Annotated in this window: 38 protein-coding genes, 3 pseudogenes and 1 riboswitch; of the genes and pseudogenes, 9 read left to right on the top strand and 32 right to left on the bottom strand. The window is 43.5% G+C overall.

The features are described 5' to 3' along the window. From tnpA to ACTNDQ_RS11495, 5 genes are all read right to left on the bottom strand, one after another. The coding region (gene tnpA, locus ACTNDQ_RS11515) for an IS200/IS605 family transposase (RefSeq protein WP_441064646.1) at positions 1-187 on the bottom strand (187 nt) is incomplete at its 3' end. Between the two features lie 1,159 nt (positions 188-1,346). Next, positions 1,347-1,988 carry a YczE/YyaS/YitT family protein gene (locus ACTNDQ_RS11510; RefSeq protein WP_015526420.1) on the bottom strand — a complete coding sequence of 214 codons (642 nt, stop codon included), beginning with the start codon at positions 1,986-1,988 and terminating at the stop codon, positions 1,347-1,349. A gap of 341 nt (positions 1,989-2,329) precedes the next feature. Then, positions 2,330-2,962, bottom strand: coding sequence for a L(+)-tartrate dehydratase subunit beta (ttdB, locus tag ACTNDQ_RS11505; RefSeq protein WP_015526421.1), 633 nt, complete (start codon positions 2,960-2,962; stop codon positions 2,330-2,332). A 20-nt stretch (positions 2,963-2,982) separates the two neighbouring features. Then, positions 2,983-3,888 (bottom strand): L(+)-tartrate dehydratase subunit alpha, encoded by a 906-nt coding sequence (gene ttdA / locus ACTNDQ_RS11500; RefSeq protein WP_173746530.1) that lies wholly within the window; start codon positions 3,886-3,888, stop codon positions 2,983-2,985. Between the two features lie 217 nt (positions 3,889-4,105). After that, positions 4,106-5,371: an SLC13 family permease gene (locus ACTNDQ_RS11495; protein ID WP_174088100.1), complete on the bottom strand. Its 1,266-nt coding sequence runs from the start codon at positions 5,369-5,371 to the stop codon at positions 4,106-4,108. 331 nt (positions 5,372-5,702) lie between these two features. Here ACTNDQ_RS11495 and ACTNDQ_RS11490 point away from each other — a divergent pair, with 331 nt between their 5' ends. Together ACTNDQ_RS11490 and ACTNDQ_RS11485 are read left to right on the top strand one after the other, a co-directional pair. Beyond that, positions 5,703-6,602, top strand: coding sequence for a LysR family transcriptional regulator (locus ACTNDQ_RS11490; RefSeq protein WP_022427019.1), 900 nt, complete (start codon positions 5,703-5,705; stop codon positions 6,600-6,602). 173 nt (positions 6,603-6,775) lie between these two features. Next, positions 6,776-6,883: riboswitch (glycine riboswitch) on the top strand. Position 6,884: 1 nt separating this feature from the next. Beyond that, a complete protein-coding gene (locus ACTNDQ_RS11485) occupies positions 6,885-8,297 on the top strand; it encodes an alanine/glycine:cation symporter family protein (RefSeq protein ID WP_022427018.1) in 1,413 nt (470 codons plus the stop codon). A 127-nt stretch (positions 8,298-8,424) separates the two neighbouring features. Here the strand turns inward: ACTNDQ_RS11485 and ACTNDQ_RS11480 are convergent, their stop codons facing one another. From ACTNDQ_RS11480 to ACTNDQ_RS11445, 8 genes are all read right to left on the bottom strand, one after another. Continuing rightward, positions 8,425-10,944 (bottom strand): beta-mannosidase, encoded by a 2,520-nt coding sequence (locus tag ACTNDQ_RS11480; RefSeq protein ID WP_278795191.1) that lies wholly within the window; start codon positions 10,942-10,944, stop codon positions 8,425-8,427. Positions 10,945-11,024: 80 nt separating this feature from the next. After that, on the bottom strand, positions 11,025-11,582 hold the full coding sequence (locus ACTNDQ_RS11475; RefSeq protein WP_015526428.1) for a TIGR00730 family Rossman fold protein: 558 nt from the start codon (positions 11,580-11,582) through the stop codon (positions 11,025-11,027). Then, the gene (locus tag ACTNDQ_RS11470) at positions 11,579-12,343 is read right to left on the bottom strand and encodes a gamma-glutamyl-gamma-aminobutyrate hydrolase family protein (RefSeq protein ID WP_441064645.1); all 765 of its coding nucleotides are present in this window, start codon (positions 12,341-12,343) and stop codon (positions 11,579-11,581) included. Before ACTNDQ_RS11470 ends, ACTNDQ_RS11475 begins: the two co-directional genes overlap by 4 nt. A gap of 333 nt (positions 12,344-12,676) precedes the next feature. Next, positions 12,677-14,149, bottom strand: a complete 1,473-nt coding sequence (locus ACTNDQ_RS11465; RefSeq protein ID WP_441064644.1) for a S1C family serine protease — start codon at positions 14,147-14,149, stop codon at positions 12,677-12,679. A 96-nt stretch (positions 14,150-14,245) separates the two neighbouring features. Then, positions 14,246-15,043, bottom strand: coding sequence for a metal ABC transporter permease (locus tag ACTNDQ_RS11460; protein WP_015526431.1), 798 nt, complete (start codon positions 15,041-15,043; stop codon positions 14,246-14,248). Then, positions 15,040-15,702, bottom strand: a complete 663-nt coding sequence (locus ACTNDQ_RS11455) for a metal ABC transporter ATP-binding protein (protein WP_015526432.1) — start codon at positions 15,700-15,702, stop codon at positions 15,040-15,042. Before ACTNDQ_RS11455 ends, ACTNDQ_RS11460 begins: the two co-directional genes overlap by 4 nt. A gap of 38 nt (positions 15,703-15,740) precedes the next feature. After that, positions 15,741-16,670, bottom strand: a complete 930-nt coding sequence (locus ACTNDQ_RS11450; RefSeq protein WP_441064647.1) for a metal ABC transporter substrate-binding protein — start codon at positions 16,668-16,670, stop codon at positions 15,741-15,743. 17 nt (positions 16,671-16,687) lie between these two features. Continuing rightward, positions 16,688-17,104: a Fur family transcriptional regulator gene (locus ACTNDQ_RS11445; protein WP_015526434.1), complete on the bottom strand. Its 417-nt coding sequence runs from the start codon at positions 17,102-17,104 to the stop codon at positions 16,688-16,690. A 210-nt stretch (positions 17,105-17,314) separates the two neighbouring features. On the opposite strand from ACTNDQ_RS11445, the gene ACTNDQ_RS11440 reads away from it, so the two are divergent. Beyond that, entirely contained in the window at positions 17,315-18,079 is a 765-nt protein-coding gene (locus ACTNDQ_RS11440; protein ID WP_278795200.1) for a DeoR/GlpR family DNA-binding transcription regulator, read from the top strand. Between the two features lie 152 nt (positions 18,080-18,231). On the opposite strand, the gene ACTNDQ_RS11435 is transcribed toward ACTNDQ_RS11440, so the two are convergent. The 5 genes from ACTNDQ_RS11435 to ACTNDQ_RS11415 all read right to left on the bottom strand — a co-directional run bounded on the left by ACTNDQ_RS11435 (position 18,232) and on the right by ACTNDQ_RS11415 (position 21,471). Then, positions 18,232-19,749 carry a CoA-acylating methylmalonate-semialdehyde dehydrogenase gene (locus ACTNDQ_RS11435; RefSeq protein WP_021651218.1) on the bottom strand — a complete coding sequence of 506 codons (1,518 nt, stop codon included), beginning with the start codon at positions 19,747-19,749 and terminating at the stop codon, positions 18,232-18,234. 655 nt (positions 19,750-20,404) lie between these two features. After that, positions 20,405-20,731: a branched-chain amino acid transporter permease gene (locus ACTNDQ_RS11430; protein ID WP_059086958.1), complete on the bottom strand. Its 327-nt coding sequence runs from the start codon at positions 20,729-20,731 to the stop codon at positions 20,405-20,407. Between the two features lie 40 nt (positions 20,732-20,771). Further along, a complete protein-coding gene (locus tag ACTNDQ_RS11425) occupies positions 20,772-21,047 on the bottom strand; it encodes a hypothetical protein (protein WP_118626227.1) in 276 nt (91 codons plus the stop codon). Next, positions 21,035-21,247, bottom strand: a complete 213-nt coding sequence (locus tag ACTNDQ_RS11420) for a hypothetical protein (protein WP_015526438.1) — start codon at positions 21,245-21,247, stop codon at positions 21,035-21,037. The genes ACTNDQ_RS11425 and ACTNDQ_RS11420 overlap by 13 nt, the downstream gene beginning before the upstream one ends. Positions 21,248-21,249: 2 nt before the next feature. Further along, a complete protein-coding gene (locus ACTNDQ_RS11415; protein WP_015526439.1) occupies positions 21,250-21,471 on the bottom strand; it encodes a hypothetical protein in 222 nt (73 codons plus the stop codon). Between the two features lie 308 nt (positions 21,472-21,779). Between ACTNDQ_RS11415 and ACTNDQ_RS11410 the strand changes: the two genes are divergently transcribed. Beyond that, entirely contained in the window at positions 21,780-24,599 is a 2,820-nt protein-coding gene (locus ACTNDQ_RS11410; protein ID WP_441064643.1) for a bifunctional diguanylate cyclase/phosphohydrolase, read from the top strand. Between the two features lie 87 nt (positions 24,600-24,686). On the opposite strand, the gene ACTNDQ_RS11405 is transcribed toward ACTNDQ_RS11410, so the two are convergent. Next, complete coding sequence (locus ACTNDQ_RS11405) at positions 24,687-26,042, bottom strand: MATE family efflux transporter (RefSeq protein WP_059086577.1); 1,356 nt, start codon at positions 26,040-26,042, stop codon at positions 24,687-24,689. Between the two features lie 253 nt (positions 26,043-26,295). Between ACTNDQ_RS11405 and ACTNDQ_RS11400 the strand changes: the two genes are divergently transcribed. Next, a complete protein-coding gene (locus ACTNDQ_RS11400) occupies positions 26,296-28,056 on the top strand; it encodes a diguanylate cyclase domain-containing protein (protein ID WP_441064642.1) in 1,761 nt (586 codons plus the stop codon). Between the two features lie 61 nt (positions 28,057-28,117). On the opposite strand, the gene ACTNDQ_RS11395 is transcribed toward ACTNDQ_RS11400, so the two are convergent. Further along, positions 28,118-28,588 (bottom strand): GNAT family N-acetyltransferase, encoded by a 471-nt coding sequence (locus ACTNDQ_RS11395; protein WP_022427007.1) that lies wholly within the window; start codon positions 28,586-28,588, stop codon positions 28,118-28,120. A gap of 157 nt (positions 28,589-28,745) precedes the next feature. Next, positions 28,746-29,438 (bottom strand): Crp/Fnr family transcriptional regulator, encoded by a 693-nt coding sequence (locus ACTNDQ_RS11390; RefSeq protein ID WP_441064641.1) that lies wholly within the window; start codon positions 29,436-29,438, stop codon positions 28,746-28,748. Positions 29,439-29,586: 148 nt separating this feature from the next. Here ACTNDQ_RS11390 and hcp point away from each other — a divergent pair, with 148 nt between their 5' ends. Beyond that, the gene (gene hcp, locus ACTNDQ_RS11385) at positions 29,587-31,161 is read left to right on the top strand and encodes a hydroxylamine reductase (protein WP_278795208.1); all 1,575 of its coding nucleotides are present in this window, start codon (positions 29,587-29,589) and stop codon (positions 31,159-31,161) included. A 70-nt stretch (positions 31,162-31,231) separates the two neighbouring features. On the opposite strand, the gene ACTNDQ_RS11380 is transcribed toward hcp, so the two are convergent. After that, positions 31,232-32,119 (bottom strand): helix-turn-helix domain-containing protein, encoded by an 888-nt coding sequence (locus ACTNDQ_RS11380; protein ID WP_441064640.1) that lies wholly within the window; start codon positions 32,117-32,119, stop codon positions 31,232-31,234. 151 nt (positions 32,120-32,270) lie between these two features. Here ACTNDQ_RS11380 and ACTNDQ_RS11375 point away from each other — a divergent pair, with 151 nt between their 5' ends. Both ACTNDQ_RS11375 and ACTNDQ_RS11370 read left to right on the top strand, forming a co-directional pair. Then, complete coding sequence (locus ACTNDQ_RS11375) at positions 32,271-32,423, top strand: hypothetical protein (protein ID WP_015526448.1); 153 nt, start codon at positions 32,271-32,273, stop codon at positions 32,421-32,423. Positions 32,424-32,426: 3 nt separating this feature from the next. Beyond that, the gene (locus ACTNDQ_RS11370; RefSeq protein ID WP_092070997.1) at positions 32,427-33,623 is read left to right on the top strand and encodes an MFS transporter; all 1,197 of its coding nucleotides are present in this window, start codon (positions 32,427-32,429) and stop codon (positions 33,621-33,623) included. A gap of 70 nt (positions 33,624-33,693) precedes the next feature. On the opposite strand, the gene ACTNDQ_RS11365 is transcribed toward ACTNDQ_RS11370, so the two are convergent. Beyond that, positions 33,694-34,650 (bottom strand): 2-hydroxyacid dehydrogenase, encoded by a 957-nt coding sequence (locus ACTNDQ_RS11365; RefSeq protein ID WP_441064639.1) that lies wholly within the window; start codon positions 34,648-34,650, stop codon positions 33,694-33,696. 32 nt (positions 34,651-34,682) lie between these two features. After that, positions 34,683-36,026: an MATE family efflux transporter gene (locus tag ACTNDQ_RS11360; protein WP_441064638.1), complete on the bottom strand. Its 1,344-nt coding sequence runs from the start codon at positions 36,024-36,026 to the stop codon at positions 34,683-34,685. 35 nt (positions 36,027-36,061) lie between these two features. Between ACTNDQ_RS11360 and ACTNDQ_RS11355 the strand changes: the two are divergent. After that, positions 36,062-36,145, top strand: a pseudogene (locus tag ACTNDQ_RS11355) (AsnC family transcriptional regulator); the annotation flags it as partial. A 29-nt stretch (positions 36,146-36,174) separates the two neighbouring features. On the opposite strand, the gene recD2 reads toward ACTNDQ_RS11355, so the two are convergent. From recD2 to ACTNDQ_RS11315, 8 genes and pseudogenes are all read right to left on the bottom strand, one after another. Then, positions 36,175-38,805, bottom strand: a complete 2,631-nt coding sequence (recD2, locus tag ACTNDQ_RS11350) for an SF1B family DNA helicase RecD2 (protein WP_441064637.1) — start codon at positions 38,803-38,805, stop codon at positions 36,175-36,177. Between the two features lie 122 nt (positions 38,806-38,927). Then, the gene (locus tag ACTNDQ_RS11345; RefSeq protein WP_278795218.1) at positions 38,928-39,620 is read right to left on the bottom strand and encodes an MBL fold metallo-hydrolase; all 693 of its coding nucleotides are present in this window, start codon (positions 39,618-39,620) and stop codon (positions 38,928-38,930) included. A 258-nt stretch (positions 39,621-39,878) separates the two neighbouring features. Next, positions 39,879-40,036 (bottom strand): annotated as a pseudogene (locus ACTNDQ_RS11340) (deoxyribose-phosphate aldolase); the annotation flags it as partial. Positions 40,037-40,132: 96 nt separating this feature from the next. Further along, positions 40,133-41,323, bottom strand: coding sequence for a phosphopentomutase (locus ACTNDQ_RS11335; RefSeq protein ID WP_015526454.1), 1,191 nt, complete (start codon positions 41,321-41,323; stop codon positions 40,133-40,135). Positions 41,324-41,360: 37 nt separating this feature from the next. Beyond that, complete coding sequence (locus tag ACTNDQ_RS11330) at positions 41,361-42,173, bottom strand: purine-nucleoside phosphorylase (RefSeq protein WP_288787210.1); 813 nt, start codon at positions 42,171-42,173, stop codon at positions 41,361-41,363. A 160-nt stretch (positions 42,174-42,333) separates the two neighbouring features. Continuing rightward, complete coding sequence (locus ACTNDQ_RS11325) at positions 42,334-42,759, bottom strand: GNAT family N-acetyltransferase (RefSeq protein WP_441064636.1); 426 nt, start codon at positions 42,757-42,759, stop codon at positions 42,334-42,336. A gap of 233 nt (positions 42,760-42,992) precedes the next feature. Further along, positions 42,993-43,103, bottom strand: a pseudogene (locus ACTNDQ_RS11320) (8-oxo-dGTP diphosphatase MutT); the annotation flags it as partial. A 17-nt stretch (positions 43,104-43,120) separates the two neighbouring features. Continuing rightward, positions 43,121-43,468 (bottom strand): hypothetical protein, encoded by a 348-nt coding sequence (locus tag ACTNDQ_RS11315; RefSeq protein WP_441064635.1) that lies wholly within the window; start codon positions 43,466-43,468, stop codon positions 43,121-43,123. Positions 43,469-44,046: the final 578 nt, after the last annotated feature.

The following is a 44,046-nucleotide window of genomic DNA, read 5'->3' as shown; positions in this document are numbered from 1 at the left end:
CATGGTCTGGCATGATCTCCATTTCCAGAATGTCTACAGAAAGATTTGCAGCATACTCTGTGAGCAGCTCCTTCAGCCGGACGTCCACACCGTTAATTAATACTTTTTGTCTATACTTTGGACACCATACTACATGGTATTTACAGGAATAGACGACATTGTTGTTTGATTTATATGTTGTGTTCATATTTGTATTATACTATTGTTCATTAGTTAATACAATTACTATTTTGTCCATCTTCAATTACTTGCATAAATTCGATAGACGCGTCTTATATCCCCATAGCTGAAGCAAGGGGTTTTACGACGCATTGGATAATAATATCCTCTCCTTCATCACATAAACCCCGGCAACCCGGACAGCCAGCTATTCATGAACACTCTCATTTCATACGACTGTGTTCAGTATATATCTCTCATCAGAAGATAGCATAACACATTTACAAATAGTTATAAAATGAATAATGTAACTGTATTATATTAATATTGTTTATATTTTAACACAGCATAGCAACTCTTTAATACCGTCAAAAAGCAATATGCACTTTTTACATAACCACGAATATTACAAGTCTGCTTCTTCATATCGTTTCCTTATATCTCATCACATCCCCCCACCTGTCATCCCAGGCATCCAGTATTTATAATTTATACTCCGAATACAACTCCCGTCTCCTTTATCAGGCAGCCTGAAATTTTCGCTTTTCAAAGCTGAAGAAATTGTGAGGGGGAAAGCACTCAAAGTTGCGAAGCCCGCTTTTCCCCCTCACACTCCCCCTTTCCGGGCACGCAAATTGTTGTAGGTTGTGGAGATGTGTTCAGGTACTGGTGGGGCGATGGATGCTGCGGTATTGATTGTGTAACGTTGAGCCGATTCCTCTTTCTCCGGCCACAAGCAAACTTAGCCTTTCCTCCCAGCTATCCAGCGAAGCGCTGATAGCCCATCCCCTACCATCAAACCACAGGGAAACCCAGCCTTTCCTCCCAGCTATCCAGCGTAGCGCTGATAGCCCATCCAACTCCCGAGCAGCCACACTACCCTACCGCCCTGAAAAGCCAGCCCGTGAGGCGTGTGCTGCCTGTCGCCGGACTCTGCAGGAGGGGAGCTGATTCTTGGCTGGCGGAAATCTGCGTTGTTTTACAAAAGTCCGCTGTCTGAGCGGCTGCAAGACGCGAGTTCGGACTTTTGTAAAACGCTTTTAGCAGATTCCCGGCAGCCTAGAAGCCAGCCCCCGACGAAGCCCCGGCGGCAGGCAGCACACGCCTCACGGGCGTCCCTTTTCACCAAAAAAGCCGAACCAGCCACATCCCGCAGCCAGTTCAGCTCAACCCATACAACTACAAACTCACTCACCATCAACCCAGGCAAGCAGCTTCCCGGTAAAAACCCTATTAAAGAAATGGATCACCGGTCCCAGCCCAAAAGCCGTCACCAGTGTACCAATACCCACAACACCACCAGTCAGATAACAGATCAGCGCACAAAGCACATCATTAGACATCCTGTGCCAGAAATAAGGAATCTTCGGCCATCTCTCTGTCATGATCAGCGAAAGACTATCATAAGGCGCAACCCCCTCATCCGGCATCTGATACATCGACAGTCCCAGACAGCAGATCACAACACCCACACACAGTGCCACCAAACGTACCGGCAGCGCCACAAGCTCCAATCCAAAAACACCAGTATAAATATTATAAAAGAAAGTAGTAATATAAGCCAGACAAACCGCATTCACAACCGTACCGATCCCCAGGAACCTTCTGCCAAAAGCAATCTCAATAATCAGCAGCACAATATTTACAATCAGCTGGAAATTACCATACGCCATACCAATCATATCCGCAACCGCCATATTCATTCCACTGAACGGATCCGTTCCAAGCCCGGCAAGCTTGAAAATTCCAATCCCCATACCTGCAAAAACATTTCCGATACACATGATCAGAACATGCTTCCAGTTAATGTTCTTCAAAAAATCCCCCATAAACCTCATACCTCATCCTCTCTGAAAATATTGTCAGGCAGATATCCACGATCCACCTTCACTGCGCAAGATCCATACCAGATAATACCTTAATAACCAGCCTGCTGCAACGCTTATATTCTATCACATCCCCTCACCCCTGTAAAACACAAAAACCCCAAGAAACAACAAAAAGCAACAAAAAAAGACATCCTGCAGACCACATTATATGATCTGCCGGACATCTCTCTTTTTCATATCACGCTGTTAATTCAATTGCACAATCACCAGTCAATCCCGAAGCTCTCATGGCAGAGCCTCGTTATTCCAGATATCCCGAAAAATTTTTTCAATATCCAATATTATTTAATGAACTTAACCTCAGGATAAATTGCCTGCTTGGCAGCCTCTTTACGCTCATTAAATACAACCTTGTTCTCCTCAAACAGGTTACGTCCCTGTGCATCGATAGATACGATCAGCGGCCCAAATTCTTTAACCTTGTTGCACCATAAAGTCTCAGGCATTCCAAGCTCATCCCAGTGATGCTCAGCAATCTTCTCAACCTCTGTAGCAGCTACAACTGCACAGCCGGCCGGGAAAACACAGTGGATCGCACCGAACTCTTTGCAGGCACGCTCAGTGTTCGGACCCATACCACCCTTACCAACGATCACTCTGACACCAGTAAGCTTGGTAAACTCATACTCAAATTTCTCCATACGCATAGAGGTTGTCGGTCCTACAGAAACCATTTCATAATCATCCTCTGTACCCTCGATCTTGCGAACGATCGGGCCGGCATGGAAAATAGCTTTGTTGCGGATATCATACGGAAGCTCTCTTCCATACTCAACCAGACGACGGTGAGCAACGTCACGACAGGTCATCAGATCTCCGTCCAGCCATACAATATCACCGATTTTGATATCAGCCAGGTCTTCTGCGCTTACAGGTGTAATAAGAACTTTTTTATCTCCTCTGATTTCGATCATGATTTTTCCCTCCGTTTATATTATGCATTAAATTTCCATGTGGAATGAGTATCACAGGTTACTGTAAGATCCGGATTTACAACCAGATGTCCACGACGGTGGGACCAGCATCCAACATTTACTGCAACACCGATGGTAGATGGATGTCGTGCAGTATTCTCAATGTTAACACCCATTACAGAATACTTTCCGCCCATACCCTGCGGTCCAAGGCCGATGGCATTGATACCATCCTCGAGAAGCTTCTCCATTTTTGCTGCGTTTGCGTTATCGTTGTGAGAACCGATCGGACGCATCAGCGCTTTCTTGGAGTTCAGAGCAGCTGTCTCTACAGATGTTCCTACACCAACACCAACAAGAAGTGGAGGACACGCATTCAGTCCGTAGGTTGTCATCTGATCAAGAACGAAATCTGTAATACCTTCATATCCTGCCCCCGGCATCAGAACCATTGCTTTTCCCGGAAGGGTACATCCGCCGCCTGCCATGTATGCGTAGATCTCACATTTATCGCTGTTAGGAACAATATCCCACCATACAGTCGGGGTTCCTTTACCAACATTTTTCTTTGTATTGTACTCATCAAAAGTCTGAACTGAGTTATGTCTTAACGGTGCTGCAAAAGTAGCCTGGACAACGGCATCTTTCAGAAGTGCTTCCAGCTCATTGATATACGGAAAATTTGTTCCGCATTTCAGCCAGAACTGAAGAACACCTGTATCCTGACAGCTTGGGCGGTTCAGCTCTACAGCAAGTCCCTGGTTCTTTGTCATGGTCTCATAAAGAACCTTTGGAAGTGCAGCTGTTTCCTGTGATCCAAGCTCTTCAAGTTTATTAACTACGTCATCCGGTAATTTTTTTCCAATATGGGCAACAAAATCTGCTACCATGTCTGTCAATACTTTAACTCCATTTTCCTTAGTCATGATTTACCTCCTGATATGGTTCGATGGTTTAATGTTTTTTAGTTACATAGGTTTTTGTTGGTTGTTTCATCATTAATTTGGGCTGATTAATGGTTAAGATGGCTTTTTTTGGCTCATTTATCATTTCTCCTTCACTGTATGGTCAGTGCAGGAGGGAATGAACTTAATTAAAAGTGTTGCTGTCACAAAGTGAACAGTAACTCAAAAGTTTCTCTCCTTACGGATAGAACGGAAACAGGATCGGCAACAGAATCATACAGATCACAAAGGATACCAGGATCAGCGGCAGACCGGATTTCACATAGTCCTTGAATTTGTATCCTCCAAGACCGACTACCATGGTGTTTGCCGGCATACCGATCGGTGTTGCATATGCACAGGAACCTGCGATAACAGTTGCGATAACAACGGCTCTCGGATCTGCTCCGAGGTTGTTTGCAAGAGATACCGCAATTGGAATCATCAGTGCTGTGGTTGCTGTATTTGACATGAAATTTGTCAGCACACAGGTTACAATAAAAATCACCAGAAGAAGAAGGATCGGACTCGGATCTGCTCCAAGAAGTCCTACGATCTTATCTGCGATCAGTTCTCCGGCTCCGGTTGTATCCAATGCTTTTGCAAGTGTCAGAGAACCGCCGAAAAGAAATACAACCTTCAGGTCAATGGACTTCAGTGCGTCTTTCTCGGAAATAACTCCTGTCAGAACCAGGAGGATCGCTCCGATACATGCGGAAACCTCAATGCTGATGCCGATCTCTTTCTCAAAGATCATTGCAAGGATCACAAGAATCAGTACTATCAGGGAAACGGTCTGTTTCCACTTCGGTACATGACTGAAATCCTGCTGATCTTCAAGAACTGCACCGGATGCATTTTTTCCATCCGGAAGGAATTTATATCCGATAAGGACAAAGTAAAGGATTCCGATCAGAAGCATCGGAACTCCAACCGGCGCATACATAAAGAAGCTTGTGGAAAGCCCCATCTCCTGAAGTGCATTCACACCCATCAGGTTTCCGGGTGCACCGATAATAGAAAGGTTTCCACCAAGTGCTGCGGCAAATACCAGCGGCATCAGAAGACGGCTTCTGGAATAGCCGGACTCATCGGCGATTCCACAAACTACCGGGATCAGCACTGCTGCAGTACCTGTATTGGATAAGAATCCGGACATTACACCTACGATCACCATGATCGCAATGATCAGTGTTTTTTCTGTTCTGGCAAATTTCGTGACCAGTCCTCCGATCTTATTTGCCATTCCTGTTTCGAACAATGCCTGGCCTACTACAAACATGCCAACGCAAAGGATTACGTTACTGTTTACATACTGTGAAAATGTTGTTGTTGCATCCACAACTCCTGTGAGTGTCAGACCGATGGCACAGATTGAAGCAGTCAGTCCAAGAGGAATTTTTTCAAGGATGAAACTGATAATGGTGAACACAAGAAACAGCAATGTTATAGTTGTCTGAGACATTTCTGTACTCTCCTTCCATTTGGTTTTTTCCTGAAAAGTATAGGCCGTACACGTTTCTTTTGATGATTTTATTATAGCTTGTGTACATACAAAAAAACAAATTAATGAAACATATATCCGCATAAAAAATATTTATAGTATCAGTTTTTAATGATAATTTTTGTACATTACTAATATAAAATCAGCGTATCAGCAAATGAATCTGGCAAATATTATATTTCTATGCTATTTTTATGTAGACACCCAAATACTCTGTCACATCTTTTCCGGACGGAAATGAAAAACTTTACTAAAAAATTTAATCTGACAATTCATCGAGAGAAGGTTTATCATGACACTGAATCAACTACGCTATTTCTGCACAGCCAGCCGCTGCCACAGCATCACAAAGGCAGCCGAAGAATTATATGTGACCCAGCCCACCATTTCCATGGCTATCCGCGATCTGGAGATTGAATTCGGGATCAGTCTTTTTTCCAGAAAAGGAAATCAGCTGAGTCTGACCCAGGAGGGAGAGTCCTTCTACAAAAAAGCTACCTATATCCTTCAATATTGTAATGAGCTTCAGGCCGATTACTCCAGCATGTCCAGGATAAAACCCCCTCTTCGCATCGGGATCCCTCCCATGCTGAGTACCGTATTTTTTCCGGAGCTGCTTACGGCGTTTCACGAAAAGCACCCGGAAATTGCCGTAGTACTGGAAGAATACGGATCTGTCCGTGCCTGCAATCTGGTACAGGATGACACCCTGGATGTAGCTTTGGTCAATATGGAACAGTATAATATAGATAAATTTCACAACACCGTCCTGGCCAACGACCAGGTGGTTTTCTGTGTGAGCAACGACCACAGGCTGGCAGAAAAAAAATCAGTCACAACAAAAGATATGGCGAAAGAGCAGCTGATCTTTTTCAATGCTGACTCCGTCCAGAATCAGATCCTGAAAATGCGTTTTGAGATGGATGGCCACACACCCAATATCGTTATGCGGAGCAGCCAGATCTACACCACCCTACAATTTGTAAAAACCGGAAAATATGGCTGCTTTCTCTACTCCAGCATGACCGATAACTTTTCCACTTCCAATGTTACCGGTATCCCGCTCAATCCACCTGTCCGCATAAAAATCGGCATGGTATGGAAAAAAAGCAAATATATCAGCGGCGATATGCTGACATTTCTGCATTTCACCCGCATGTATTACAAAGAACATCCGCTGATAGAAAAGTAAATCCCAAAACTTCCAATTATATGTCGATTAATTTTTCTAATAAATGCATTTTTTTTTTAAAAACCATTGAAATCCATCAATTCATGTGATACTCTGTGTTACAGTGTTTTTCTACACAGAACGAATGACCGCCACCACCGTACACAAAAAAGGATCCGGGCATCATTCAAAAATAAAAAAACTCAGGAGAGTCTCTTCAAATCAAAAGGGAAGAGCGCCGAAGGTGTACGCAGCACACAAAATGCTGTAAATCTCTCAGGCAAAAGGATGGAGGAAAGAGTAATGTTTACACAAATCAACAACTTTATCACATGGTTTGACGGAGTCGTTTGGGGACTTCCGCTGATCATTCTGATCCTGTTCACAGGAATTCTGTTAACCACTCGGTTAGGTCTTTTACAGGTAAGGCACCTCGGAAAGGCACTGAAATTCATGGTAAAAAATGAAGAAGGCGGCGATGGTGAGGTCACAAGCTTCGGAGCTCTGTGTACTGCGCTTTCAGCAACCATCGGAACCGGAAATATCGTAGGTGTCGCAACTGCTATCGCAGCCGGCGGACCAGGAGCACTTTTCTGGATGATCGTAGCCGCATTCTTCGGAATGGCAACCAAATACGCAGAAGGACTTCTGGCGATCAAGTACCGTACCATTGACAAAGAAGGCCACGTTCTCGGCGGACCTTTCTACTACATTGAAAACGGTATGGGAAAACAGTGGAGATGGCTTGCCAAGATCTTCGCATTTTTCGGAGCAGGTGTGGGACTTTTCGGTATCGGAACCTTTACACAGGTAAACGGTATCTCATCTGCAGTTACCAATTTCTTTGACCCGGATAAAGCACACACAGTAGCACTTTTCGGAAATACATATTCCTGGGCAACTGTAGTTGCATGTCTGATACTTACCGTATGTGTAGGACTTGTCGTTCTCGGCGGAATCCAGAGAATCGCAAAGGTATCCCAGGTCGTTGTACCGTTTATGGCAGTTCTCTATGTTGCACTGGCACTGATCATCGTGATCACAAACATCACTGCAGTACCTGCAGCGATCGTAACTATCGTAAAATCTGCTTTCACAGGAAGCGCACTTGCAGGTGGCGCAATGGGAACCATGGTCGTAGCTATGCAGAAGGGTATCGCCCGCGGTATCTTCTCCAATGAGTCCGGTCTTGGTAGTGCCCCGATCGCAGCTGCCGCAGCTCAGACAAAGGAGCCGGTACGTCAGGGTCTTGTATCCATGACAGGTACATTCATTGATACTATCGTGATCTGTACAATGACAGGTCTTTCCATCGTCATTACAGAAACATGGAACACAGGTCTTGAGGGTGTTGCCATCACAACAGCCGCATTCCAGAAAGGACTTCCTTTCCCGCCGGTTGTAGCATCCTTCTCACTGATGCTGTGCCTGGTATTCTTTGCATTCACAACAATCCTCGGATGGGATTACTACGGTGAAAGATGTCTGGAATACCTGTTCAACAGAAACAAAGCCGCAGTTACAACATACCGCTGGCTGTACATCATCTGCGTATTCATCGGACCATATATGACTGTAGCAGCTGTATGGAACATCGCAGATATCTTCAATGCCCTGATGGCATTCCCGAACCTGATCGCTCTTCTTGCCCTGAGCGGTGTGGTTGTAAAGGAAACTAAGGATTTCTTCAAAAGACATAAAAATTACGAATTCTGATCCCAAATATCGTAATCAAATGTAAACACACGCAAACCCGTGATGATCCCCTAATATCATACAAAAAAAAGACGCGAACCTTTTTATCCTCCGATAAAAGGCCGCGTCTTTTTTATTTAAAAGCTTTCTATGCCAGCGTCAGGATCTCCATCTGCTGTGTCAGATCCGCTGCATCCAGAATCTCTCCATTTCGGATATCTTTCTTATCAAGCCGGACACACATTTCCTCTCCATCTGTCATATGGAAAAAATTATCCTCCAAAGTAACATCCGCATCAGTAAATCCAATAGCTGTAAACGGGCTGAAGCAGCTGCTTTTTAAATGGATCACAAATGCATCACCTTGCTCCTCCACCTCGGCAGTGATCTCCGGTTTATCCAGCTCCAGATATTTATACGGAACAAGGGTCTCCACATCACAGAGCACACCTCCGTCAGCAAGTGTCACTTCCGCCTCAAGAAAGATCTCATACTTCTTGTCTTCCCATCCGGAAACATCCACCGTCAGGATCGGAGCGGACTCCTGCACACCCACAGTGCCCGTTCCGGTAAGCTTCTCAAGAATCTCGCATTCCATATTTTTCACATAAAAGGCAACCTGATATGACTGTGCGTCCATACTTTCATTTGCCAGATACACCTGCATGATATCCCCATCCATGCACATACTCACCGCCTGTGGCCCATAGAATTTTTTTGCCATATAATGAAGTGCCTTCCAACGGCCAAAGTAGTCGATACTTGCCCAGGATGCCACCGGCCAGTTGTCATTGATCTGCCAGTAAAGGGTACCCATACAGCGGCCTCTGTGACGTCTCCAGTGGTCTACTCCATACTTCATGGCCATTCCCTGAAGGATCTGGCTCACATAGAGAAGCTTGCGGAAATTCTCCGGATAACGGAAATTCTCGGAAAGATAATACAGGATCTTTCCGTTAGCTGCAGGATTTTTCTGGTGGTTCTCCATCACCCTGGAAAAAATATTCCTGTCTTTCTCTTCCGTAAAGCTCTCCACAGTTTTCAGGCACGGAAAAGACTGGAAGCCAAACTCCGAGCAGAAACGAAAATAATGCTTCTGATAATCTGTAAAAGGCTTCTGACCATGCCATACATCCCAGTAGTGACAGTCTCCTCTGTTCTCATCGTCCGGATCATCAAAGCAGCCTCCGGAGCCTGGGGAAGACTGCCAGAAAAAGGTCTCGCTGTCTGCCGCCCTCACTGCTTTCGGAATCACATACTCAAACATTTTTATGTAGTCCGCACGGAGATATTTCGACTCACTCTGTACCTCCGGCCAGTGATCCCAGGCAGACTCCATCTCATTGTTTCCGCACCACAGGCCAAGGGATGCATGATGACGGAGACGTTTTACATTTTCCGTGATCTCCTTCGTGATATTATCTTCAAATTCTTCTGTAAGATCATAAACATTACATGCGAACATCAGATCCTGCCATACGATCAGTCCCATCTCATCACAAAGATCATAGAAATGATCCGAAGGATAATAACCGCCGCCCCACACACGGACACAGTTAAAATTGGCACGTTTGCAGGATTCCAGAAGATACTTCTGGACCTCCGGTGTGATCCTGGAATAGATGCAGTCCTCCGGAATATAATTTCCCCCCATGGCAAAAATTTTCACGCCATTGACACAGAACGCGAACTCTTTTCCCCAGAGATCTTTTTCCTGGCTGATGGTAAGGGTACGGAGACCGATGCGCTTCGTTATGGTTTCCAGAACTGTGCCATACTCGTCCAGAAGTTCCACCTGAACTTTATATAACGGCTGATCGCCGTAGCCGTTTGGCCACCAGAGCTTCGGGTTGTGGATCGAGGATGTCAGCACTGCTGGATTATTATTCGCTGATACAGTCTCCCCCACTTTGCATACATGGGCTTCCGTTTTTCGGTCGTTAGCACCTGTTCTATGTCCACAGACGCTCTCTGCATCCTCCTGGATCGTCACCCTCACCTGACACTTATCCACAGCATCTCCGCTTACAGCCACAGTTGTACACACATCCACAGCATTATCCCCATGCACCTGTGTGATCTTCACATCCTCAATTCTCGGATGACTGTATGCTTCCAGATAAATATCCCGAAAAATCCCGGCATCAATGGTCTGGGGGCCCCAGTCCCATCCAAACATACAATGAGCCTTCCGGATCAGCTGGTTTCCTTTCATTCCACCGCAGGGAACATAGTGGATCTCTTTATTATCTTCATACTCATAAGCTTCGATATACTTGAATACCGACCGGAATACGATCCGGATCTGATTCTCCCCGGAATGAAGAAATTCTTTCACATCCAGCTTCCAGGTACGATGCATGTTATCTGCAGATCCGGCTTTTTGCCCATTGATATAAATATCTGCAAGAGTATCCAGCCCCTCACAGACCAGAATTATTTTTTCTTCTTTCAGGATATCCTCTGCAGCCACAAATGTTCTGCTGAATTCATAATCCTTCCGGAACAGTTCCCTTGTCACATCCTCATTTGTCCGGTAAAAAGGATCTTCGATCTTCCCGGCACCATAGAGCCCGGAAAGCACAGATCCCGGAACCTGTACCTCACATAATCTGTCATTTCCTGCTTCCGCCAGCTCCCACTGGCCATTTAACATTATTTTCCTCATAAAATATACCTTCTCCTGTAAAAATCCCCTTCGCACGATCTTATATACAGGGCTGTTGTATCAGCCGTACTGTATTTTATTTATAGCCTTCCCCCATAATTCCGGTAATTCTCAATATAATCCAGGATCTCCTCCGGGTCTTTCATGAACCGGCACATACCCACAACATCTCTGGACATAAATTTTTCCCCGGCTGTGTATTCCAGGAGTGCCTGCATGCTGTCGTAATATCCCTGAATATTATAAAGAACGATCGGCCTGTCGATCCGTCCCAGACTCTTCAATGTCAGAATTTCAAAAAACTCCTCATAAGTACCAATTCCCCCAGGTACCACGATAGTCGCATCCGAGCGGCTTTCCAGCAGGTGCTTCCTCTCACGCATATTTTCAGTAAAAATGAACTCTGTACAATGCTCATACAACACTCCCGGCTGGTCAAAAAATCTCGGTGCGATACCCAGGATATAGCCTTTTTCTCTGTCAACACCCCGGGCTGCCGCCCCCATCAGCCCCTCTTTTCCACCTCCGAAAACAAGGCCGTGTCCTCGCTTTCCCATCAGCTGTCCCAGCTCTTCCGTTTTCTCATAATAGATCTTTTTCAGCTCTGCGCTGGACGCTCCATAGATACAAATATTCATGCTTCCGTCTCCTTCCCTGCTGCCTCCACAAATGCCCGGAGAAGCTTCAGCTGTTCTGAAGAATCATACATCATCTCCGGATGCCACTGCACAGCTACTGCAAATGGATGATCTTCAAGCTCCATAGCCTCCGCCACCTGGTCCTCGGACCAGGCTGTGATCCGCACATTCTTCCCGGCATCTTTTATTGCCTGATGATGAAAAGAGTTCACCCGGATGTCCCATGTTCCATAGATTTTCTCCAGCTTACAGTCTCCGGCAATCTTCACTCCATGCCACGCTACATTTCTTGGATACTTATCCCCGAAATGATGTTCAAAACCGCCCTCTTTTTCCAGATCCTGATATAAGGTTCCGCCACAGGCCACATTCATGATCTGAATGCCACGGCAGATCCCGAGGATCGGCTTTTTCTTTTCCACCATAAAATATCTGGAAATCGCAATGTCCTGCTCATCCCTCATTGGCATAATTGTTCCGCAATACCCCTTTGGAAAGGCACCATACCTCTCCGGACCCACATCATGCCCGCCGGAAATCAGCATCCCATCCAGCTGATCCAGAAAAGGCTTCGCAGCCTCCAGATCTCCATACTGCGGGATCAGCACGGGAATTGCTCCTGCCTTCTCCAGAATATACACATAATCACCACTGACAAAATCCCAGTCCTGCCCGGTGATTCCCATACCGGAAACCATTCCAACAGCATCCCTGTAGTCAAAATTACAAGTGATACCGATCACAGGTTTTCTTTCCCTCATCCTTCTCCTCTTTCCATCAAAAAATGATCATTTGTCTCTGAATATAACTTTTGCCGGCCTCTGCACATGATACTGGCAAAGACCGGCTTTCCGTCATTTCCGATACATCTGGAGTGCATCCGGAAATGCCTGTTATTTTATTATAATCTGACATACACATGGGGTCAAGCAATTGCCGCTGCCTGAAGCTCCCGTTTTATTATACGAGAACTTTTTCTACTGCGTTTTTCCATCCGCTGTATTTCTGGTTTCTTTCCTGCGGATTCATGGAGGGGATGAACTGATTGCGGTTCTTCACCTCGAAAATGCTCTCCATCTATAATTTAGGACTGATCAGTCATACAAGCCATTCTGCTCAAAATCTCTAAACAGGCTGGCTTCTCCATCATCAGCAAATGCATCTGCATCCCCCTGATCGGAATCATCCTGTCCTCCCTGGATATCTGGGATATCTGTATCCTGGGAATCCTGGGACGTGCTATCCTCAGAGCTGTCCTTGCTATCCTTGCTGGAACTGTCATCCTTACCAAGTTTTACAGTAAGTGTCTTCTCCTTATATTCATTACCATCCAGAACTGCAACCGTCACATCGATCTTTTCCTTCGGCTCATAATACTGAAGCAGCTCAACCAGCTGATCGATACTGGTGATCGTTTTACCATCAAACTCTGTAATGACCATATTCTTGGTAATACCTGCATCATCGGCAGGGCCTCCCTCGGTTACCTCCGAAACAAATACACCCTGCGGGATACCATAAATCTGTACTGCCTCCGTACTTACTGTACTGCCTGTGATACCAAGGATACCATGATTATCCACTTTATCTCTTGCCTTGGCATTCATCATGTTCTCAAGAGAATCCGCAACATCAGAAATTGCAATGGCATAACCCATACCTTCAACCTCAGTAGAAGCAAGCTTGGAAGAGTTAATACCAACAACCTCACCATCCATATTCAGAAGCGCACCGCCACTGTTACCGGGATTGATAGCCGCATCTGTCTGGATCAGATTCACGCCCTTGTTGATACTGCTGCTGTTATCTGTAGAATCACCAGACTCGATCTGGCCTGATGCATCTGTCGTACGGTTCTTTGCACTGACAATACCGGTAGTAACAGACTGGCCATAGCCAAGTGCATTACCAATGGCAACAACCTGCTCACCGATCTTCAGATCATCAGAGCTTCCGATCTTTGCAACAGAAATTGCATCCATTGTATCATCCGAAACATCCTTCGTTGCAACAGAAACAACTGCAAGATCCTCGTTTTCATCAAAGCCCTTTACCGTAGCCTCATAAGCATTACCATCTGTAAAGGCAACTGACAAGGTATCGGCACCATCCACAACATGATAGTTTGTGGCAATCAGCAACTCAGAATCTGTTTTTCCGATGATAATACCGGAACCGCTTCCTTCAACTTCCTGCTCCTGGCTCGGCGCATACTGGGAACCAAACATGCTGTAATAATCCTGAACCTCCTGAACGGACTTGGTTGTGATGGCAACTACAGAAGGCATTGCCTCCTCAGCAACATCTGATACATCCAGACTGCCCTTTGTATCGGAGGATTTTGTAGCCTCTGTATCTTCGCTGTCTTTATTTGATTTTTTATCAGACTTCATAAGAGTCAGATTCTCGGAGCTGTCGGTTGCCGCCTGTACGGACTGTGCACCGGAGAAATAATTTATACCTTCATATGCACCAACTCCAATGCCGCCGGCAAGTACTGCACACAGGCTGATGGTTGCACCCTTTTTCATCATTTTCTTTATTTTTAATTTTCTGTTGTTGTTCATGGTTAAGTCCTCCCTGGGAAAAAATTCTTCTCTGTTTCCTTTTGATGCTTCAAAGTATATGGGTTAATTGTGTTTACTTTGTGGGAAAAATGTGTTTTATTTGTTAAAACTTTTCACTGTCATCACAACTACAAACCACGCAACCTCAAGAAGAACGATCATTCCACCTGGTTTCAGTCCGGCATAATAGGAAAGAAACAGTCCGGCAATGGTGGTACATACCGCCACGATAATTGCACAGATCAGTGTACCCTTATAGCTTTTTGCCATCTGCATCCCACACGCCACCGGAACTACCAGCATGGAGGAAACGATCAGGGTCCCTACTGTACGGGACGCAATGGAAACTGTCAGAGCCGTCAGAATAGTAAAAAGAAAATTAATATTCCGCACGGAAACACCGGAGATCCTTGCCGCATTTTCATCAAATCCGATATAAAACAGTTCCCTGTAAAAAAACAGCACTGCTGCCAGTACCAGCACACTGATCACAACTACCAGCGCCAGCTCTCCTTCACTGATGGACACAATACTTCCGAACAAAAAGCTGTTCAGACTGGCACCGTTTTCCACAAAGCCGGACAGCACACCGGCCAGTCCGATCCCGGCAGACATGACGATGGAGATCGCCACCTCCGAATAACGCGGGATTTTTTTGCGGATAGCCTCAATTCCAAGAGCAGCTACGATGCACATCACTACTGCACCGGCTACCGGATTCACTCCAAGTATCAGTCCCAGCACAACACCGGCCAGTGAAGAATGGGAAAGCGCATCTCCGATCATGGACATCCGTTTCAGAACAATGGTGATCCCAATGCAGGGCGTGATCACAGCCAGAAGGATTCCCACCAGAAAAGCCCTCTGCATAAATCCATACTGTAAAATACTCATACTTCGTCGATCCTCCCCTCTTCCGCTTTAAAGAACCGGTTTGCTCCTTTAAACTCACCGGAATTTCCATGAGTAACCATAAGGATCGTCAGCCCCTGTTCCTCATTCCGCTTCCTCAGAACTTCTGCAAGTGTTTTCACAGAAACCATATCCATTCCTGTGGTAGGCTCATCCAGGATCAGGATCTTCGGTTTTCCTGCCAGTGCACGTGCCAGCATAACCCTCTGCTGCTGTCCTCCGGAAAGATCTCCGATCCTTCTTTTCCAGAACTCTTCCATTTCCATTTCCGCAAGTGCGGCTTTCAAACGCGGGATCTCTTTTTTTGCCCGGAAACGTGCCTTCCAGGAAGAGGAATACACACCTGTCATCATGATCTCTTCCACAGTCGCCGGAAAATTCTGGTTTCTGCTGATACTGTTCTGTGGAACATATCCCAGATCTCCCTTTCCGAATGTGGCAGAAATATCTTTTCCATTTACAGTGATACTTCCCTCCTGCGCCTTCAGTTCGCCCAAAAGAAGCTTCAGAAATGTACTTTTTCCACTTCCGTTTTCACCGGTAAGGATGGCATAATCGCCATCCTTCACCTCCAGGTTCACCTGATCCAGCACAGGTGTCCCTGTATAGTGAAACGAAAGATTTTCTATCAAAATTCCCATAATTTCTCCTTTTTTGTTACAGCTGCTGTCCTGCACCTTCAGTTCAATGCCTTCCTGAGTGCCTCCAGATTCTTCCTCATCACAGAAAAATAATCCTCTCCGGCCTCGATATCCTCCTCACTTAATCCCTCGATCGGATTCAGCACAGCAGTCACCGCATCCACTTCCTTCGCCACTGTCTTCGCCACCTTGGGACTTGCCAGCTCCTCAAAAAATATGGTATGGATGTCGTATTTTTTCGCATACTCGATCACTTCCTGCATCTTGGCAGGATCAGGCTCTGAATCCGGTGTCAGCCCTTCGATAGCCAGCTGCTTCAGATCATAGGCATTGCACAGATATCCAAAAGCCTCATGCGCCACTATGATATCCCGGCTCTTCGTACCATTCAGACCATCTTTGAACTCCTGATCCAGCTCATCAAATTCACCGGCATATTTCTCATAATTTGCTTCATAATAATCACCGTTCCCAGGATCAGCCTTTACCAAAGCATCCCTGATATTCTTCATTTCCTGCTTTGCACGCATAGAATCAAGCCAGACATGCGGATCTTTTCCTTCATCACCATGAGCATGATCATGTCCTCCATCCAGAAGCTCCACACCATCCGATGCCTCAGACACAACCAGATCCTGATTCTCCAGAGTATCCAGTACATCCTCCGCCCAGTGCTCCAGATCTGCACCATTATAGACAAACACATCTGCATCCTCAAGATTCCGGATATCCGTTGCCGCCGGCTCCCAGTCATGAGGCTCCGTTCCCGCCGGAACCATATCCTTTACCTGGATCCTGTCGCCCCCTACCTTCCGGGCAAAATCATACATGGGATAAAAGCTGGCCATCACCTTCAATCGGCCATCCTCCACAAATGGCTGTCCCACCGTTCCGGCCCTGTGCAAACCATATCCGGTCACACCGCCCACAACAAGAAGCGTCACCGCCAGAACTGCTGCCGCTGTCATCTTCCCTCTGTTAACATTCATTTTTTTAGCCTCCTGCAGCTGTCACAATATCCATAAAAGATCGTCCGGCTCTGATCGATCTCAAATCCGTGTTCATCCAGCACATGTCCCACAAAATGATCGATACATCCACACTGCAGAGGAATCGTATGCCCACATTCCAGACACACAAGCTTACCATAATTCTTCCGCTCCTCATCACGTATAAAACGATACTGGGCAGGCGCTCCCTCCACAGACGGAACCTTCAGCACCGCTCCCTCCTTCTGCAGCCGCTCCAGTCCTCTGTATACCGTTGTCCTTCCGATCTGGATCTCTTTTCCACGAAGGAGCTCCATAAACTGATCTATGGTATAAAATGTATCTCCATATTCCTGCAGGCATTCCAGAATTATTTTCTGCTGCCTGGTGCTGTATTTCATTTTTTCTTCCATTATATTTCCTACTCTCTTCTATCAACTGCACCTTACATGGCAGATTTGAATTTGAAAACCGTTTTCATATTACATTCAAATAAGAATTTCGTCAAGATATTTTTGAAGGGAAATAATTTTTGGTATGTTCTTATAAAAGCACTTTATCTCTACCTTCTTTTATGATAAAATATAACCAAGACTTAACCAATAGAAAGAAGGTAGACCTCTATGAAATCACAGCGACTGGACATGATCGAAGAATATGTACTGGAGCATAAGAACGCTTCTCTCGATACATTATGTGAGAAATTCAACGTATCCAAAAACACCATCAGAAGAGATGTCGATATCCTTCTGAAACGTGGCAGTATCATGAAAGTATATGGCGGTGTCGCAGCACTCGAAACTCCACAGACTCTTCCCCTTCTGTCTTACGAAGAGCGTGGCGGACGTTTTCCTGGCGAAAAGAAAGAAATCTGCCGCCGTGCCGCAGAGCTTGTGGCAGAAGACGATACCATCTATATCGATACAGGTACAACCTGCCTGAACCTGGTTGATTTTATTGCAGATAAGCACTGTACGATCCTGACCAACAGCCTGCTTATCTTCAACAAGGCAGCATCCTATCCGAATCTGGATATCATTTCCGTTCCCGGAAAGCTGAACCGCAAGACCCTGTCCTTCACAGGACCGGATATCAATGATTATCTGCAGACCTACAACATTTCCATGGCTTTTATGGCCTGCACAGGTGTAACCATGAAGAGCGGACTTACCAATGCCAGCGCCGAGGAATACATCACCAAAAAAGCCATCGCAGAGAATGCCAACAGCATGATCCTTCTTGCAGACCATTCCAAATTCGGCCGGATCTCTCTTATGACCTATTCTTCCATGGAAAAGCTGGACGCCATCGTAACCGACCAGCCACTTCCTGAAGAATACGACAACTTCTGCCAGGAGCACGGCATCCGTGTTATGACGATCGATTAAATCGGATATTGGCCCTAAAAAACGGTGCATCTGCCGGAAATTCAGCAGATGCACCGTTTTTGAATATGCTCATTTCATTAGAGGATTTTATCTGAAAGGCAGATCTTACCCGATCTGCCTTTCAGTGTCATAAATTTATTTATGAAGCTTTCTTAAGCCTCAGTACTTCCTTCCCATGTGCCGACCTTTCTCTTTCCGGCAGCTTCATCGAACCAGTGTGTTGTAACTGTTTTTGCTCTTGTGAAGAAACGATAGCCGTCTTTTCCGAGAACGTGCAGATCACCAAAGAAGGAATCCTTGTTTCCGGAGAATGGGAAGTATGCTGTCGGAACCGGGATACCTACATTGATTCCTACCATACCGCCATCTGTCTCCATAGCGAATTTACGGCTGTAATATCCGCTCTGTGTAAAGATACAGGAACCATTTGCAAATGGATTGGCATTCATGACTGCGATGCCTTCCTCGTAATCCTTTACTCGTTTGATACAGGTTACCGGTCCGAAGATCTCACGGTTTCCAACTGTCATCTCAGGTGTTACATGATCAAGAATTGTCGGTCCTACGAAGAATCCGTTCTCATATCCCGGAACTACTACATTACGTCCGTCAAGTACAAGCTCCGCACCCTCATCGATACCCTTCTGGATCCAATTGCAGATCTTCTCCTTATGGCCTGCATTTACAACCGGGCCGAGATCGGTATCTTCATCATATGCACAGCCAAGCTTCATAGCCTCTGCTTTTTTCTTAAGAAGTGAAACAAATTCGTCTGCGATACTATCCTGTACGCATACAACCGGAAGAGCCATACATCTCATACCTGCGCATCCGTATGTAGAGTTGATGATCGCATTAACAGTAGCCTCAAGGTTGCAGTCCTCAAGTACAAGTGCATGGTTCTTTGCCTCACACTGTGCTTGAACTCGTTTGCCATGAGCTGCTGCTTTGGAATATACCTGTTTACCAACACCTGTTGTTCCTACGAATGTAACAGCCTTTACTCTCTCATCTGTAAGAAGGATATCAGCCTCTACACGGCTGCAAGTCACAAGGTTTACAACACCCTTCGGGAATCCGCCCTCTGTATAGAAGAGCTCCATGATCCTCATAGCTGTAAGTGGTGTCTGGGAGCTTGCTTTCAGTACTACTGTATTTCCACATGCAATGGAAAGCGGAACCATCCAGCCCCATGGGATCATTGCCGGGAAGTTCATCGGAACAATACCAGCAGTTACTCCAAGTGGTTTGCGATATGTAGCTGTATCATATCCTGTAGTTACCTGCATTGCAGCATCACCCTGGATCATTGTCGGAAGTGCACATGCCTCTTCTGTAGGCTCAATTGCTTTCTGAACATCTCCTCTTGCCTCTTTGATGTTCTTTCCGAGCTCTTTTGCACAAAGTACGGAAAGCTCTTCCTTATGAGCATAAAGAACATCTCTCCATCTGAACATATACTGCTGTCTCTTTGCAAGAGAAAGTGAGGACCATTCCGGGAATGCAGCCTGTGCGGAAGCGATCGCCTCTTCTACCTCATCCGGTGTACAGCAGGGAACCTGCGCGATCACCTCACCTGTACTGGAATCTGTAACATCCATGTATTTCTCTGCCTTTGACTCTTTCCACTCACCGTTTACACAGTAACCCATTTTTTTGATCTCAGCCATTTTAAGATACTCCTTTCGTGCTTACCTTTTTATTCTTAACTTCATAAAATTTTTAGTCATTCTCGTTTTGTTCTGGTCACATATTATCATTTATTTTTAATTTTGTCAATATAGTATGGTTATATTTTGAGTATATTTTTCAAAATTATGTGTTAATTTATTCACATTTCATGGTATTCCATGTTCCCTGTATAAACTCTTGAAACGCATGCATTTACAGCCATAAAACTGCATAGTGTCTTGTCGTTTTTTATTCCATTGTGAGAGCAAAAGTTACTCATTTTTGTTATTTTCATAACACACCATTCCACACACACTATTTATTGCTTCCAGCTACGCTGAGGCTTTTAGACCTGTGCAATCGGATTCACAGACAAGTAAGGGGTATCGTTGTTCTGTTAAAATTATAGATTCCTCTGATCCCGGCATATTTTCTCTGTATTTTCCAGGAATAAAAAAATACATCTGTGCGTTTCTTGCGGACACGCTCATTTTTCGCGATTGCTTCTTTTCACTGCTTATTACACCTTTACGATCCCGTGCCTGCTTATCTGATCTACAGCAATTTCATAAATTACTGCTGCAATCAAAAAACAGGATACGGTTATCGTATCCTGCCTTAGCTTTTCATTTTCTGTTTTTCGCATATTTCTGCCTAACCAAATATGGTCTGCACCAGCACCATATAAAACACCGTTCCCCCTCCTATGCTGAGCAATGTACTCTTCTTCCATTTATGTAATACCACAATGAACAGTATTGCGATCAGCTCCGGCAGTCCGTAATGCGTACTTTCCGGCACATCCTTCAGACAAAATACCACCAGCAATCCGATCACTGCACAGGGCAGCACTTTTCCCAGATAGGTGATCACAGCCGGCGGTTCCTTTCCTTCCGGGAATATGATAAACGGCAAAAATCGCGTTGTCATAGTCCCCAGGACCACTACCACAACCGTTATGATCTGCTGTGTTATTGTCATAGTCATTCCTTATCCCTCCTGTCCGGCTATATCCCAACTGTCATGCCTGATATTCTCCTGACTTCTGTATACGTTCTTTTTTTCTCTTCTCCTCATGCTTCTTCATTCCCAGGAAGCATAAAACGATCGATGCCATTGACGGAAGGATAAACTTCCCGCTTCCAAAGATCACCAGGCAGATCACAGAACATACAATTCCGACCAGCGCCGGCTTATGATCTTGTGCATCTTCCCACTGATCAATGAACATAACCACAAACAGTGCGGTCATGACAAAATCCAATGATGTACGTCCCTTCTGTTTTACAATTTCCACAGCTGATGCTGACCGTCCATGGTAACAAGATCTCCCTCATTGATATCTCTTTCATACAGGAGGCCGTCATCATGTCGCAGACTTGTTTCATTTCCATTTTCATCTTCCATCAGCACTACTGACATAAGTGCTTCACCCGGCTGCCGCTCTTCACAGCCGAAATCCATGTCTTCTTCTATCTTCAGAACCTTATACTGCATGATCAGATTTCCTCAAGCAGCACATCGTTAACGGCCTCATAAGCGTCCTCAAGCGCATCCAGTGCCTCTGTCAGCGTGTCCATCTTCCGGCTGTCCGCATTTTCTTCCTCATAGGCTTCTATCACTTCAGCCATTACATCCTTCAGCTCCTCCAGTGAATTTGCTATATCCTGCAGCTTCTGATCTTTGTCCTCTTTTGATGTGATATTTACGATCTTACTCATGATCCTTCCTCCTGTCTCTTTACTCTCATTCTTTATTCTGATCCTTTATCCTGCATATATCATGCTTTGCATGTATCATACTCCACATTCACCCATTGTACCATATCCTGCACGCAGATGCATCGGATATGTTTTCTATCTGCTTTATATAATACCACCGAATTCATAAAAAATTTGGTAAAATCTTACCAAATTACCCATCTGAGTCTGTTTATACTGATTTTTCCACTCCGGTCTGGTATAATCGATCTAAAAGAGTTTTTCAATTTACAAACCAATCCTTTCCCATTACAAGGAGGCATATTGCCATGAAAGAAAAAACAGAAACCTTTAACCAGGGAAAAAGATATTTCTTTTATATTCTGATGTTCGCCATCCTTGGCTGGTTCATTTTTATGCAGATTTTTGGTGCGGATGAGCGTTCTTCCAACACCTCAGCAGCCTCTGTGATCTATTCCGGTACCGTTACCTGGCAGAAATCGGATGGAACCACCCAGGAAATCTCCGTTCCGGGTACCTACAAGGTTCCCGTCGGTGACACGATGGTCCTCACCATCCAGCTTCCCGATGATCTTACAGATACCTGCTTTGCCATCCGTTCTTCCCTGCAGGATGTGGATTTTTATGTAGGGGACAACCTCAGGACCAGCTACTCCACGCATAAAACAAGGCTTGTGGGCAAAAACTCCGCCAGCCGTTATGTTTTCTGCCCGGTTTATGCTTCCGATGCCGGCAAAGAGCTCCGTATTGAACTGACCACCTACACCTCCAATTACACCGGAGTTGTCAATCCTGTTTACTGCGGAAACAAGGCAGATATCTGGATATATATTTTCAGCAGATACGGACTGGAAACCTACATTGCTTTTTTTATCCTGTTTGCCGGAATCGTCACGATCCTGTTCAGTTTCGCTCTGGGATTGGTCTATCATACACGATTTGACATGGAATATCTTGGATGGTGCATGGTTATGGGCGCCGTCTGGATGCTGGGTGAATCCAAGCTCCGTCAGTTCCTGGTCCCCAACGCTTCCGCTCTCGGATCTCTGTGCTTCGTTATGATCCTTTTGTGTCCGCTCCCGATCCTGTTTTTTGCGGACAGTCTCCAGAAAGGGCTGCATCACAGATTTTATGTCTGTCTTGGAAGCATCGCAATGATAAACTTTGCAGTCTGTACGATCCTCACTGCTGCAGGTATCGCAGATTATATCGAAACCCTGCCTGTAAGCCACGGAATCCTGGCGATCACCGTTGCCACAATATTTGTACACCTTTTCCAATATATACGCACCGAAAAAAACAAGGCCGACCGGCTTTTGCTCATTGGTCTGCTGGCAGCGATCCTGTGTATTGCCGTTGAAGCAACCTCCGTATACTTTGTCACATCGATGTCCGGACTGTTTGTGGGCGTCGGCATGCTGATCCTGCTCTTTGTCAATATTGTAAGAGCCATCAAAAATGTCCAGGATATAGAACTGAAACGCCAGCAGAGCGAAATCCGCAAAAACCAGGAACAGAATGAAAAAATGTCTCTGCAGATGATACAGACCCTTTCCACCACCATTGAGGCAAAGGATGCGTACACCCGCGGTCATTCCTACCGGGTTGCACAATATGCAGCCCTGATCGCAGAGGAGCTGGGCTGGACACCGGAGGAGATCCTGAATCTGAAACGTGCTACTCACCTTCACGACATCGGTAAGATCGGTATCCCGGATCCGTTCCTGAACAAACCTGCACAGCTGACCGATGATGAATACAACCTTATAAAAAAACACACCGTTATCGGTGCCGAGATCCTGAAGGATATAACCCTGATCCCGCATGCGGCAGAAATCGCAAGAAGTCACCATGAACGTTATGACGGAAAAGGCTATCCGGACGGGCTGGCCGGAGCAGAAATCCCCATCCATGCCCGGATCGTGGCTGTTGCCGACTGCTACGATGCCATGAACTCCCGCCGAATCTATCGTAATGCGCTTCCACCGGAGGTTGTTTACGAAGAATTCCGCAAAAACCGTGGTACACAGTTCGACCCGGAGATCACAGACATTTTTCTGAAACTGTTAAAGGAAAAGCGGCTGCCTCAGTGGGATCCTTCCCAGGAAGAACCGGACACCTATAACCTTCCGGATATGCAGCTTACCGTCAGCAAATTCATCTCGGACATAATGGCCACCATAAAAAGCCAGGAAGATGCAAAAAGCTATGATTTCCTTACCGGTCTTCCCATGCGTAACCTGGGCGAACGTCTTACCGCGGAATTTATGCAGACACATGATGGATGTCTGGTATTCCTTGATATGGACAACCTGAAAAAAATCAATGACATCCATGGTCACAAAGCCGGCGACCGTGCACTGAAATGTCTTGGAAAGCTGCTTCAGAAACGGGCAGATCAGGGAATTTCCTGCAGACTTGGAGGCGATGAATTCCTGATGTTCCTTCCGGACACAGATCCTGATTCCCTGTCTCTGCAGATGGACGATCTGTTCCAGAAATTTCACACCATCACTACCGATGATCCGGAACTCCGGTTTGCCACACTGTCCGCAGGCCTGTGTCTGTGCAGCACCGATGATTCCTTTGAAGACTGCTATTCCAAAGCAGATAAAGCTCTGTATTACGTAAAACAAAACGGCAAGAACCAGTTCTTTTTCTACCAGCAGATCGACCGCAGCACTCTTGCGGCATCCGGTTCCGGAAAGGATCTGGAGCTTGTGGCAGAGTCCCTTCAGAAAAGCGGCATCTATGTGGGCGCTCTTGATCTGAATTACCGGGATTTCGCACGCCAGTATGAATACATGAGTCAGCTTGTCACACGCAGCCAGTGCAGATGTTATCTGGCGATGATCACCATCAAAACACTTGTGGATACAGTTCCTGATATCGACTCCATTGAGCAGGCTCTGGAGTATATGGAACAGGCCATCCGGCAGAATATTCGCCGTGTGGATATCTGTACACGCTACAGTTCCCTGCAGTATCTCATCATACTGTTTGAGCCTGACGAAACGCATATCCCTGATATCATAGAACGTATTTTTACCCAATATTACCGTCAGTGTGACAGCCATGATTTCCAGCCATCCTATGAATACCTGGAAATATCTCCACAGGAGTTATAAATACTCCCATGACATGGACATGATAAAGCCATAACGAAAAAGAGGCCGTACTTGACGGCCTCTTTTTCGTTAGAATTTTGCAAAATATCAGTCAAAATCTCTGGTAATGTTTGTAAGCCATTTATTTCTGAAATAGTGGATGAACACCACAGGCATTTTTTCGAACTCATCCAGGGTCATTATAAAATATACCCAGACAGGCGGCAGTTTTAAAACATATGCTGCAAGGAAGGTGAGAGGAACTGCAACAAGCCACATAAATATGGAATCTACGATCATTCCGAACCTGGAATCGCCACCTCCTCTGAAGCATCCGCATATAAGACAGGTATTGATACCCTCTCCTACAAGACGCCAGGTTGTCATGATTATAAAAATACCAAGATAATAAATGGCTGTCTCTGTCAGTTTATCCCGGTAGAAGTCCAGTATCATAGGGCGGACTGCCAGAATAATGGCACATCCGATGAGACTTACGATAATTGTTATTCTCAGCATACGTTTCCCATATTCTCTGGCTGTATCCTTGTGATCTTTACCAAGCTCCTGGCTGATAATGATGGTAGTAGCGTTGGCAAAACCGCGACAGGCGATGGCACCAATGTTTACCACCATAACAGCAACTGCATTTGCGGCAACCATATCATCGCCAATGTGGCCAAGGATCGCTGCGAACGCTGAACTGGCAAAGCTCCAGACAACATCATTTATCACAGCCGGAGAAGCAATTTTCATAAAGTCCCTGAACAGAATACCGGATTTCGCACAGAAATATTTTATCCGAAATCTGACATCAGAGCTGTTTAATGAATAGATGAGACAGATCAATACCTCTGCGATCCTGGCAATAACAGTACCAAGGGCAACACCGGTAACACCAAGCTTTGGAAGTCCAAACAGGCCAAAGATAAAGGTGGCATTACAAAATACATTGACGCAAAGCGATACAATGTATGTAACAGAAGGCAGCATTATTTTTCCGACACTTCGAAGGGCACTCATGAAAACCTGAGAGAATCCCATAAACATAAAGGAAAATGAGATCACCTTCAAATACTCGCTGCCGGCAGCAATCGTATCCGGACTGTTTGTAAAAATCTTCATGATCGTAGTCGGCATGGAAAAGGAGATAACGAAAAATACAAGAGAAACGATCAGTGAGATCCGCTCCGCCAGGCCGAGAATCTTTTCTACTGTCTTTTTATCACCCTTTCCCCAGTACTGGGCACATAAAACCGAAGTACCTGTAGCCATACCATAATACAAACAGAAAAGAATAAATGTGTACTGGTTGGCAAGAGATGAAGCTGACATGGCAGTCTGGCTTACATATCCCAGCATTACAGTATCCGCAACATTTACTAATGTTCCGATCAGATTTTGGATCATGATCGGAAATGCTAATTTTGATGCATATTTTAAAAAATCTTTTTTATTCAGCATCGGTCAGATCCTCCGTGAATTCCGATAAGATATTTACTTATAAAGAACAGTATATCATATACCCTACAAAACCGCGAGGTTTTTTCAGTATTCTTTCCAATATAATCCTCAATTGTATACTATATTTCACCCTCTGGTCATATTTCCATTGTACATAAAAAAACAATATCACTTTAACGCAAAAAATCATTCTATTTTTTTACTTCTATGGTATAATACTTTATTGCGAAACTAATAAAACGAGGTGAACCAGGTGAAGAAAAAAACAATTGTACCTCTTATCGTTTTTTTACTGGGCATATGCCTTGTTGGTTTAATTGTATACAAAATAGACTCACATGAAACTGAACAACGACACATAACAGCACAATTAAATGCAACAACCTACGGCGAACGTATAAAAAATGAAATTACAAATGGAATTGCGATCACAGATACGCTAAAGCAGGTCCTGATCAGTGAAAACGGAAAGATCAGTCAGTTTGACACAATTGCGGAAAATATTATGTCTGACGTTATTGAAAGCATACAGCTTGCTCCGGATGGTAATGTAACAGATATTTATCCTTCTGAGGGAACGGAAGCGAGTAAGATCGATCTGCTCCAGGATAAAGATTGCAGCAAAATTTCCTGTTACGCAAGAGACAATCACGTGATCATTACACAAGGTCCTTTCGATTTAAAACGGGGCGGCTGTGGAATTGCTGTCCGCAATCCAGTCTACCTGAAAGATGAAAACAACCAGGAATATTTCTGGGGATTTACCATTGTTATCCTGCGTGTTCCTGACATTTTTTCAGATGCGATCAGTGCACTTTCGGATTTCGGATATGAATACAGACTCTCAAAAACCGACGCTCCCTGGAGCGATACTTATAAAGTTGTTTATCAGTCAGACGACCAATTAACTCATACTGTTTCTTATGGTTTTACGATAGGGGAAGAGCACTGGACATTAGAAGTAGCTCCTGAAAGCGGATGGAGAGACCTTAGATCACTGGTAATCGTCGGCGGAATGTTTACTGCTGTCGTTTTACTTTTCTCAGGTCTTACCCGGGTATGGTTAGTATCGAAAGAAAATAAAAACAAATTTCAAATACTGGCACACACAGATTCTCTCACCGATATTTACAACCGCTATGGATTTGATGAATTAGCCGAAAGGATGATCACTAAAAATCCAAAAGCGCATTTTGTGGCTGCACTCCTTGATATTGATGACTTTAAGTTTATTAATGATATTTACGGACATGTCTATGGAGACAGGGCACTAAAGAGTCTTACAGATAGCATGAAGGCTTTTTTCCCAAAAAACACATTACTGGGAAGAAACGGTGGCGATGAGTTCTGCATTCTTCTGCCGGATCATACCTATAAAGAAGCGGGAGAACTGCTGCTGCAATTTACCAAGCTTCCAAAGACATTTTCATGCAAGGGAAAAGAATATCCGTTTTTTATTTCTCTCGGATATGCAGAATATCCAACCTTTGCATCCGGCCGTTCACAGCTTATGCGCTGTGCAGATGCAGCACTTTATGAAATAAAGCTTCACGGAAAAAACGGATGTATGGCTTACAGGGAGGGGCTCCGGTCAGGAGTCCGCAAACAGCTCGGATTTGCATTCAAGGATATCTCTGAACACCTTCCGGGTGCATTTATCATATACAGAGCGGACAAAGATGATGATGAACTCCTGTATGCAAACCATGAGTTCCTTCAAATGACCGGATATAAAACTATAGATAAACTCTTCAGCCTTACAAATAAAAGCTTCCACAACCTGATCCGTGAGGATGAACAGCAGCAGATAGAAGCAAGCATCTGGAAACAGATCGATGCCGGCAATAAAAATGATTACATCCACTTTCATCTTCGAAAAGCGGACGGCACTTACCTTTCTGTTCTTGATCACGGAAGGATTGTGGACAGCCAGCAATACGGAAGAGTATTTTATGTATTGTTTATGGACTGGGAAGCTATGCATGTTCATTACAGTGATAAATTTTCCGGCTAAGGTACAGACATCTCAGTCTGTGTCTTAGCCGACTGCTTTTTCTCTGAACAATTTAACCATCTTATAATATGTATTCCATCTGTCTTTCTTTTGTCCGCATTCCCATTTTTTCATAAAATTTTTCTGCTGAAGTATTTCCTGCCCACACATTCAATGTCACTTCATAGCATCCCAGCTGCTTTGCTTCTTTTTTTACATATTCAAACAGGCTTTCCCCAATATGCTGACCTCGTGTCTCCTGATCGACACACAGGTCATCTATAAAAAGAGATTTAAACGGTACCATATTGTTTGAAAAAGGCTGCTCCTTTAATTGACAAAATGCATACCCCACACAAACATCAGCCTCATCCGCTGCAACATATACTGGCTTTTCTTCATTTTTCAAAAGCTCTGTCAATTCGTCTGTCGTATATTTTGTTGTGCCCGGAATAAAAATATCAGGCCTTATATCTGCATGGATCTGCAGCACCTGTCCTAACAATTCCAGAATCCTCGGAATATCTTTTTCTTCTGCTTTTCTGATGAACATTTTTTTCCTCCTGTTTTTCAATAACTGATTTCATAGATTCTTTATACATACACCATAATACCATCGTGTGAACGCTTATAACAATAGAATCACTTTAAGCAGTCTCACTTTCTTTTTGCATTATAATGAAAAAGTTTATCGTTTTCCGTGATGTATATCACATTTTTATTCCTGAATCCGTATCATTACAGACAGTCAGCTCAAAATGGTTTCTGTTTGTTTTTATAAGTCCTTCTTTTTGCAGCTTTGATATCTCCGAAGACATTGCCGCACGGTCAATGCAAAGATAATCTGCCAGCTGCTGCCGGTCAAAAGGAATATCAAAGGATAACGATGCCTGTCTGATAGATACCGACGACAGATAGGACAACAGCTTATCCCTTGTCGTTCGCTTGCCCACATGTGTGATCTTATCGTTGAGGATCAGGATCTTATTTGCCAGGACACCGACCAGGTTACGGATCAGCTTATGATGATGCTCACATACTGTTGGGCAGGAAACCAGAAGCCTTTGAACATTTAATAAAATAATCTCACAATCTTCGTCTGCTACCACACTGACATTCAGAACAGCTCCCGGACTTGCTGCATATGGTTCACCAAAAAAATCTCCTGCATGACATTTTGACAGAATATTTCGATGTCCCCACAGGTCTTCCTGAATAACAAGAACACAGCCTGCCACCACAAGTCCCATTACTTCGGTAGAGTCTCCGGCTCTGAAAATATAAGAATCCCGTTTTCTGGAGATCGTTGCTGCATTTACACAATGCAGTATGGATAATATTTCATTATCAGTAAGACCTTTAAAGAAAGGGCTCGTTCTTAGAATGGGTAAATATTTTTTCAAAATTAATCCTCCTGTTGGAAATCAAACATACACGTTGTAATTATTATACTATACTCCTAACAGAAACCAAGGATAAATACTACTGGCCGAGGATAAAATAATAAGAAAGATCCTTCGGAAAATCACAGAATAAAAGGAGAATACAATAATGGATAAAAAAATGTTTTGTTTTCAGTGTGAACAGACTGTCGGGTGTACCGGCTGCACCGGAAATGCCGGTGTCTGTGGAAAAAAAGCAGATACAGCGAAATTACAGGATGAGCTGACAGGTGCATTGATCAGTCTGGCTAAAGCTGCCGACAGCACGGAAACTATTTCAAAAAGAACCGGACAGACCATAATCGAAGGACTGTTTACTACAGTTACAAATGTAAGTTTTGACAATGCAGCAATCGAAAATATGATACAAAAAGTCAGAGCTGAAAAAGAAAGACTGGCTCCTGACTGCAGAACAAAGGAATATGATCTTCAGCAGCTGTGGAATGCCAACGAAGATATCCGCTCCTTGAAATCTCTTATTCTCTTTGGTATCCGCGGAATGGCTGCTTATGCCTATCATGCAAATGTTCTGAATTATGAAGATGCCGAAGTGAATCAGTTCTTCTGCGAGGCATTATCTAAGATCGGTTATGAAGAAAGCACAGAAGCACTGCTTTCCACAGTACTCAAAACAGGAGAGATCAATCTGAAGTGCATGGCACTTCTTGATAAGGCAAATACAGAAACCTATGGAACACCAGAGCCAACTGATGTTACACTTACGGTAGAAAAAGGGCCTTTTATTGTCGTGACCGGACATGATCTGAAAGATCTGCAGCTTTTGCTTGAACAGACTGAGGGAAAAGGAATCAATATCTATACACATGGTGAAATGCTCCCTGCCCATGCCTATCCATTCTTAAAGAAATACGCTCACCTGAAAGGCAATTTCGGAACTGCATGGCAGAATCAGCAGAAAGAATTTGACCATCTTCCGGCCCCGATCCTCTACACTACCAACTGTCTGATGCCTCCAAAAAGCAGCTACGCTGACAGAGTATTTACAACAGAAGTGGTTGCCTTCCCGGGAGCTGTCCATATTGACGAGAAGAAAGATTTCACACCGCTTATTGAAAAAGCACTGGAGCTGGGCGGTTACAAAGAAGATCGTATGTTCTCCGGTATCAACGGCGGAAAAAAAGTGACAACCGGTTTTGGTCATGCAGCCATCCTGTCCCATGCAGGTACTGTAGTAGAGGCTGTAAAATCAGGTGCGATCCGCCATTTCTTCCTGGTTGCCGGCTGTGATGGTGCCAAACCAGGTCGAAACTATTATACGGAATTTGTAAAGCAGACACCTTCTGACAGTATCGTTCTCACCCTGGCATGTGGAAAATTCCGTTTCAATGATCTCGATCTGGGAGAGATCGGTGGTCTTCCACGACTGATGGATATGGGTCAGTGTAATGATGCTTATGGTGCGATCCAGGTTGCTGTGGCACTTGCAGATGCATTTGGATGTTCTGTAAATGAGCTTCCGCTTTCCTTCGTACTCTCCTGGTATGAACAGAAAGCAGTCTGTATCCTGTTAACCCTCCTGCATCTGGGTATCAAAAATATCCGTCTTGGTCCTTCTCTTCCGGCGTTCCTTTCTCCTAATATTCTGAACTTTCTGGTTGAAAATTATGGTATTGCACCTATCACCACACCGGAAGAGGATATCAAAGCACTGATGAACCAGTAAAAGTAAATTTTTCAAAACCTTTACAAAATCAACAAAGCCGATACAGGATTCCAAAAGTCCTGCATCGGCTTTATTTACAGGTCTGAAGACTCGGATCAGCCGACAACACTTTTAAACATATGCAGCGATATTCTGATGGAGTTAAATGATAACGTTTTTTAAACAATCTGCAAAAATAATCAACGTTATGAAATCCGCTTTCATAAGCGATCGTTTTTACTTTTTTATTCGTATTTTTCAATAACCAGGAAGCTGCCTGAAGTCGATATCCTATCAGATAATTAACCGGTGTAGTATGTAAAAAACGGTGGAACAAATTAAGTACAGTACTTTTGCTGATTCCTATATGCGAAGCAATTTCATCCAGAGACAAATTGCGATTATAGTTTTCATGTATATATTGCATGATCAACTGCACTCTTTTCTGTGCAACTTCATCCACTGTCTGTACATCTCCTTTATCAGATAACTTTACATTTTCATAAAAAGTCAGCCATAAATCCTGCAGCAATGCCAAAGTAGCAAGTTCTCTTATTTTCTCATTCCTCTGTATTTCCATTATTTTTATCATAGTTTGTATAATCTTTGTTTGCCATAATTCATCAGTCTGAAAACGCTGGAAATATATATTCGATGAAATGATTGGCAAGATATATTTCTTATAGATCAGGCTGTTCTCCGGCGCAATAAATTCCGGCATACATACAAAGTTAGGAATAATACCACCTGATGATGCGTAAAAGCGGTGCAATATTTTAGAATTAATAAAAATTGCTTCTCCTTCTGACAATATAATCTGTTTTTCTCCTATTCCGCATGTAACTTGTCCGGACTCGACATATAAAAACTCAAATTCTCTGTGCCAGTGCCACTCAATACAATGAAAATCAAACAATTCCAGATTATCATAATAATACTGGAATGGATAATCACTGCTTCCATGCTGTTTAATTTCCATGAATTCCTCGTCTGTAAGTATTTTATTATAATCCATCCCATATCACGTTCTTTCTTTTTTACGATATTATACAGTATTTCTACAATTTAATTCAATGTATATATCTGATATTTGCTATATAATCAAGTAAAAAAAGAAAAGAGGTATTCTTATGATTTTTAAATGGATGAATGAAAGTGAGATCAACATTGAGGGCGACAAAATTGAAATAACCGCACCACCCAGAACAGACTTTTTTGTGGAAGTATTGATGAATGTGAAGATTGAACATAAAACTGTTAAAAACATTCGGAGAGGAAAATAAAAAATGAATGCTGTAAAAAAAACTAACTACCATAAGACAAAAATAGCCTGTTATATGGGATTTATCACACAGGCTATTGCGGCAAACTTCGCACCGCTTCTTTTTTTGAAATTTCACAGTGACTACCATATTTCTCTCGGTAACATTGCTCTGATATCCACTTTCTTCTTTTTCACACAGCTTCTGGTTGATCTGTTCTGTGCCAAATTCGTAGATCATATCGGATATCGTGTGTGCATTGTTGCATCAGAAATATTTGCTGCATTGGGTCTGCTTGGACTGGCATTTTTACCTGATTTTTTACCTGATCCTTTTATTGGAATTATATGTAGTGTTATTGTTTATGCCATCGGAAGCGGTTTAATAGAAGTACTTTGCAGTCCTATTATCGAGGCCTGTCCGTTTGAAAACAAAGAAGCAACTATGAGTCTGCTCCATTCGTTTTACTGTTGGGGAGCTGTTGGGACAATTTTGATTTCCAGCTTATTTTTCCTGATATTTGGAATAGACAGTTGGAAGTGGCTCGCCGTAATATGGGCAATCATTCCTGCAATTAATACTTATAACTTCATGACCTGTCCCATTGAATCTCTGGTTGACAATGGTTCTGGAATGGGAATTAAGGATCTGTTTTCCAAGCCATTTTTCTGGGTTGCAATATGTCTGATGATCTGTTCCGGAGCTTCTGAACTTGCAATGGCTCAATGGGCATCTGCTTATGCAGAATCAGCACTGGGATTATCAAAAGCTCTGGGAGATCTAACAGGTCCATGTATGTTTGCAGTAACAATGGGAATCAGCCGTATAATTTTTGGTAAATATGGAGAGCAGTTAGATTTAATGAAGTTTATGAGTGGTTCAGGCATATTATGCGTTGTCTGTTATCTGCTTACTGCTTTGTCATCCAACCCGATCATCGGACTGATCGGTTGTATTGCATGTGGATTTTCAGTTGGAATCATGTGGCCTGGAACCATCAGTATTTCCTCAAAAACTTTTCCAACAGGTGGAACGGCTATGTTCTCTCTTCTTGCCATGGCAGGAGATTTAGGTGGCAGCATTGGACCTGGAATTGTTGGTCGTATCACTCAGAATGCTGGAAATAATATTAAGATTGGCATGGGATTCGGACTTATTTTTCCAGTAATTCTATTGTTTATGTTATTCCTGCTGTATCGGAAGAAGATATCAAAGCACTGACTTATTGATTGTAATTATATTTTTTCACTCTGCAAACCCGGAAGCTGTATCATCACTTTGCTGCCAGATACTATAGACCTGATACAACATTGATCGGATTCTCTTCCATAAACTTCTTTATATTATCCGCCAGAATAGAAACCAGCCGCTGTCTTGTTTCAAGTCCTTTCCATCCCATATGCGGCGTCAAAAGGACATGATCCATAGTATAAAGAGGGTTGGTTTCTTCAGGTGGTTCGGTTTCCTGAACATCAAGTCCGGCTCCTGCAATCGTACCATTTTCCAATGCTTCTATAAGAGCAGCCTCATCAATAAGTGCACCTCTTGAGGTATTAATGATAAACGCTGAGGGCTTCATAAGTGATAAAGTCTCTTTGTTGATCATATGTTTTGTACTTTCCGTCAATGGACAGTGCATGGAAACATAATCACTATTCCTGAGTAATTCCTCAAGCGATACATAGCGGATACCTTTCTCATCCTCTCTCGGTGTCCTGGTATATACAAGTATGTTCATATCCAACGCCTGTGCGATCTGGATAACTTTCCTGCCAATATGTCCTGCACCTATAACACCAAGTGTTTTACCATTTACCTCAACATGCGAAACCTGAAGATTTCTGGTAAAATTGTCATGATTTCCGCATGCCAGCATCTTCATCTGTACCTGCATTGCAGAACTCAGATTTAATATCATCATGATCGCAGTATGTGCCACACGTTCCGTGCTGTATGCCGGGATATTGCAGACTGTGATTCCCTTCTTCCGTGCCGCTTCAAGATCAATATTATTATATCCTGTACCTGCCTCGCAGATCAGTTTAACAGATTCCGGGAATTTCTGTATCATTTCTGCACTCACAGGCATCTCCTTTGTTACAATGATATCTGCCCCCTGAATACGCTCTGACAGCTGCTGTTCTGTTGTATCATCATATACTGTAACATCAGAAGATAAAATGGAAAAATCCAGCTTCCCATCAAAATTCATTTTCTTTGCATTCAATACCACACATTTATCGTTCATAATATAAATCCCTCCTTGTAAATTGCTATAAGTTATCGGGATGGCACCTCTTTAGCAGTCGGCCATGATCTCCTGAGAGCCATATAGGATATTAAAAAGTTTGCAAACCAACCGGCTGGTACAGCAAGCCAGACAAATACAATGCCAAAACGCGGTGCACAGATCAAAGCAACAGACAGGCGGATCGCCAGGTTCACCATATTTGCAATGAGGAATGGGCGCATGATCCCAAGACCACGAAGAACCCCATCGGTTGCCATTTTGATTCCCATAAAGATGAAAAAGTAACTAAGCCATCTCATATATCCCTCGGATACCTGATAGGCCAGGGCAGTTCCATCTTTACCAAGGAATAGCGAGGAAATCTGAGCATGCAATGTTTCAATGACTATAAAAGCAAGAACTGCAAAACATAGATCTAACACCAGTGCAGCGTGATATCCTTTTTTGATCCGTTCAATTTTCTTTGCACCAAGATTCTGGGAAACATATGGGGAAACCGCATTGCCAATAGAAACAAAAATCAATGAAAAAACATTCTCTACCCGCATCGTCGCCGCATACCCCGCAAGTGCCTGTGTACCGAAGGGATTTACAACAGCCTGTACGATCATCATACCGATGGACACTGTAGACTGCTGAAGAACCGAAGGTACAGCAATTTGAAGCATGGAATGTAACTCCTGCCTGTCAAACCAGTCAAAGCGACTTTTATATCGACGCATCCGGCTAAGGAAAAGCGAAAGTGAAAACACCGCAGAAATTCCCTGTGCAATAAGAGTCGCAAGGGCTGCACCAAACACACCGAGACCAAGTCCGGCCACCATCCAGAGATCCATAAAAATATTTAAGATTGACGAAAATATCAGGAGCCCCAGCGGGATTTTTGATTCGCCTATGGAAGTAAACATATTGGAAAGAATGTTATACATAAACAGAAACGGAAATCCCACGAAATAGACCCTCAGATATAACACTGCATCATCCAGTATATCGCCAGGGGTTTGTAACACACTCATCATCCAGTGGGAAAAGCAAAATCCAAAAACCCCAAGGACTATACTTAGAATTAAAAAGCTAAACAAGGATGTTGACACGATGGTCTTCATTTTTCCATACTCCCTGGCACCGAAATAGCGGCTCACCAGCACACCGGCACCGACACCTGCCCCCAGTGCCACACAAATAAAAACATTGGTCAGCGCTGCACAGGCCCCGACAGCTGCAAGTGCGGAGGAGCCAACAAATTGACCGACGATGATAGAGTCTGCCATATTGTATATTTGCTGAAAAAAGCTGCCCAAAATCATTGGCATTACAAAAACCGTCAGCGCTTTAAGAGGCGCATCTGTGATCAAATATTCATCTTTTGACATTATCATATTCCTCCACAGATTTCATAATTTCACTTATTGCTACACTGCCCGGCGTTATCAGCTGCAGCTGCAATACGATCTTATCACGTATTAAAGATATTAAAGGATTACGGCTATAGAAATCAGACCCCAAAGCCGAGACATTCTCTCAATGAATTTCCCGACCGATCCATTCCATGATCACATTTACAACATATTCCTGCTCCGCTTCTGTCAATTCCCGTCCTTTCGGAATACGATGCCATTTTTCCAGACATCCCCTGCAACAGGTAGCTGTGGCATGCTGGGCTACAAAAACCGGATGCCCTCTCATCGGTGTCTGTTTTCCATCATTTGGTATTTCTGCCGGTGCAAGACGCTTTCTGATAAAATCACAGGCATGCTCACGTACTTTCTCCATTCCCTTTTCTGATACATAACTCCGATCGTTTGCCTTCAGGGAAAAACTGCTTCTGAACTTTGACTGCGACAGGCGTTTCCAGAGATTTCCTTCATAAACTGCCGGTGTCTCACATACCATAGAAGGCTGGATGCTGCCCTTATAGACGATCATCTTCTTACTGTCGCTTCCGTTCTTATTTGCGGTCTCGTCTACTGCTTCTTTCAAAAGCTGTGCCTTCACTTCCTGTGCTTCTTTGCTGTTCGGCTGCAGACGTCTTGCCAGACATGTATTTCTGCCAGTTGTCGTTTCATTTTTTATCGCATAATACACAGCTTTCTTCTCTCCAACAAGTACCAGGATCTTTTTCGCCCTGGTCACACCCGTATAAAGGAGATTTCTCTGCAACATGACAAAATGACTCATGGTAAATGGCATGACAACGATTGGATATTCGCTTCCCTGGGATTTGTGGATCGTTACTGCATAGGCAAGCGCCAGTTCGTCCAGCTCTGTCACATCATAGACTACTTCCCGTTCATCAAACAGAACTGTCAGTTCCCGTTCTTCCACGTCAACTTTTGTGATAGTCCCAATATCTCCGTTAAATACTTCCTTATCGTAATCATTCCGGATCTGCATCACCTTATCCTTCAGCCGGTACTGTGTGCCGCCTCTCCGCAGAAAGATCTTTGACGGATTCATGGCTTCCTGCAGCACCTGGTTCAGATTTACTGCTCCACATTCGCCTCTCTGCATCGGAGTCAGCACCTGAATATCCTGCAGTGGATCTACATGATAGTATCTCGGCAGGTTCGTCTTACAATATTGGACGATAGTATCCACCACTTCCTGATTACTCTCTTTGGTGGCAAAGAAAAAGTCGGCATCTTTCCCACCTCTCATATCAATGCCTTCCCCTCTATTGATCCGGTGTGCATTCATGATGATCCGACTTCCCTGTGCCTGACGGAAAATCCGTGTCAGACGAACTACCGGAACACATCCGGAATCAATGATATCTCTGAGAACATTGCCCGCTCCGACACTTGGCAGCTGATCAATGTCGCCTACCAGAATCAGAGACATCTGCTGTGGCAATGCTTTTAAAAGATTATACATCAGCATAATATCGATCATGGAACATTCATCCAGTATCAGCACATCTCCTTCCAGCGGATGTTCTTCATTTTTCTGATAGCCTTCCGGAGGTTTATATTCCAATAACCGGTGAATCGTTTTTGCTTCCATTCCAGTTGCTTCTGACATTCTCTTTGCTGCTCTTCCAGTCGGTGCAGCAAGAATGATCTGACATCCAGCCTGCTTATATGCAGAAATAATTCCCAGAGTTGTTGTAGTCTTTCCGGTTCCAGGTCCACCGGTCAGCACCATGACCTTAGAGGAAACCGCTGTCTTTACCGCCTGCCACTGAATCTCGTCATAAGTAATTTCTGATGAAGCTGCTACTTTCTCCAATACTTCTTCCGTATCCTCAGATTTCTTCTTTCCACAGGACATCAACCGAAGCAGCCGCTTTGCACAGCCACTTTCTGAAAAATAATATGGGGGCAGATAGATTGCTTCCCGATCTTCTGCTTCATCTTTGATCACATCATTCGTGCGGATCATCTCATCCAAGGTAATCTCCAGCTCCGGTTCTTCCACTTCCAGAAGTTCCTTTGCCCTTCCAGTCAGCTGTTCTCTTGTTGTATAACAATGACCTGCTTCTGCCAGCTTATTCAATGTATAAAAAATACCACTGCGCAGACGGACAAATTTGCCTTTGTCAATCCCCATCTTCTGTGCAATGGAATCCGCTGTCTTAAATCCAATTCCCCAGATGTCATCTGCAAGCCGGTATGGGTTCTCCTTTACGATCGCAATGCTCTCACTTCCATACGTCTTGAAAATCTTTGTCGCATGAGAGGTGCTGACCTCATGACTCTGCAGAAAAAGCATGATATTCTTGATCTCTTTCTGCTCCTGCCAGCTTGTTTTGATCCGGTCTACACGTACTTTTCCTATACCTGATACTTTGAGCAGTTCATCTGGTGTCTCTTCAATAACATCCAGTGTATCCTTCCCGAATTTTTCCACAATTCTTTTTGCAAACTTTGGACCAACGCCCTTCACCAGACCGGAACCAAGATATTTTTCGATTCCATATACTGTAGCAGGAAGTGTCTCCTCAAATTTCTCCACCAAAAACTGCCGCCCATATTTGGCATCCATCTTCCACATACCTTCCAGAGACAGCACAGAACCAACATGGGTATCCGGCATTGTGCCAACTACTGTGACAAGATCACTGTAATTCTTCACCGCACATTTCAGAACCGTGTAGCCATTGTCGGCATTCTGATATGTAATTCTTTCAACTACACAACGTAAGTGCTCCATGCCCGTCTCCTTCTACTCATAATTCATCACAAATGACCACAGAAAAAAATGCTCTGATTCATAAAAGATCACCAACATACATCCGCTTTACGGCAGACTCTCAAGCCAGTAGCCATCTGGGTCTACGATGAAATTTCTTCTCCTTTTGTACATTCTGTGTTTCTAATGCGTGACTTATATTGCGGATATTCAGTAATAAATCGCTTAATTACATTGGCATCATTCCAGTAATGCATTGGAAAAATGACATTGCAATCTACATTTTTAAGGAAATACAGGATCCCGTCAGCATAGTGATCTCCCTGTCTCGGATCCAAGGGAACAAATGCAGCGTCAAAATGCATACCCTTGATTTTCCTGATCTCCGCGCGATATGCTGAAGTAAGTCTCTGGTTATCAGCTTTCGACCCACCATCCCAATACCAGTCGTTTAAATCACCGGCATGATAAATGGTACCTTCCTTTGTTTTGACAATAAATGCGACACCGCTATCGTTAGATAGCAATGTATCAACTTTGGTTTCATTATCCAAACTATAAGCCTGATCATGATAAACATATGTGATCTTCATATCCGACAAATGATTCCTTTTTCGTATATCATTCGCCAGGATTGCCTGATAAGTCATTCCCATATCATCAAGGGTCCCAAAAATTTGTGGGTTAAAATGATCCTTATGGAAGTGACTGCAAAAAACGATCACTTCTTTCTCCTTGTCAAGATTCGGTAATTCACCCTTGTAATAATCAAAAATATAATAGCAGTCTCTGGTCTCAACCAAAAATCCACTGTGGTTAATGTAAGTAATTTTCATAATATCACCTGTATAAATTAACGCCGGTACTGGATAGCAAATCTTTCTTTGCCATGTTTATTTTTCCTTTTTCGAGCGTTTGTAAATTTCACGACAACAGCATTTCTAATACAGATTTTATCGTATTTTTTAGATTCCGTCCATCCTTTATCCACAGCTGGTAGAAAAATGTGAAATGATACTTTTACAAATTCTATTCCTTGTTGTTAGTTCATAATTTATGTATAATCCTGTCTTTGTCAGTCCTCTTTCACAGTGTTAATATCCTGCGCCAGTGTCCGTATTTTTCAGGATCTTAATAAGACGGCTTGTTCCAAGACGCTCTGCGCCAAGACTGATAAATTTTTCTTCATCAGCTCTACATCTGCAAAAGTTGCTCCCGCTGTAGAAAATCCGGTAGAAGTTTTGATATCATCCAGGATTCCTCGAATATCATCCCATGTTGCAGTCTGTCCAAGTAATGTGTGATCCACCTTTTTTAATATATCTTTTTTATCCATTTTACGTTCCTTTTACTTCAGCTCATCCAGAAGAGAACTTCCAATTGTTCCCTCCGGCATTTTAACTTCAAAATTATCTGCGATCGTTGCACCGATTACTGCAAAAGTATTCTGATCTTCCAGTTTTCCGTATCCCTCCATAGATGGGGAATAAGCAAAAAATGGTACTTTTTCTCTTGTGTGATCAGTTCCTGTATGCGTCGGATCATTTCCGTGGTCAGCTGTAATGATCAGAAGGTCATCCTCACGAAGCTCATCAAGAAGTTCACCAAGTTTTACATCAAATCTTTCAAGTTCCTCTGCATATCCCTTTACATTGCGTCGATGTCCCCAAAGAGCATCGAAATCTACAAGATTTACAAAACAAAGCCCCTCAAACTCTCTTTTCGCAATGTCAATTGTCTGCTCCATTCCATGAACAGAGCTTTTTGACTTATTGGACTCTGTCAGTCCCTCGCCGTCAAAAATATCAAAAATCTTTCCAACGGAGATCACATCATAACCTGCATCCTTCAATGCATTAAGTGCAGTTTTTCCGTAAGGCTTCAGTGCATAATCATGGCGGTTGCTGGTACGTTTGAACTCACCTTTTTTCTTGCCAAGGTAAGGTCTTGCAATAACACGTCCGACTTTCCACTCATCCCTCATGGTGATATCACGGGCGATCTCACAGCAGCGATACAGTTCATCCAGTCCGAAAGTCTCCTCGTTTCCGCAGATCTGCAATACAGAATCAGCAGATGTGTAAACGATCATATGACCGGTAGCGATTTCTTCCTCAGCCAGTTCATCCAGGATCTCTGTTCCGCTGGAACTCTTGTTTCCAATTACTTTATGTCCCGTTCTCTTCTCAAGCTCATCGATCAGCTCTTTTGGAAATCCGGTCTCTGTAAAAGTCTTAAACGGTTTTGTGATGTGAAGCCCCATCATTTCCCAGTGTCCTGTCATAGTATCTTTTCCGGTACTGGCTTCTTTTAAAAATGTATAATAACCCATTGGTCGCTCCACTGCTGCAACCTGTTTCAACGGATGAAGATTTGCAATTCCAAGCTTCTGAAGGTTTGGAATCGTAAATTCATCTACATTCTGGGAAATATGTCCCATAGTATCTGTTCCTTCATCCCCGTACTGGGCTGCGTCCGGCATTTCTCCTGCCCCAAAGGAGTCTATTACAATAGTAAATATTCTCTTATATTTCTTCATAATTTTTGTCTCCTTTCTGATGTCTTACTTATGGATCTTACATATTTACAACAACTTTTGTTACTAATTCCTTGAAGGATTCCGCTACGCGGTCTGCTGTTTCCTGCACTTCTTTATGGTTAAGCTCTTTTTGGGAAATTCCTGCTGCCATATTTGTGATGCAGGAAATTCCACAGATTTCCATTCCCATGTGCCGGGCAGCCATAGCTTCGCATGCGGTGCTCATTCCAACTGCATCTCCACCCCATCTCTGTGCAAGTCTTACTTCTGCAGGAGTCTCATAATTTGGTCCTGTAAACTGTACATAAACACCTTCCTGAAGTTTGATGTCACATTCTTTTGCACATTTGCGGATCACATCCTGAAGACGGCGGCTGTATACCTCACTCATATCCGGAAATCTGGTTCCCAGCTCATCCATGTTCGGTCCTATCAGAGGGCTTGGAACTCCCGTTGTAATGTGATCTGTGATCATCATGAAATCTCCCGGTTTATAGGAAGGATTAGCTCCTCCCGCAGCATTGGTGAGAAGGATTTTTTTCGCACCGAGCATTCCCATAAGACGCGTTGGAAGAACAACATCTGACATTGCGTATCCTTCATAATAATGAACACGTCCCTGCATGATTACAACCGGTGTTTTCTCCACATACCCAAACACAAAACGTCCCTTATGTCCTTTTACAGTAGAAACCGGAAATCCCTCTATATCTGTATAGTCGATGGTCTGTTCAATCTGAATTCCATCCGCAAAATCTCCAAGTCCGGATCCAAGGATCAGTGCAACTTCTGGTTTGAAATCAATTTTCTTTCTTACGCTTTCCAGGCATGTCATTAATTTTTTATACATGATTACTTCTTCCTTTCTTTTGGGTGTTGTCATTATATTTATGCTTTTTTCATAAAGGCAATTCCTCTGCAATGGTCTTTCCAATGCCCTGCGCGCCTCCCGTCACAATCACTACTTTATTGTTAAACTCCATATAAAATCCTCCCCAAAAATCCGCTTTCTATTTCTGTTGCCACAACATTGTGTATTCTTTTTCACCAGTAGCATCATCTGATCCTTCAGATTGAATATCGAACCCTTCTCTTTGGTAAAAAGAAAGGGCTCTGGTATTTTTCTGGTATACGTTTAATCGTAATCTGACTTTTTTATTCTTGATATAGTCTAATAAAAGTTTACCTATACCACATGACTGCATTTCATCAGAAACAAAAATACCTTCCATGTATTCGTTACTTAATCCTACAAATCCCTGAATCATTTTATCATCTTCATACACATAGACTTCCGCTTGTGACATCATTTCTTTCACTAATTCATAATTACTTGTCCAATATTGCTCAGGAATAAAATAATGTGCTTTTAAATTGGTCTTTAACCATATGTCAGCAACTCTATCAATATCTATGTTCTGCATCTTTCTGATCATAACAAATATTCTCCACCAACTTTGATTTCTCTGTAACAACCAATCAGCTATATCGTGAATCTCAACCAGAACCACAACCAAAATCTAATATCCTTGAACCTACCGGAAGCATTTTAGTGAACCGCTCCTGTACAACCGTAAAATCTACCAAACGAGTCCCCTGGACAAACATATCCGCATTTTGATTATAATATTCTATCGTTTTGTCCAGGAAACTTCTCCTCGATCTTAGCTTATTTCATGTACCTTCGAATTTTATCTATCAAAGTGACGTCTGCCGGTAACCAGGCAACACTATCTAACTGATCCCTTGTAAGCCATTTTGCCGCTTCTGCTTCCTTTAATTCATACCTCCAACCATTTATGCCGTAATATTTGACTGTAAATATCTTAATAAATCCTCCCGCACTGCATGATGCATTTTGGAACTTCCGATGATGATTCGATAAATCTCTTCCTTCTTGAAAATGTATCTCTTCGTATGGAAACCATTTCCAGCAGCTTCCACGTCGTACATTTTCAACGTAATGTTTTTCAATCCATTGAGTTTCTCAAGTGCTCTCGGTTCGCTGAAATTCAGATAATTGGTCGTAAGAATCTGTCCTTTAATGCCCTTTTCCTCAAGCCCTTTTAACGTCTGCAGGAGCGGTGTCACACCACTCATCGTGATAAATGCAACACTGATCTGAAACTGATCACAGCGCAGCAATTCATCCTCCACAGATGAATAACTTTCTTCCCATCTTCCGGATTATTTGACACAAATGCTGGCTTATACGCCAGATTTGCTGCCACAGAACCATTTATATAAGCGGCATTTAAGCCGCTTTTCAATTCATTGATCACATTCGCATCCATTAATGTAGATCTCCCTCTCGTTTCGTGGTGAGCAAAACAAAATACTCTGCTTTATTATACCTTATGGGAGAGGGTTTGTCATTGAAATCTCCAGGAAGCAAGCGTGGCAAAGACACCCGAAAGTAACGATAGCAACAAAAAAACAGTTCCGGACATACTGAGGTTAATCAATGTATCTGAACCTGGCTTTTCTATGGTCTTTCCAATGAATAGCTGGGCTGGCTTTTCCTTGGAATGGATTATTTAATTGTAAAAAATTCCCGTGAAATGATTTATAAAATAGGTAATTTTACAAAGTCTATTACTTGTTGTTAATTCATAATTTATGTATAATAAAATTACTCAAACTTCCCACACCAATAAGGTGTGCTGAACCTTGAAAATCCAATATTTCAGCCAATAAAAAAGGCATAAATACAATCCTTTGGT

Source organism: Blautia massiliensis (ex Liu et al. 2021), assembly GCF_052064225.1.
In the GTDB taxonomy this organism is placed as follows: domain Bacteria; phylum Bacillota; class Clostridia; order Lachnospirales; family Lachnospiraceae; genus Blautia_A; species Blautia_A fusiformis.
The sequence above is the reverse complement of the archived record's forward strand: the minus strand, read 5'-3'. Positions and strand labels throughout refer to the sequence as shown.

Bases quoted from the DNA above. Each gene is read 5' to 3' on its own strand.
- ACTNDQ_RS11510 (WP_015526420.1), bottom strand. From the start codon at position 1,988: ATGGGGGATTTTTTGAAGAACATTAACTGGAAGCATGTTCTGATCATG.
- ttdB (WP_015526421.1), bottom strand. From the start codon at position 2,962: ATGATCGAAATCAGAGGAGATAAAAAAGTTCTTATTACACCTGTAAGC.
- ttdA (WP_173746530.1), bottom strand. From the start codon at position 3,888: ATGACTAAGGAAAATGGAGTTAAAGTATTGACAGACATGGTAGCAGAT.
- ACTNDQ_RS11495 (WP_174088100.1), bottom strand. From the start codon at position 5,371: ATGTCTCAGACAACTATAACATTGCTGTTTCTTGTGTTCACCATTATC.
- ACTNDQ_RS11490 (WP_022427019.1), top strand. From the start codon at position 5,703: ATGACACTGAATCAACTACGCTATTTCTGCACAGCCAGCCGCTGCCAC.
- ACTNDQ_RS11485 (WP_022427018.1), top strand. From the start codon at position 6,885: ATGTTTACACAAATCAACAACTTTATCACATGGTTTGACGGAGTCGTT.
- ACTNDQ_RS11480 (WP_278795191.1), bottom strand. From the start codon at position 10,944: ATGAGGAAAATAATGTTAAATGGCCAGTGGGAGCTGGCGGAAGCAGGA.
- ACTNDQ_RS11475 (WP_015526428.1), bottom strand. From the start codon at position 11,582: ATGAATATTTGTATCTATGGAGCGTCCAGCGCAGAGCTGAAAAAGATC.
- ACTNDQ_RS11470 (WP_441064645.1), bottom strand. From the start codon at position 12,343: ATGAGGGAAAGAAAACCTGTGATCGGTATCACTTGTAATTTTGACTAC.
- ACTNDQ_RS11465 (WP_441064644.1), bottom strand. From the start codon at position 14,149: ATGAACAACAACAGAAAATTAAAAATAAAGAAAATGATGAAAAAGGGT.
- ACTNDQ_RS11460 (WP_015526431.1), bottom strand. From the start codon at position 15,043: ATGAGTATTTTACAGTATGGATTTATGCAGAGGGCTTTTCTGGTGGGA.
- ACTNDQ_RS11455 (WP_015526432.1), bottom strand. From the start codon at position 15,702: ATGGGAATTTTGATAGAAAATCTTTCGTTTCACTATACAGGGACACCT.
- ACTNDQ_RS11450 (WP_441064647.1), bottom strand. From the start codon at position 16,670: ATGACAGCGGCAGCAGTTCTGGCGGTGACGCTTCTTGTTGTGGGCGGT.
- ACTNDQ_RS11445 (WP_015526434.1), bottom strand. From the start codon at position 17,104: ATGGAAGAAAAAATGAAATACAGCACCAGGCAGCAGAAAATAATTCTG.
- ACTNDQ_RS11440 (WP_278795200.1), top strand. From the start codon at position 17,315: ATGAAATCACAGCGACTGGACATGATCGAAGAATATGTACTGGAGCAT.
- ACTNDQ_RS11435 (WP_021651218.1), bottom strand. From the start codon at position 19,749: ATGGCTGAGATCAAAAAAATGGGTTACTGTGTAAACGGTGAGTGGAAA.
- ACTNDQ_RS11430 (WP_059086958.1), bottom strand. From the start codon at position 20,731: ATGACAATAACACAGCAGATCATAACGGTTGTGGTAGTGGTCCTGGGG.
- ACTNDQ_RS11420 (WP_015526438.1), bottom strand. From the start codon at position 21,247: ATGCAGTATAAGGTTCTGAAGATAGAAGAAGACATGGATTTCGGCTGT.
- ACTNDQ_RS11415 (WP_015526439.1), bottom strand. From the start codon at position 21,471: ATGAGTAAGATCGTAAATATCACATCAAAAGAGGACAAAGATCAGAAG.
- ACTNDQ_RS11410 (WP_441064643.1), top strand. From the start codon at position 21,780: ATGAAAGAAAAAACAGAAACCTTTAACCAGGGAAAAAGATATTTCTTT.
- ACTNDQ_RS11405 (WP_059086577.1), bottom strand. From the start codon at position 26,042: ATGCTGAATAAAAAAGATTTTTTAAAATATGCATCAAAATTAGCATTT.
- ACTNDQ_RS11395 (WP_022427007.1), bottom strand. From the start codon at position 28,588: ATGTTCATCAGAAAAGCAGAAGAAAAAGATATTCCGAGGATTCTGGAA.
- hcp (WP_278795208.1), top strand. From the start codon at position 29,587: ATGGATAAAAAAATGTTTTGTTTTCAGTGTGAACAGACTGTCGGGTGT.
- ACTNDQ_RS11380 (WP_441064640.1), bottom strand. From the start codon at position 32,119: ATGGAAATTAAACAGCATGGAAGCAGTGATTATCCATTCCAGTATTAT.
- ACTNDQ_RS11375 (WP_015526448.1), top strand. From the start codon at position 32,271: ATGATTTTTAAATGGATGAATGAAAGTGAGATCAACATTGAGGGCGAC.
- ACTNDQ_RS11370 (WP_092070997.1), top strand. From the start codon at position 32,427: ATGAATGCTGTAAAAAAAACTAACTACCATAAGACAAAAATAGCCTGT.
- ACTNDQ_RS11365 (WP_441064639.1), bottom strand. From the start codon at position 34,650: ATGAACGATAAATGTGTGGTATTGAATGCAAAGAAAATGAATTTTGAT.
- ACTNDQ_RS11360 (WP_441064638.1), bottom strand. From the start codon at position 36,026: ATGTCAAAAGATGAATATTTGATCACAGATGCGCCTCTTAAAGCGCTG.
- recD2 (WP_441064637.1), bottom strand. From the start codon at position 38,805: ATGGAGCACTTACGTTGTGTAGTTGAAAGAATTACATATCAGAATGCC.
- ACTNDQ_RS11345 (WP_278795218.1), bottom strand. From the start codon at position 39,620: ATGAAAATTACTTACATTAACCACAGTGGATTTTTGGTTGAGACCAGA.
- ACTNDQ_RS11335 (WP_015526454.1), bottom strand. From the start codon at position 41,323: ATGAAGAAATATAAGAGAATATTTACTATTGTAATAGACTCCTTTGGG.
- ACTNDQ_RS11330 (WP_288787210.1), bottom strand. From the start codon at position 42,173: ATGTATAAAAAATTAATGACATGCCTGGAAAGCGTAAGAAAGAAAATT.
- ACTNDQ_RS11325 (WP_441064636.1), bottom strand. From the start codon at position 42,759: ATGATCAGAAAGATGCAGAACATAGATATTGATAGAGTTGCTGACATA.